Raw genomic sequence first — 56,421 nt, forward strand, 5'->3', positions numbered from 1 at the left:
GGTGGCATTATCACCACCTGGGATGGCGGCCGGCCTGAACAGGGCGGCGATATCATCGCCGCCGGCAGCCGCGCGGTCTATGAAGAGGCGCGCGCGCTGCTCGCCTGATGGCTTTGCTCAGGCCACTGCGTCGGACAGCGGTGGCATGGTCTCGCTGCCCGGCATGAAGGCTTGGATCGCGGCGAGTGCCTGTGCGCGGTAGATGTCGCGTTCCTGCAAAATCTCGTGGCGGGCACCGGTGACCGGGATCAGCTGTGCCGCGCGAAAATTGCGCGACAGGTTTTCCTGCGCCGGATAGGGCACCACGCCATCGCGCATCGGCGCGATCAGCAGTGTTGGAATGGTGATGCGCGTCAGATGTGCCTGCTGGCTGACGCGGCTTGCCGCCATCAGCGTCTCGTGCAGCCAGCGCGCCGTCGGTGCGCCGATCGTCAGCTGCGGATGCGCGGCAATGAAGGCTGCGTTGCGGGCAAAGCGGGTGGCGTCCCCCGTCAGCGGATTGTCGGCGAAGGGACGCTGGCTGCGATCCTGGCCCATGGACTTTCGCCCGAAACCGAGCGCCGAGAAACCGGCCGCCAGGCGGCGGATCCACGGCTCCGGCAATTGCTGGTTGGCAAGCGCCACGTAAGGCGCCAGCAGCGCCATGCGCTCGATGCGGTTGGCAAGCCGCGGCGCCGCCGACAGCGCAATCAGCGCGCCGGTGGAATGGGCGAGCAGAAAGAAGGGCAGGCGGGCATCCGGCAGCACCACCTTTTGCAGAAACAGGTCGAGATCGCGCTCGTAATCGGCAAAGCGACGCACATGGCCCTTTCGATGATCTTTCAGCAGCCGCCCCGATCCGCCCTGGCCGCGCAGGTCGAAGGTCGCGACCCACAACCCCATGGCATTGAGATCGCGGATGGTCTCGGCATATTTCTCGATGAATTCGTTGCGACCCTGCAGCAGCACCACGGTGCCGCGCGCCGGCGACACGGCGGAACGGAACAGACTATAGCGCAGCCGCACGCCGTCATGGGCCGTCAGGAAGCCTGCCGTAAAATCCTCCGGCAGCGGATTGTCCGGCGTGGGGAAGAGAATGTCGTCCATCGGCTCGCCACCTGCTATGCCTGTCCACGGATAGGATCTGCATCCGCTCTCGTCAAAGAAAAAAGCCGGAACCGGAGATTGTTTTCCGGCACCGGCAGCAGGGCTGATGCGAAGGGACGGACGTCAGCCGCCCGCATGCATCAGAGCGGGCCGGCAATGTCCGCTTTGACCGGAAGCGCCTGAACGGCAGTGGAACCACCCCCTCAGGCAGGGTTCAGCCATGGGATGTCCGGCGTGTTGAGCGATCGTCATTTTTCGTCGTCACGGCTCTTGAAGCCGATTTTTGCCGCTCCCATCTCAAGGTCACGGACGCCGCAAGGGTCCGGACCAGGGCCGGCGCCGCCAGACGGGGCGCCGTTCCGAGATTGCAAAAACCGCAAACGTCGCTTCACAGGAGGACACCATGCGTCACATCGATTTTTCGCCGCTCTATCGCTCGACCGTCGGCTTCGACCGTCTCTTTTCCATGCTGGACGGTGTCGGCCAGCCCGAGCAGGCCCAGACCTACCCGCCCTACAATATCGAGCGCACCGGCGAAAACACCTACCGCATCACCATGGCGGTCGCCGGCTTCGATGAAAAGGAACTGAGCATCGAGGCACATGCCCATGTGCTGACCGTCAAGGGCGAGAAGTCCGAGGAAGAAGCATCGGACAAGAGCGAGTATCTTTATCGCGGCATTGCCAAGCGCGCCTTCGAGCGCCGCTTCCAGCTGGCCGATCACATGGAAGTGCGTGCCGCCTCGCTGAAGAACGGTCTGCTGCACATCGATCTCCTGCGCAATATTCCGGAAACGCTGAAGCCGCGCCGCATCGCGATCGCTGCCGATGTTCTCAGCACGCCGAAGACGATCGAGGCCCAGCCGGATCCGCAGAAGGTCAACTGACCGGATCTCGGCGCGGCGTCATTGCCTGCCCGACATTGTCTGCTGACGCAAAAGCCCCCTCCCGAGCGTCTCGGGAGGGGGCTTTCGTTTGGCCGTCGACGGGTCCGTCAGGCTGCGGCCGTCACGGCGGCAGCCTGGCGCGCCGCGCGCTTCGCGGCATATTTCTGGGCAAGCACCGCGCAGGTCATCAGCTGGATCTGGTGGAACAGCATCAGCGGCAGAACGATGGCGCCGATGCTCTGGCCGGCAAAGATGGCGCCTGCCATGGGCACGCCGGACGCCAGGCTCTTCTTCGAACCGCAGAAGGTGATGGTGATCTCGTCTTCCTTGTTGAAGCCGAGCAGGCGGCTGCCGAACATGGTGATGCACAGTACCAGCGCCAGCAGCAGTGCATCCATGACGATGACGACGCCGATATCGGTGATCGAGAAGGTGTGCCACAGGCCCTCGTTCACCGATTCGGAGAAGGCGAGATAAACGACCATCAGGATCGAACCCCGATCGACCGGCATCAGCAGCTTCTTGCGGGCGCGCACCCAGCCGCCGATCCAGGGTTCCAGCAACTGGCCAAGGATGAAGGGGGCAAGCAGCTGCAGCAGGATCGTCTCCAAGGCATCAAGCGAGAAGCCGGAGGTACCACTCGTCGTCATCAAAAGGCCGACGAGGAGCGGCGTCAGGAACATGCCGAACAGGTTGGAAGCCGAGGCCGAGCAGATGGCCGCCGGCACATTGCCGCCGGCAATCGAGGTGAACGCGATCGAGGACTGCACGGTCGACGGCAGTACGCAGAGATAAAGGAGGCCGACATACAGTTCCGGCTTCAGGATCGTCGACGGGATGAAGCCCGCCCCGAGGCCGAGAAGGGGGAAGATCGCATAGGTGACGGCAAGGATCGTCAGGTGCAGGCGCCAGTGCAGGATGCCGGCAATGACCACATCCCGCGACAGTCTTGCGCCATGCAGAAAGAAGAGAAGCGCGATGGCGCAGTCTGTCGCATAGCCGAAATACGTGGCAAACGCGCCCTTGGCGGGCAGGAAGGATGCGATGATGACCGTCGTCACCAGCATCAGGGTGAAGGTATCGGGCAAAAACCGGCGCATGGTCGTTCCTGTCAGCTGATCTGGCCTTTACGCATGCGCTATCATGAAACAGAATGCAAAGACTAACAGTTATTGTGGTTCATGATAAAATGCTGAATCTCGTCCATCTGGCCAGTTTCGTCCGCCTGCATGAAACCGGCAGCTTCACGCTGGCGGCCGAGCAGCTGGGCGTCGGCCAGTCCACAGTCACGCACCATATCCAGCGGCTGGAGCAGAGCCTTGGGCGGCAGCTGATCGATCGCACCACGCATCGCGTCAAGCTGACGACGGAAGGGGAGGCGCTTCTCAGCTACGCGCGCGGCATGCTGGACCTGAACGGCAAGGTGATGTCGATGTTCGGGGAGAGCCGGCTGCGGGGACGCCTGCGGCTCGGAGTCTCCGAAGACGTGGTGGCCAACCGGCTGACCGGCATTCTGGAGGATTTCATCCGCCTCTATCCTCTGGTCGATCTGGAGTTGACGGTGGCGCTCAGCGCCTCCCTCTACCAGATGCAGGATGTGGGCGATCTGGATCTGGTGCTGGCCAAGCGCCACATCGGCGAAACCCACGGACGTCTGCTCTATCGCGAGCCGCTCGTCTGGCTGGCGCGCGACCCGGATCTCCTGCAGGTCGAGCCGGGCCATCCCGTGCCGCTGATTGCCTTTCCGACGCCCAGCATCACACGCCGCGTGGCGCAGGAGGTGCTCGACAGGGCAGGTCTGCCCTGGCGCATTGTCTGCACCTGCGGCAGTCTCGCCGGCCTCACAGCCGCTGCGCGGGCCGGCATGGGCGTTCTCGTGCAGCCCCGCAGCATGGCGCCGGATGGTCTGAGGGAGGTGGCAGGCGATCGCCTGCCGGTTCTGGAGGATGTGGAATTCGTGCTGGTTGCGCGCCGCGGCGCAGATACGGCGCTGACGGAGGCCTTGTCGAGCCTGATCGTCCAGCGCATCCGGCCGCATGGTGCGCCCTGAGCGGCACGCCATGCGCCTCTTGATATCGTTCGGTTGAGACAGGCGCCGGACCTGCCAGCCGGCGCCCCTTGTGGCGGATCCGTCAGCCGGCGGCGATCACGTCGAGAAACGCATCCACATCCTGGGGCTCGGTCGCAAAGCTTGTCACGAGACGGATCAGCAGGTCGTGCTCGGCAACCGGTTCCGGCATGTCGTGCGGCTCCAGCCAGTCATAGAACTTGGCGCCCCCGGCCTCGGCCGCCTGGGCGGTGGATTTCGGAATGACGGCAAAGACTTCGTTGGAGGCTGTCGGCCAGGCCAGCCTTGCGCTGTTGGAGGCCTCGAGCCCGGCGCGCAGACGATCCGCCATGGCATTGGCGTGACGGGCGAGGTCTAGCCAGAGATTGTCCTGCAGGTAGGCCTCGAACTGCGCGGCGATGAAGCGCGACTTGGAGAACAGCTGGGCCGAGCGCTTGCGGATGAAGGGCAGTTCCCGTGCCATCTCCGGATCGAAGAAGACGATCGCTTCCGCGCACCAGCAGCCATTCTTGGTGCCGCCGAAGGAAAGCACGTCGACGCCGCGCTTCCAGGTCATCTCGGCGGGGGTCGCGCCCAGCTGCACGAGCGCATTGGCAAAGCGGGCGCCATCCATGTGCAGCGGCAGGCCATGCTCTTTCGCGATCCCGGCAATCTCCTCGATCTCGGTGAGGCTGTAGATGCTGCCGACTTCAGTGGCCTGCGTCATGGTGATGGCGGTGGCGCGGCCGTGGTGGACGGCATCCTGCGGATAGCGCGCGATGCGGCTGCGCAGCTGTTTCGGGTCCATCTTGCCAAGCGCCCCGGGCACGGGCGACATGCGCATGCCGCTGAAGAAGTCCGGCGCGCCGCATTCGTCCTCGATCACATGCGCTTCGGAATGGGCGAAGGTGACGCCACCCGGCTTGGCGAGGCTCGCCAGCGCCAGCGAATTGGCGGCCGTGCCGGTCGCCACGAAGAAGACGGCGACCTCGCGCTCGAAAATCTCGTTGAAGCGCTGTTCGATGGCGCGGTCCAGTTCGCTCGTGCCATAGGCTGCGGCAAAGCGCGTCGATTCTTTCAGCAGGCGTTCGTTGATGGCGGGGTGAGCGCCAGCCCAGTTGTCCGAGGCAAAGAACATGAGGCATTTCTCGCAAGAGGGGTCAGGATGCGCGGAAAGATGCGGCCGTTCGTCCTGCGGATCAATAGCATTATGGGGTTGGCGCCGGCGGACCCGATTTTGGGGCATGAAGTGGAAAGAAGAGCTCCGCTTTCGATAATTTTCTTGCGTGAATGTGGGGCGGAACGGCAACTTTCCGGCTGTGAGGGGTGCTCTTTTTCCCTGCCGCGCCCTTGCGCGGGACCCTGATTTCTGTCATAGAAAATGAAAACTAGGACAGTCATTCTGTCCTAATTCGCCGCGAAAGGCCGTAACGAAGCGTTAACCTCCCGTCCGGGAGGTCTTGTCGTCTGCGGTTCACCTGCGCTGTGTAAGTCTGTGTGGCGCCTTGTGCGCCTTATGAGATCAACCCTTGCCCGCTCCGGCGGCCGATAAGGAGGACGAATGATGACCGAGGCTGAAAGACCCCATGGCGCCGAAGGCGAGACCGTGAAAGCCGTCATTCCGGCTCGTCCGTCCTTCCCCGGTCTGCCCATGGCGCAGGGTCTCTACGATCCGCGCAACGAGCACGACGCCTGCGGCGTCGGCTTCATTGCCCACATGAAGGGCCAGAAGTCGCACCAGATCGTCAAGGACGGCCTGTTCATTCTGGAAAACCTCACCCATCGCGGCGCTGTCGGCGCCGATCCGCTGATGGGCGATGGCGCGGGCATTCTCGTGCAGATCCCCGACCGTTTCTTCCGCGAGGAAATGGCCAAGCAGGGTGTGACGCTGCCGAAGGCTGGCGAATATGCCGTCGGCCATATCTTCATGCCGCGCGACCCGGAACAGATCGCCCATTTCAAGAAGGTGATGATCGACGTCATCGCCGAGGAGGGGCAGCAGTTCCTCGGCTTCCGCGATGTGCCGGTCGATAATTCTTCGCTCTCCAAGGCACCGGATATCGCTGCGACCGAACCCTATCACTGTCAGGTCTTCATCGGCGCCGGCCGCGATGCGGCGACGAACCATGACTTCGAGCGCAAGCTGTTCCTGCTGCGCAAGGTGATCTCCAACCGCATCTACGACCAGTTCGGCGGTCAGGAGACCGGCTTCTATCCGGTGTCGCTGTCGTCCTCGACGATTGTCTACAAGGGCATGTTCCTGGCCTATCAGGTGGGTGCCTATTACAAGGACCTGTCCGATCCGCGCTTCGAATCCGCGGTTGCCCTCGTGCACCAGCGTTTCTCGACCAACACCTTCCCGTCGTGGAAGCTGGCGCATCCGTACCGAATGGTTGCCCATAACGGCGAAATCAACACGCTGCGCGGCAACGTCAACTGGATGGCGGCGCGTCAGGCGTCCGTGTCTTCGCCCTTCTTCGGCGACGATATCTCCAAGCTCTGGCCGATCTCCTACGAAGGCCAGTCGGACACCGCCTGCTTCGACAACGCGCTCGAATTCCTCGTACGCGGCGGCTATTCCATGGCCCATGCGGTGATGATGCTGATCCCGGAAGCCTGGGCGGGCAACCAGTCCATGAGCCCTGAGCGCAAGGCCTTTTACGAATACCATGCCGCGCTGATGGAGCCGTGGGATGGTCCGGCGGCCGTTGCGTTTACCGATGGCAAGCAGATCGGCGCGACGCTCGACCGCAACGGCCTGCGTCCGGCCCGCTATGTCGTCACCTCCGACGACCGCGTGATCATGGCCTCCGAAGCCGGCGTGCTGCCGGTTCCGGAAGAAACCATCGTCAAGAAGTGGCGCCTGCAGCCCGGCAAGATGCTGCTGATCGACATGGAGAAGGGCCGCATCGTTTCCGACGAGGAAGTGAAGAGCGAGCTTGCCACCAAGCATCCCTACCGCAACTGGCTGGACCGCACCCAGATCATTCTGGAAGACCTGAAGCCCGTGGAGCCCCGCGCGCTACGCCGCGACGTGTCGCTGCTCGACCGCCAGCAGGCTTTCGGCTACACCTCGGAAGACACCAAGATCCTGATGTCGCCGATGGCGACCACCGGCCAGGAAGCCGTCGGCTCCATGGGCACCGACACGCCGATCTCGGCCATGTCGTCGAAGTCGAAGCTGCTTTACACCTATTTCAAGCAGAACTTCGCGCAGGTGACGAACCCGCCGATCGACCCGATCCGCGAAGAGCTGGTGATGAGCCTCGTCTCCTTCATCGGCCCGCGCCCGAACATTCTCGACCATGAGGGCATGGCCAAGGCCAAGCGCATGGAAGTGCGCCAGCCGATCCTGACCAATGGCGATCTCGAAAAGATCCGTTCCATCGGCCACATGGAAGATCACTTCGACACCAAGACGCTCGACTTCACCTATGATGTGGAGCGGGGCGCCGAAGGCATGCCGGAAATGCTCGACCGTCTCTGCGAGCGTGCGGAAGCGGCGGTCAAGGGCGGTTATAACATCATCGTTCTCTCCGACCGCCAGATCGGCCCGGACCGCATCGCCATCCCGGCGCTGTTGGCGACGGCTGCCGTGCACCATCACCTGATCCGCAAGGGGCTGCGCACCTCCGTCGGTCTCGTCGTGGAATCGGGCGAGCCGCGCGAGATCCATCATTTCTGCTGCCTCGCCGGCTTCGGCGCCGAGGCGATCAACCCCTATCTCGCCTTCGATACGCTGACGGACATGCATGCCCGCGGCGAATTCCCCAAGGAAGTCGATGCGAGCGAAGTGGTCTATCGCTACATCAAGGCCGTGGGTAAGGGCATTCTGAAGGTCATGTCCAAGATGGGCATCTCGACCTACCAGTCCTATTGCGGCGCGCAGATCTTCGATGCCATCGGCCTCGCTTCGGAACTGGTCAACAAGTACTTCTTCGGCACCGCCACCACCATCGAAGGCGTTGGTCTGGCGGAAATTGCCGAGGAAACCGTGGCACGCCACAAGGCTGCTTTCGGCAAGGACCCGGTTCTGGCCTCCACGCTCGATATCGGTGGCGAATATGCCTACCGCATGCGCGGCGAAAGCCATGCCTGGACGCCGGATGCGGTGGCCTCGCTGCAGCATGCAGTGCGCGGCAACAGCCAGGACCGCTATCGCGAATTCGCAGCCATGGTGAACGAGACCTCGCTGCGCATGAACACCATTCGCGGCCTGTTCAAGATCAAGTCGGCAGAGGCGATCGGCCGCAAGCCGGTCTCGATCGATGCGGTCGAGCCGGCGGTGGATATCGTCAAGCGCTTCTCGACCGGTGCCATGTCCTTCGGCTCGATCAGCCGCGAGGCGCACACCACGCTCGCCATTGCCATGAACCGCATCGGCGGCAAGTCGAACACCGGCGAGGGCGGCGAAGAGAGCGATCGTTACATGCCGCTTGCGGACGGGTCGCAGAACCCCGAGCGTTCGGCCATCAAGCAGATCGCCTCCGGCCGCTTCGGTGTGACGACGGAATATCTCGTCAATGCCGACATGCTGCAGATCAAGGTGGCGCAGGGTGCAAAGCCCGGCGAAGGCGGCCAGCTGCCCGGCCACAAGGTGGATGCGACGGTGGCCAAGACCCGCCATTCCACGCCGGGCGTCGGCCTCATCTCGCCGCCGCCGCACCACGACATCTATTCGATCGAAGATCTGGCGCAGCTGATCTACGACCTGAAGAACGTCAACCCGGCGGCCGATATCTCGGTCAAGCTGGTGTCGGAAGTGGGCGTCGGCACGGTTGCCGCCGGTGTCGCCAAGGCGCGCGCCGATCATATCACGGTCGCCGGCTTCGATGGCGGCACGGGCGCTTCGCCGCTCACCTCGCTGAAGCATGCCGGTAGCCCCTGGGAAATCGGCCTTGCCGAAACCCAGCAGACGCTGGTGCTGAACGGTCTTCGCTCGCGCATCGCGCTGCAGGTCGATGGCGGCCTGAAGACGGGTCGTGACGTGATTGTGGGTGCGCTGCTGGGCGCCGACGAGTTCGGTTTCGCGACCGCGCCGCTGATCGCCGCCGGCTGCATCATGATGCGCAAGTGCCATCTGAACACCTGCCCCGTCGGCGTTGCCACGCAGGATCCGGTTCTGCGCAAGCGCTTCAAGGGTACGCCCGAACACGTCATCAACTACTTCTTCTTCGTGGCCGAAGAAGTGCGCGAAATCCTCGCCTCGCTGGGCTTCACCCGGCTGGACGAAATCATCGGCGCTTCCGAACTTCTGGAGAAGGATGAGATGCTGGCGCACTGGAAGGCCAAGGGGCTCGATTTCAGCCGCATCTTCCACAAGGTGGAGGCTCCGAAGGAGGCGACCTACTGGACCGAGCGCCAGAAGCATCCGATCGACGACATTCTCGATCGCAAGCTGATCGAAAAGTCGCTGCCGGCGCTGGAAAGCAAGGAATCGGTGGTCTTCGAGGTGCCGATCAAGAACGTCGACCGCTCGGCTGGCGCGATGCTCTCGGGCGCGCTTGCCAAGCGCTGGGGTCACAAGGGTCTCAAGGACGACACCATTCATGTCACCCTGCGTGGCACGGCCGGCCAGTCCTTCGGCGCCTTCCTTGCCCGCGGCATCACGTTCGATCTGGTGGGTGACGGCAACGACTATGTCGGCAAGGGGCTCTCGGGTGGCCGCATCATCGTGCGCCCGCCGGAAAACTCGAAGCTTGCCGCTGAACAGTCGATCATCGTCGGCAACACGGTGCTTTACGGCGCGATCACCGGCGAATGCTATTTCCGGGGTGTGGCGGGCGAGCGCTTTGCGGTGCGCAACTCCGGTGCGATTGCTGTCGTCGAAGGCGTGGGCGATCACGGCTGCGAATACATGACGGGCGGCATCGTGGTGGTTCTCGGCGAAACGGGCCGCAATTTCGCAGCCGGCATGTCCGGCGGCGTGGCTTACGTTCTCGATGAGAGCGGCGATTTCGCCAAGCGCTGCAACATGGCCATGGTCGAGCTGGAGCCGGTGCCGGAAGAAGACGACATGCTGGAGAAGCTCCACCATCACGGTGGCGACCTCATGCACAAGGGACGTGTGGATGTTTCCGAGGACATGACGCGCCACGATGAGGAGCGACTCTACCAGATGATCTCCAACCATCTCCACTACACGGGCTCCACCCGCGCCAAGGAGATCCTGGATCGCTGGACCGAGTATCGTCCGAAGTTCCGCAAGGTCATGCCGGTCGAATACCGCCGTGCTCTGGAGGAAATGGAACGCATGCGCATGGGCGTTGCGGCGGAGTAAGTCGCCGCAACCGATCATTCACTGATCAAGCCGTTCGCGAATGCCACGCTGGCCTTTGCGAACGGAAAGATCGAAGGGAATTTCATCGTATCGGCGAGGGCGCAAATGGCGACGGTCGATACAGGGAGCCTGAAGGTTCCCAGTCTGAAGTGAGGGATGAAACATGGGCAAGGTTACGGGTTTCATGGAAATCGACCGGCAGGTGGCAAAATACCAGCCTGCGTCGGACCGTATTCGCCACTTCCGCGAGTTCACCATTCCGATGTCGGATGCCGAGGTGACGAAACAGGCAGCCCGCTGCATGGACTGTGGCATTCCCTATTGCCATGGCCCGACCGGCTGTCCGGTTCACAACCAGATCCCGGACTGGAACGATCTCGTCTATAATAACAAGTGGGAAGAGGCGATCCGCAACCTCCATTCCACCAACAACTTCCCGGAATTCACCGGGCGCGTCTGCCCGGCGCCGTGCGAGGAAGCCTGCACGCTGAACCTGGAAGATGCCCCCGTCGCCATCAAGACGGTGGAGCAGGCGATTGCCGACAAGGCCTATGAGCTGGGCTTCATCTCGCCGCAGCCGCCGACCATCCACACCGGCAAGAAGGTCGCCATCATCGGCTCCGGTCCTGCCGGTCTCGCGGCTGCCCAGCAGCTTGGCCGTGCCGGTCACGAGGTGCATGTCTACGAGCGGGAGAGCAAGCCCGGCGGTCTGCTGCGCTATGGCATTCCGGACTTCAAGATGGAGAAGAACTTCATCGACCGCCGCGTCGAGCAGATCAAGGGCGAGGGCGTCACCTTCCATTGCGGCGTCAATATCGGCGTCGATCTGCCGATGGAAAAGCTGCTGGCCGAGCATGATGCGGTCATCTATTGCGGCGGCTCCGAAACGCCGCGCCCGGCCGGTATTCCGGGCGTGGAACTGCACGGCGTCTATGATGCCATGCCCTATCTCGTGCAGCAGAACCGTCGCGTCGGTCGCGAAAACATCGACAGCGTCGGCTGGCCGTCGGAGCCGATCCTCGCCGGTGCCAAGCATGTCGTCGTCGTCGGTGGCGGCGATACGGCTTCGGACTGCGTCGGCACGGCCTTCCGCCAGGGTGCCGTGAAGGTGACCCAGCTCGACATCCGTCCGATGCCGCCGGAAAAGGAAGACAAGCTGGCTGTCTGGCCGTTCTGGGCCACCAAGATGCGCACCTCGTCTTCGCAGGCCGAAGGTGCCGTGCGCGAGTTCCAGGTGGCAACGCTGGAATTCGTCGGTGATGAGGACGGCCAGCTGACGGGCGTTCGCTGCTGCCAGGTGGATGAGCGCCGCAAGCCGATCGCGGGCACGGACTTCATCATCAAGGCCGATCTCGCCTTCATCGCCATCGGCTTCTCGGGTCCGGCGAAGGATAGCGTTCTGAAGGATCTGGGCGACAAGCTGGCGCTCAATGTCGACCGCCGCGGCTCGACCAATGTTGTCGCCAATGACCGCGACTACAAGACCTCGGTCGACAAGCTCTGGACGGCTGGTGACGTACGCCGCGGCCAGTCGCTGGTGGTCTGGGCGATCCGTGAGGGCCGTCAGGTGGCACGCGCCGTGGATGAGGCCCTGATGGGCAGCACCGTGCTGCCCGCCTGATAGCGACAGATCAGGATCGGCTCGGGAAACCGGGCCGATCTGTTTTTCACAATCCCTTTGCCGCCGCCTTATCGCCAGCGCATTTACCGGAAGACCGGCCCATGACCCTGAAACTCTATCTTGCCGGGCCGGAGGTGTTCCTGCCCAATGCCCGTGACATGCTCGACCGCAAGGCGGCGATGGCGCGTTCCTATGGCTTCGAGCCGATCTGCCCCGGCGACATCTCCATCGAACCCGCCCCGACCCGCCACGAATTCGGCCTCAAGATCAGCGCGGTGGACGAGGGCATGATGAACCGCGCCGACGGCGTGATCGCCAACCTGACCCCGTTCCGCGGCATCGCGGCCGATGTCGGAACGGCCTTCGAACTGGGTTACATGTGCGCCCAGGGCAAGCTGGTGGCGGCCTATACCAATGTGGCGGCCAATCACTTTGCCCGCACCAGCGCCTATTACGGCGGTGAGGTGCGGGAAGGGGCGGATGGCCGCAAGCGCGGGCCGGACGGCATTTCGCTTGAGGATTTCGACATGATCGAGAACCTCATGCTGCATGGTGGCATCGAACGGCGCGGCGGCCATATCGCCATCCATGCCGCGGCGGCTGATGCCGTCTACACCGATCTCACGGCCTTTGAAGAATGCCTTTCGGTGCTTGCAAAACGACGCGACGAGCAGGCGGCGTAAGGCCGTCCGTTGTTCACAGGCTCGACGTTGACGGACTGCGTCTTGCTCAGCGGGTCGAGCCGGTAATCTCCGTGCGGTAATAATCGACGCGGCCGGCCGGCGCCTCCGGCAGTTCGCCGCGCTTGACCAGAAGCTCGCGCGGTGTCTCCCCCGCTGCCGGTTTTGGCGCGTCAGATGTCTTCTGGCCCAAAAGTTCGCCGCCACCGTCCAGTTCCGGATCGGTCAGGCTGATCGGCTGTGTCTTGACGCTGGGTTCCGCTGCCGGCGGCAGGCTGGAAAGCTGCGGCAGATTGGCGGCATCGCCCCGGATGATGTCGGTAATGCTGAGATCGCCGAGATGGCGTCGCGCCAGCTTTTCCACGTAGAAGGCGAGCTTGCGCTTGCCCGCATCGGTAAAGCCGATGCCGTCGGCGCTGCGCAGGCGCACCGGCTGGCCGTTGATGTCGGAGCCTGTCACGATGAAGGCACCGCTTTCGCTGACGAAGCCATCCCAGATATCGACGAATTCGCCGCCCAGCTTCTCCACCTGATGGCGGTAGATGCCGTTCAGTGTCACGGCGTCGGTGGTGAGGGACGGCGACTCGAAGGCCGGCAGTCCCACCCAGAGAAGCGGCAGACCGGCATCGGTCACCAGCTTCGCCAGCCGTGCGATGCGAGCCTCGTAGGCGGCCAGCCACTTTTCGCTGCGGAAGCGCTCGCGCGTGGCGTCAACCTGCATGGCCTGCCGGTCATTGGCGCCGATCATCACCACCACCAGCTTCGGCTTTTCCTGCGCCAGCAATTGCTGCAACTGCTGTGGCCAGTTGAGGTGATCTTCGCGCACGAGGCCAGACGAGCCGGAGCCCTGTTCGACAATTGCGACGGAAGGATCCTGCGCAAAGGCTTCGGTGAGGCCCTTGCCGAGGCTCATGGCCGTGAAATCGCCGATCACCAGGATCTTGCGGGCATCCTCCATCTTCTCCACCGGCGCCGGTTCGTCCGGACGCGCGGTTTGCGACGTTGCCGGACGGCTCTCGCCGGGCGCGGCCGTCCGGGGCGGTGTGCGCCGTCGCGGCCTTTCGGGAGAAGGGGTAGCCCGCTCCTGAACCTGGCGACGATCACCGAACAGCATGTCCATCAGGGTGCGGCGCTCCTGCGCGTCTGCGGGCGCAATGTCGAGCGGAACGAGCAGCAGGACGCACAAGGCTACGAACGCCGCCCGTTTTCCCTTGCCATTGCCTTCCGTCATCGTATCCGTCCTTCGCGTCAGGGGCAGAACACTCACCTGATCGGTTTTTGACCCTGATGGAGCCTTTCCAACGCCAAAGGCGCCGGCCATCTGAAGGATGGAGCATCGGCGCCTTCTCAACCGCGGGCAGACCCTGACCGCCGTTCCAGCCCCTGAACGACGATCAGTTGCGCAGCCGCTTCAGCAGCGTCTGCGACGGCTCGCCATCCGCCTCCATGCCGAGACGCGACTGGATGGCACTGATGGCCGCCCGCGAGCCCGAGCCGAAATTGCCGTCGATCTCGCCATCATAATAGCCAAGAGCCTTCAGCCGACGCTGCAGCTCGAATTTTTCCTTCACGTCCAGCGTGCCGTGCGGGCGCGGCCAGGGCTGAACCATGCCGCCATAACCGGCAATTTCGTCCGCCAGAAGGCCGACGGCCAGCGCATAGCTGTCGGCGGCATTGTAGCGCTTCACCACGAAGAAATTCCGCAGCATGAGGAATGCGGGGCCTTCGGCGCCAGCGAGAAGTTTCAGTTCCGCCCGATCGCTGCCACGGGGGAAGGGTTTTCCATTGGCGCGGATAACACCGAGGGCGGCCCATTGGGCAAGCGTCTTCGTCTGGCCGGCATAACGGGTCACCGTCGGCGGAAGAAGCGCCTCGTAGCCCCAGGTCCGGCCATTCTCCCAGCCGTTCTGCGCCAGCAGGTTGGCGGCAGTGGCGAGCGCGTCCGGAACGGAACTCCAGATGTCGCGGCGGCCATCGCCGTCGGCATCGACGGCATAGAGGAGATAGCTCGTCGGGATGAACTGGGTATGGCCCATGGCCCCGGCCCAGGAGCCGGTCAGGTGTCTTGGCGAGATTTCGCCGCTCTGCAGGATCTTGAGCGCTGCGATCAACTGCGTGCGGGCGAATTTTGCCCGCTTCGGATCCGCCCAGGCCAGCGTTGCCAGCGCCTGCGGAATGTTGTGCAGCCGCTCCGGCTGGGACAGCACTGCGCCGTAATTGGATTCCATGGACCAGATGGCGAGCAGAACGTGCTTGTCCACCCCGTAGCGGCGCTCGAGCGCATCGAGAAGCCTGCCGTGCTTGGCCAGCATCTCGCGCCCGTTGCGCACGGTAAACGGATTGACGCGTGAATCCAGGTACTGCCAGATCTCGGTCTTGAATTCCGGCTGATAGTTCGCCTTGCGCAGCACGTCCTCGTCGGGACCCGTGACGCCGGCAAATGCCTTGTTGTATGTGGAACGCGTGATACCGTTTTCTGCTGCAGTGCGGTAGAAATTGGCCACCCACGCCTTGAAACCCGGCTCGGCCTGGGCATCTATGGCAGTGGTGATCAGCATCATGGCCGCGATCACGGAGAGGGCAAGTCCGGCGAAACGATGTGGGGTAAAAAATCTCATCGGCTGTCGTGTTCCTTGTGCTTTCCGGTCTCAAATTCGCCAGGATCGGGAACCACGCCCTGGCTGTCACGGCAGGATACGGCAGACAGTGTCAACAAATTCTTTACCATCACTACACTGATCTGTCATTGTTTGTGATTATGTGGTGATTATCGGATAAGTGCGATTCCGCACCGCAATGATTGTAAGTGCTTTAGGAGGCATGAGTGGGACAACAGAAAATCCGTAAGGCCGTATTTCCCGTCGCAGGACTGGGAACCCGCTTCCTTCCAGCCACGAAGGCTGTTCCGAAGGAAATGCTGACGGTCGTTGACAAGCCGGTCATCCAGTACGTTGTCGATGAAGCCGCGGAAGCAGGGATCGAGCATTTCGTGTTCGTCACCGGCCGTGGCAAAGGTGTTATCGAAGATTATTTCGACATTCAGTTCGAACTCGAACAGATGCTGCGCGAGCGCAACAAGAATGCCGAGCTGACCTTGCTTGCGGATCTTCTTCCCAAGGCCGGCACGGCAAGCTTCACCCGCCAGCAGGTTCCGCTGGGTCTTGGTCATGCCGTCTGGTGCGCCCGTGATATCGTGGGCGACGAACCCTTCGCGGTTCTGCTGCCCGACATGATCATGTCGTCGGACAAGAGCTGCCTCAAGGGCATGGTCGAGCTTTACGACAAGACCGGCGGCAATGTTCTCGCTGTTGAGGAATGCGCACCGGAACTGGCCCACAAGTACGGCATCGTCGGCGTGGGCGACAAGGTCGGCGAGGAAGGCTTCAAGATCACCGAGATGGTGGAAAAGCCGGCCAAGGGCACCGCTCCCTCCAACTTCTTCATCAACGGCCGCTACATCCTGCAGCCGGAGATCTTCAAGATCCTGGAAACCCAGGAGCGCGGCGCCGGTAATGAAATCCAGCTGACCGACGGCATGCTGACGCTGGCCAAGTCGCAGGAATTTGCCGCTTACCACTTCAAGGGCGAGACCTATGACTGCGGCGCCAAGGACGGCTTCATCCTGGCGAACCTCGCCTTCGCGCTGAAGCGTGGCGACATCCGCCCGCTGATCGAAGGCCCGCTGAAGGCGCTGACCGCCGGTCTCTGATCCGCTCCGCACGAGCAATCCAGGAACCCCGTGGCGGACGCCGCGGGGTTTTTTGTTGCCATTTTATCTCTTCGCGAGAGAGGGGACGCCCTATCGCCGCAGGCTGACGCCGATGCCGGCGCGCACCAAGTTGCTGTCCGGGCCACTCGCATTGCCGGTATGCTCGTAGCCGAGATTGGCGGTGAGATCGAAATAGCGGTTGAGGTTCCAGATCAGGTCGAAGCCGGTCTGCCAGTCGGTCTCGTCGGGGCTTGCGGAAAAGTTGCGCTGCGTGACGGAGCCGGTGAGGCGGGCGGTCAGGCGGGTGAGCACCTGTTGCGAGAGGCCGGCCGTCCACTGGTATTCCCGCCAGCCGCTGACGCCGGCGGCTGTCGAATCCTGCAGGGTGGTGCGCAGGCCGACATCGACATCGGTGCCCCGGTGCGGCGACCAGAACAGCGTGCCGTCCAGGGTGACGGCGCCGAGCGAGGCGAGACGGGCATCCTCGTAATCGACGGTGGCGTAGCCGATCCCGAACTCGCCGCGCAGCTTCTCGCCGAAATCGAACTGCAGGCCGCCGCGGCCACCATAGCTGTGCGATGAGCGGGCATAGCCGGAGCTATCGCGCGCATCGTCGTAGATTGCCCGGCCGAGGCTTGCCTCGATGAAGGGAATGAGGGCGGGGGAGAGTTCGTAACCCAGCCGCAGTCGGCCCTCGACGGCCCAGCGGTCCCGGTCGCCAAGCGAAAGACGGCTGCCATCGGCAAAGCGCGCCGAACCATAGGTGGAGCGCACGGCCGCGAGACTGGCCGTACCGCGCAGAATTCCGAAATCGCGCGAGAGGGAGGCGCCGGTGCTATAGCGGTTGACGCCGGCCTGGGTGGTGGCGCCGCTCACCGCGTTCGGATCGCTGGTCGATTCCCGCTGGAAGGCATAGCCGCCGGTGAGATGCGCCACGGTTTGATCGGCCAGATCGAGTCTCAGGTCGGCGTCGATGCGTCCTTCCGGCTTCGTGCTGGCATTACCGCTCAGATTGCGCTCATGGGTGCCTTCCGCCGTCACCGTCAGGGCATGGCGCGACCAGTCGGAGGACAGCGTGCCGTTGACGGCGGTGGCGGCATAGGTGCGGCGTGTCTCGCTGCCGCCAATGCGGGTGCGCTCGCCGTTGATGCTCTCGTTGATTGTTGGTCGCAGCATGAAGCTGCCGAGCCGGATACCGGTACCGTCATCCGCTGTGCGACCTGCATTGTCGCCGTCGATTGTCGGTTCCGGCAGGTTCTGCGCCCCCTCGATCAGCGTGTTCAGGTCATCGGCATCCGTGCCGTCGCTTCTCAGCGGCACGTCCTGCCGCAGCCCCATGCGCAGCACTGTTGCGCCAAGCGGGTTCGGGGGGCTGCCGGCCGCGGAAGCCGCATCCGTTGTCCCCGCATCGCCGCCGTCGGTGACGAGGGATTGCGCGGACGCAAGCGCCGGCGCCAGCAGCGCCGCCGCCGTCACGAGCAGCGCCACCGGCCGAAAATGCCGGGCCGGGTTGCCGTGACGGAGAGGGATGCGGGTCATGAACAGCCTTATGCACTGCGGGTCGTGGCGCGACGCCATGGTGAGCAAATGCTAAAGGAACAGGGTTAATCCTTGGTTGCGGGCCGCTTGTGGTTCCTTGCACCGCCGGGACCGGGTGCCGCATGGACTTCCGCCGTCCGCCGCGCTATGGCAGCGGCATGAACAGCAAAGCCATTCTCCCCGATCAGGCCGATGTGATTGCCTCGGCGCTGCGCACCATATCCATCGAAAAGCAGGGGCTGAGCGCGCTCGAGGCGGCCCTCGGCAACGGGCTCGCGGAACCCCTGCGTGAGACGATCGCGCTGATCGCCGGCATTTCAGGCCGCGTGATCGTCACGGGGGTCGGCAAGAGCGGCCACATCGGCGCGAAGATTGCGGCAACCTTCGCTTCCACCGGCACGCCGGCCTTTTTCGTCCATGCAGCCGAGGCCAATCACGGCGATCTCGGTATGATTGCCGGCAATGATCTGGTGCTGGCCATTTCCAAGGGGGGCGAAAGCGCCGAACTCAAAAGCATCATCGCCTATACGCGCCGTTTCTCCATTCCGCTGGTGTCGATCACCTGCGCGCCGCAGGCCTCGCTGGCCCGCCAGAGCGACGTGGTGCTGCTGGTGCCGGCCGAGCAGGAGGCCTGCCCGCACGGGCTGGCACCGACCACCTCCACGCTGATGCAACTGGCGCTGGGGGATGCGCTTGCGGTGGCGCTTCTGGAAGCGCGCGGCTTTACCGCAACCGATTTCCACGTCTTCCATCCCGGCGGAAAGCTGGGAGCGAGCCTCACCCATGTGGGCGACATCATGCATACCGGCGAGCGCCTGCCGCTGGTGGCACGTGGAACGCCGATGCCCGACGCGGTGCGCACACTGTCCCACAAGCATTTCGGCTGCGTCATCGTCCTCAATGAGGATGGCACGCTGGCGGGTATCGTCACGGAAGGCGACATGGCGCGCAACCTGCACCGCAATCTCGGCGAACTCTGCGTCGATGACGTGATGACGGTAACGCCGAAGACGATTGTCGCTTCGACGCTTGCGACGGCAGCGCTTGGATTGATCAACAAGCACAATATCGGCGCGCTGATTGTCATAGACGAGGCGCGCAAGCCGATTGGCCTCGTGCATTTTCACGATCTTCTGCGCATCGGCGTCGCCTGACGACGGCGTTTGGCCGCCCGTCGCTCAGCCGACGACCGGTTCCACGATCAGTTCCGTGCCGGTCCAGGCGGCGACGCGCACCCGCATGCCGGCCGGCAGGTCCGGCCCGGAGACCGACCACCAGCTGTCATCCAGCTTGATGCGACCGCGGCCCTCGCGGATCGGCTCGGCGAGCGTTGCGGTGCGGCCAACGAGGCTGTCGCCGCGCCGGTTCAGCATCGGCTCGTCGCTTTCGCCATGCGCATGGGCGAACAGGCGGCGACCGATGAGCGTGATGGCGACCGCAAGGGCGGCAAAGATCACCAGCTGCAGCTGCCAGCTCCACAGGCTCTGCTCCCAGAAAAACAGGGAGAGCGCGCCCACCAGCATGGCGGCAAGCCCGATCCAGATCAGGAAGACGCCGGGCGCGGCAAGTTCCGCCGCGAGCAGAACCAGCCCGATGATGATCCAGCTCCAGGGGCCGAGGGCCACGACCATCTGCGGGATCATGCCTTAACCCTCGCTGCCCGGCCGGTTGAACGGATTGACGGCCGGCGTGCTGCGCGGGGCGGCCACGGTGCGCGGTGGCACCGGCTGGACGTTCTGCGCGGTCTCGCCAAACACCTCGCGGGCAATCGCGCCGATGCCGCCGAGCGAGCCGATCAGCGAGGAAGCCTCCATCGGCATCAGCACGATCTTGGCATTCGAGGCGGTGCCGATCGCGGCAAGCGCCTCGGTATATTTCTGCGCGACGAAGTAGTTGATGGCGTTGATCTCGCCGCCGGCAATCGCCTGCGACACCACGAGCGTTGCCTTGGCTTCTGCCTCGGCCAGACGTTCGCGGGCTTCGGCCTCGCGGAAGGCGGCCTCGCGCTCGCCCTCGGCTTTCAGCACGGCCGCCTGCTTGGCGCCCTCGGCGCGCAGGATCTGCGCATTGCGCGAGCCCTCCGCTTCCAGCACCTGGGCGCGCTTCTCGCGCTCCGCCTTCATCTGGCGCGCCATGGCTTCCACCAGATCGCGCGGCGGCTGGATGTCCTTGATCTCGACGCGCGTCACCTTGATGCCCCAGGGACCGACCGCCTCGTCCACCACGCGCAGCAGGCGCTCGTTGATGAGGTCGCGGTTGGAGAGGAGTTCGTCGAGATCCATCGAGCCCATCACCGAGCGGATATTGGTCATGGTGAGGTTCTGGATGGCGTTTTCCAGATTGGCGATCTGGTAGGCGGCCTGGGCAGGATTGAGCACCTGATAGAAGGCCACCGCATCAGCCGAGACGCTGGCATTGTCCTTGGTGATCACCTCCTGCGTCGGCACGGTCAGCACCTGCTCCATCACGTTCATCTTGGCGCCGAGCTTGTCGATGAAGGGCAGGATCAGGTTGAGGCCCGGATCGAGCGTGCGGGTATAGCGGCCAAAACGCTCCACAGTGTAGCGATAGCCCTGCGGCACCGTCTTGATCCCGGCAAACAGCACGAGAATGACGAAGACCACGAGCGCGATGACGACGATGTCGAAGCCGGACAGCGGCATATATCCCTCCAAGGGTTCCTGCGGTTAACCAGGATGTATGGTTTCCGCTGGCGCGAGACCAGTGCCAGGCCAGGATTCCTCTCTTGATTTGCAAGGGGAGCGGAATTCGGCTAAGGCCCGCGCGTTACTCTCCGGTCGCAGCCTACCCGGTCAAAACAAGGATACCTGCCATGAAAACCCTCGTCGTCTGCTCCGGCGGACTGGATTCCGTGTCGCTTGCCTACAAGGTGGCGGCCGAACATACCCTGATCGGCCTGATCTCCTTCGATTACGGCCAGCGCCACCGCAAGGAGCTGGAATTCGCAGCTCTCGCGGCGAAACGGCTCGGCGTGCCGCATGAGATCATCGACATTTCCAATATCGGCCGGCATCTCTCCGGCTCGGCGCTGACCGATGATGTGGCGGTGCCGGACGGGCACTATGCCGAAGAAACCATGAAGGTCACCGTGGTGCCGAACCGCAATGCCATCATGCTGGCGATTGCCTTCGGCCTTGCCGCCGCACGCCAGGCGGAAGCGGTGGCGATTGCCGTGCATGGCGGCGATCACTTCATCTATCCCGACTGCCGCCCAGGCTTCATCGACAGTTTCCAGGTGATGCAGGACCATGCGCTGGAAGGCTATGCCGATGTGGTGCTGCATTCGCCCTTCGTGATGGGCTCCAAGGCGGACATCGTCACCGAAGGGGCGCGCGTCGGCACGCCCTTTGCCGAAACCTGGTCCTGCTACAAGGGCGGCGAGCGGCATTGCGGCCGCTGCGGCACCTGCGTGGAGCGGCGCGAGGCCTTCCATCTGGCCGGCGTCGAGGACCCGACCGCCTATGACGATCCGGATTTCTGGAAGGCGGCCACCGCCGGCTTCCGTGCGGATGAGGTCTGATTGCCCATGTACCGCATCACCAAGGAATTTCACTTTTCCGCCTCGCACCAGCTGGCGCATCTTCCGGCCGATCACCAGTGCGCTCGCCTGCACGGCCACAATTACATCGTGGTGGTGGAGCTGGCCGGCGAGACGCTGAATGCCGACGGCTTCGTGCGCGACTATCACGAGCTGAAGGTGCTCAAGACCTATATCGACGAGCATTTCGATCACCGGCATCTGAACGAGGTGCTGGGCTCCTCGATGAGCACGGCGGAAAACCTGGCCCGGCATTTCTACGACTGGTGCAAGGCACGCTTTCCGGAAACGGCGGCGGTCAAGGTCAGTGAGACGCCGAAGACCTGGGCGGAGTATCGTCCGTGACGGAAGCCGGGGGATCGCTGATCCGCGTCAGCGAGATTTTCGGGCCGACCATCCAGGGCGAGGGCGTGCTGATCGGCCAGCCGACGGTGTTCGTGCGCACCGGCGGCTGTGATTTTCGCTGTTCGTGGTGCGACAGCCTGCATGCGGTTGAAAGCCGCTTTCGCGCCGACTGGCAGTCGATGAGCGTCGCGGCGATCTGGAGCGAGGTCGAGAGGCTGTCCGGGGGACGTCCGCTGATGGTATCGCTGTCCGGCGGCAATCCGGCGATCCAGCCACTCGGCGGCCTGATCGCCCATGGTCATGCCCGCGGCTATCGCTTCGCGCTGGAAACGCAGGGGTCTATCGCTCGGGACTGGTTTGCCGATCTTGACGTGCTGGTGCTCTCACCAAAGCCGCCTTCCAGCGGCATGGCGTTCGATCCGCAAGCCCTGCTGGCCTCCGTCGAGGCGGCATCCGGCGGCCCGCGCACGGTGCTGAAATTCGTCATCTTCGATGAGGCGGATTTCGCCTTTGCGTGGGAGGTCGCCGCGCTCTGTCGCTCGCTGCCGGTCTATCTGCAGCCCGGCAACCACACGCCCCCGCCGCCGGAAACCGACGATGCGGTGATCGACCTCGATGGCATCATGGGGCGCATGCACTGGCTGCTGGACCGGGTGATGGCCGAGGGCTGGTTTGCCGCGACCGTGCTGCCGCAACTGCATGTGCTGCTGTGGGGCAACCGGCGCGGCGTCTGAACGGGCGTTTGCATTCCATCTCTTGATTGGACCATCAATGCCGTCCGGCGCAGTCTGCCCCAAAGCCGTGCTGGAACCCATGATGTGTGACGTTTACACCTATCTGAGCCGCGATCCGTTCACGTCGATTTCGCTCCTGAAGTATCTGCAGTCCTATCCGCAGGATACCGAGAGCTTTCACGTGCGCGGAGAGGAGGGGGAGGCCGTGCTGGTGCTTTTGCAGGTTGCGGCCAGCCCCTATGACCGCGAGACCTATCCGGGCGCAGCATTCGTCTGTTTCATCGCGAGCGACGGCCCCAATCTGACGCGCCGGCTGCTCGACCATGTGCCATGCGGCGTGAGCGTCGTCTTCAAGCTGGCAGCAGAGGCAGATCGCGCTGTCGTGGCAGAGGGGTTTGATCTCAGACGCACGACAAGCTTCCTGTCCTTCACCGGCAGCTTTGGCGCACCATCTCTCCAGACAGATCCACGGCTGCCGATGACGGACGATCCGCTGCCGCAGGCCTGGTCCCTGCTGGAGGCGCGGGGCTATCAGCGCGACTGGCTTATGCCGCTGCTGGCATCGGGCCATGCCTTCGTGGTGGAAGACAGCCATGGCGATGATGTCGCATCGGTCTGCTTTGCCTTCCAGAACCACGGTCATATCTGGGAAGTCGGCGGGCTTTCGACGCGGCCGGATCGTCGGCGTCAGGGCCATGCCGCACGCGTCGTCCGCTCCGCGATCGCCGAACTTGCAAGGCGCGGTGTCCAGGGCCGTTATGTGGTGGAAGAAACGAACCGGCCCTCTCTGCAGCTTGCCCAGGCGATCGGCCTGCAGCATGTGCTGACGCTCACGCATTTTCTCGCCTCTGCGCCTTGCGCAGGCGAGCCTGCCGTCGGAACGATTTCATGAAGCTGCAACTGATCCGCAATGCAACGCTCCGGCTTGCCTATGCCGGTCGTGTCATCCTGATCGATCCCTATTTTGCGCCGAAACACAGCCTGCCCTCCTATGCGGGCAGATCGAACAATCCACTGGTCGATCTGCCGATGCCGGTCGAAGCGATCCTGCAGGATGTCAATCTGGTCATCGTCTCGCATCTGCATTCCGATCATTTCGATTCGGTTGCCAGAGCACGTCTGCCGAAAGACGTGCCGATCCTGTGTCAGCCGGGGGACGAGGAGACGCTGCGATCGGCGGGCTTCGTGGATGTCACCCCGCTTGCGACGGCACTTCACTGGAACGGCATCACGATCACCCGACGGGATGGCAGCCATGGCCTTGGAGCTGTGCTGGCAGAGATGGGCTCAGTGATGGGCTTCAGCCTGATGGCGGCAGGGGAGCCGCACCTCTACTGGCTGGGAGACACCGTGCTCTATCCTCCGGTACTCGACACGATCCGGCAAACCGCGCCAGAGGTCATCGTCAGCCATGCCTGCGGGGCATACTGGGGCGAGGACCTGATCGTGATAGATGCCGCGCAAGCCATCGCCCTGTGCGAGGCGGCGCCGCTTGCCACCGTGGTCGCCACGCACATGGATTCGCTCGATCATGCGACGGTGAGCCGTGCCGATCTTCGCGCCGCCGCTAAGGCGTACGGCCTTGGAGACCATCGCCTGCGCATTCCCGCGGACGCAGAGGAGATCATGTTTCCGGCACCACGGTGACGGATCCTCTGCCGCCTCGTCAATCGGCGCGGTGGTCAGGATGCCAGTGTTATACCCAGCCCATCAGTTCGCGGCGCACCACATGCTCGATCACCGCCATGCCTTCCTGGCTGTCGTTGAGGCAGGGAATGTGGGCAAACTTTTCGCCGCCATTGTGGAGGAAATCCTCGCCGGCTTCCTCGGCGATTTCCTCCAGCGTTTCCAGGCAGTCGGACACGAAGCCGGGATTGAGGATGGCGATGCGCTTGACGCCCTCCTTGGCCAGCTTTTCCACGGTCTTGTCGGTATAGGGCTGCAGCCATTCCTCCGGCCCGAAGCGGGACTGGAACGTGACCATCAGCTTCTCCTTGGGCCAGCCCAGCCGGTCGCGCAGCAGGCGCGTCGTCTTGTAGCACTGGCAGTGATAGGGATCGCCCTTCTTGAAATAGGACATCGGGATGCCGTGATAGGAGGTGATCACGATCTCCGGCTCCCAGTCGAGCGTCGCCAGATGCTTCTCGATCGAGGTCGCCAGCGCATCGATATAGACCGGGTCGTCGTGATAGCGGGGCACGGTGCGCAGCGCCGGCTGCCAGCGCATCTTCAGAAGCGCCTTGAAGGCCTCGTCATTGACGGTGGCGGTGGTGGCGGCGGCATATTGCGGATAGAGCGGGAAGAGCAGGATCTTCTCGCAGCCCGCCTTCTGCATCTCGTTCATCTTGGCCTGGATCGCCGGCTGGCCGTAGCGCATCGCCCAGTCCACATGCACATGCGGCATGTCCTTGAAGCGTTCGGCGAGCTTTTCCGCCTGGTTGCGGGTGTAGGTGCGCAGAAAACTCTCGTCCAACTCCTTGTTCCAGATCGACTCATAGGCCTTGCCGACCTTCTGCGGCCGCTTGTTCAGGACGATGCCGTAGAGGATCGGATACCAGAACAGGCGCGACCATTCGATCACGCGGCGGTCCGTCAGGAACTCCTCCAGATAGCGGCGCATGGACTTGTAGTCCGTGCCATCCGGCGTGCCGAGATTGACGAGCAGGACGCCCACCTTGCCGAAGCGGACCTCCGGATGATCGGCGGGCAGGTGGACGGCGGAGGCGTTCATCATGGGCAGGAGTCCGATACTGAGGGCGTCGACGCGATTTACGTCCGCAAAAGGCGAGTGGTTCTTTCTAGAAATAAAAAACGGCCCGGGAAAGCCCCGGACCGTCGATCGTCAGAGACAAATTGTCCGACCTGGCCGTCCCTTACTTGGTCGGTGCAACCGCGGTGGCAGCGCCGGCCGTGGCGGGCTTGGCGGCAGGGGCGACATAGCCAGCCGGTGTGGTTTCGGTGATGCGGCCGTCCGTATAGGGCTTGTAGGGCGCGTGGGCGGCAATGTATTCGGCCGTCACGTCGGCGAGATCCGGACCGTAGTCATAGGCGTTCTTGCCGTTCTTGGCGAACACGCTGTAGCCGTCGCCGCCGGCACGCATATAGTTATTGGTGACGACATTGTAGGTCTTTTCCGGGTCGAGCGGCACGAATTTGTCGCCATCCTTCACCTCGACGGTGCCCAGCCGGCTGCCGGCCGGCTTGGAGCGGTCGAAGGTGTACTTGAGGCCGGAGACCTGCGGGAAGCGGCCGGCGCCGTCGTCGATCTGCGACAGACCGTTTTCGAGGGCGACCTTCACGTCGGACCCCTTCAGCTGGAAGGTGGCGAGCGTGTTCTGGAAGGGCAGTACTGTGATGACGGAGCCCATTGTCACCTTGCCGTCGCCGATGGAGGCGCGCAGACCGCCGCCGTTCTGGATGGCGATGAACGGACCCTGGTTCTTCACGCGGTCGACCATGGCATCGGCGACCAGATTGCCCATCGAGCATTCCTTGGCGCGGCAGACCGTGCTGGCGCCGTCGATCGGGCCGGCCGATTCGCCGATCACCTTCTCGCGCAGCGCCTTGATCGGGCCGGCCAGTTCCTTGACGCGGGCCTGGATGGCCTCATCCGGCTTGAAGGAGGAATCGATCAGGATCGGATCGCCCTTGGCGGACTTGACCACGCCGTTATCGTCGAAGGTGATCGTGATGTCGCCGAGATACTTGCTGTAGGAGGCGGCGGTGACGACCGGCACCTTGTAGCCGCCCGGATTGTCGACGAGCGTCGGATAGGGACCGGCAGCCTTCGGGTCGGTGTTGGAGAGAAGCGTGTGCGAATGGCCGCCGACGACCACGTCCACATCCGGGATCTTGGCGATGGCTTCGAGGTCGCGGTTGTAGCCGATATGGGTCAGCGCGATGATCTTGTTGACGCCTTCGGCCTTCAGCTTCTGCGCTTCGGCGGCAATCGCGGCCGCATCGTCGGTGAACTTCACATAGGGGCCCGGCGATGCCAGTTCCGGCGTCTCGGTGGTGACGACGCCGATGATGCCGATCTTCTGGCCGCCGACGGTGACGACGGTCGAGGGCTTGATGTTCTTCAGCGTCGACTTCGGGTCGAGCGTGATGTTGGCGGTCACGACCGGGAACTGGACCTTTTCGAGGAAGGGCGCCAGCGCCTTTTCGCCGTCGTCGAATTCATGGTTGCCGAGCGTCATGGCATCGAACTTGATGGCGTTCATGACTTCGAGTTCGGCGGCACCCTTGTAGGTCGTGTAGAACAGTGAACCCTGGAAATTGTCGCCGGCGTTCAGCGTCAGCACGTTCTTGCCGGCAAGGCCAGCGCGGGTCTGGTCGATGGCGGTCTTCAGGCGGGCGGCACCGCCGAAGCAGGCGTTCTTCGTTTCTTCGTCGGCCGAGCAGGTCGAATCGTATTTGTTGATCGATTCGATGCGCGAGTGGAAATCGTTGATGTGCAGGATGGTGAGTTCAAAATCGGCAAAGGCTGCGCCCGCCGAAAGGGCAAGCGATGTTGCGGCCAGAAGGCCAAGACCGAATTTCTTCATCATGTCCGTTGCTCTCTCCTTAACGTCGACGCCGTTCCTGCGCCTGTCCCGCCTGTTCTTATGAGGTGATTGTGACACCCATTCAACGTCGATGGTTTCATTCCCGCCGCGGGAGTTCAAGCCGAATGTGACAGTGGCGATGTTTTTGATGAGGACAACCAAAAGCAGAAACCCCGCCGGAGCGGGGTTTCGGGCATGCGGGAATTGTGGCTGATCAGCCGCGGCGGGTCAGCGAGAACTGCGAGCCGGTGTCGGAGGTGCAGTTCAGCTGCGTCGGGGTGACCAGAGCGCAATTGACGCGCGACTGGGTACGCCGCACGATGGACGTCATGTTGATTTCCACCAGCGTCGGCGAGGTATTGATGTAGGTGCCCGAGGCGAGAAGGGCATTGTTGTCTGTGGAGCGCGTGTTGAACGTGCCGCCTTGGAACGTGGACACGATGCCGTTCGGATCGACCCAGGCACCCTCGACACCCTGCGGCTGCGCGGGCGGCATCGGGCGCGGCTCCGGGGATGATACACAGGCCGACAGCATCATGGCGGCAGCAACGAGCGCGAGGCTCCCTTTGATCTTCATTCTTTCGTCTCCCGCGATTCGAGCGCAGTATCGTCAGGCCCGACGATGGCGCGAACGCTAATCTAATGCAAGGCGGCCGCTTTGACAGGGGCCGCCCCGCGGACATTCAGGGCCGTATCCCGATCCCGGAGGCAGGACTTACGTCCGCACCAGGATGTTCCGGAACTGCCACGGATCCTTCTCGTCCAGATCCTCGGGGAAGAGGCCCGGGCGGCCATCGAGCGGTGTCCAGTCGGTATAGTGACCCTCAACCGGGCCAAGATAGGGCGACTGCACTTCGAGGCAGCGCTTGTAATCCATCTCGTCGGCTTCCACGATGCCGGCCTGCGGGTTTTCCAGCGCCCAGACCATGCCGGCGAGCACGGCAGAGGTGACCTGCAGACCGGTTGCGTTCTGGTAGGGGGCGATCCGGCGCGTTTCTTCGAGAGAAAGGCGCGAGCCGTACCAGTAGGCATTCTTGTCGTGGCCGTAGAGCAGCACGCCAAGTTCGTCGACGCCATCGACCAGTTCGTTCTCGTCGAGAACATGCAGCACCGGCTGTGCATTGCCGCCATTGCCGAACATTTCGTGCAGCGACAGAACCGCGTCATTGGCCGGGTGATAGGCATAATGGCAGGTCGGGCGGTAGACGGCTTCGCCATCCTTCTCGACGGTGAAGAAGTCGGCGATCGAGATCGACTCGTTATGGGTCACCAGGAAGCCGTATTGCGGGCCGGGCGTCGGGCACCAGGTGCGTACGCGGGTATTGGCGCCGGGCTGCTCCAGATAGATGGCGGCCTTGCAGCCCTTCTTGTGCTTTTTGGCGTTCTTCGGCATCCACTTTTCGTGCGTGCCCCAGCCGAGTTCCGAGGGCTGCAGGCCTTCCGAGATGAAGCCTTCGACCGACCAGGTGTTCCAGAACACGTTGAGCGGCTTCGGGTTCTTGGTGCGCTGGGTGTCGCGCTCGGCAATGTGAATGCCCTTGACGCCGACCTTCTTCATCAGCTTGGCCCAGCCTTCGCGATCATCGAAGGCCGGCTCCTCGATCTCGAGGCCGACATCCTTGGCGACGTTCAGCAGGGCCTGCTTGACGAACCAGGAGACCATGCCCGGATTGGCGCCGCAGCAGGAAACGGCCGTCGTGCCGCCCGGGTTCTTCTTCTTTTCCTGGCGCACGGTTTCGCGCAGCGCATAATTGGTGCGGTCGGCATTCTTCATGCTTTTGTCGAAGTAGAAGCCGAGCCAGGGCTCCACGACGGTGTCGATATAGAGCACGTCCAGCTTGCGGCAGAACTTGATGAGATCGAGCGAGCCGGTATCGACCGAGAGGTTGACGCAGAAGCCCTGGCCTTCGCCTTCGGTCAGCAGCGGCTTCAGCAGCTCCTTATAATTGTCCTTGGTGACATGCGCCTGGATGAACTTTACGCCGTGCTGTTCCAGGATCGCCTTGTCGTCGTCACGCGGGTCGATGACCACCATGCGGCTCTTGTCGAACTTGAAGTGCCTCTCGATCAGCGGCAGCGTGCCGCGGCCGATGGAGCCGAAGCCGATCATGACGATCGGACCGGTGATTTCGGCATAAACCGGATGGGTGGTTTCAGTCATCTGTAGCTCCTTCGGTCCCTCGGATCTTCAAGCAGTGAGGGCCGTGTTGCGGCAAGGTTACGTGCGCGTATGGGGCGTCTAGACCACAAATCGCTCACACAATAAAGAGGGCGAACACAACAGGCCTATGGCAGAACCTGTGAAAGTTGGAGGCTTTCGGCCTCCTCCGTCAGCCGTGTGATCAACGCCTCGCGTTTGCGCGACAGACCCTTGTAGGCGGCCTGTTCCTCGCTCATTGCGCCAAGCTGTTGGGCAAGGGCGCGCATCAGGCCTGCGCCGTCCGCCTCGCGGGCAAGGGCTGCGATCGGATCGAGATAGATGCGGATGGTGAACAGGATGTCGCCGCTCTCCGGCAGCTTGCGCAGCGTCTGGCGCTCGACGCGAAGCACCGCCTCCTCCGGCGGCAGGTCCGGCATCACCCGCTGGCTCTTCGCCTTGGGCAGGAACAATTCGTGCGTCCAGTTCAGCGACCAGTTGAGCCGCTTGACGGCGCGATCGGCCGGCAGGCGGTCGAACATGCGGTTGATGAGGTCCGCATTGCGGCTGCCGCCCTGGAAATCCGGCACCTCCGCATGCACCTCGTCCATCACGCGGCCGAACTTTTCCTCGAGCGACCAAGAGGAGGGAAAGGCGACGAAGGCGGCGGCGATGCGCCAGCCGGCATCTCCCCGGCGCATCAGGACGAGATCGTCCTGCACCAGAAGCCCTGCGGTTTCGAGGGCGGGCCGGGCGGCATCGGCAAGGGTCACCGCCGGCGCGGCCTCGATCTCGATGCGGTCCTCCGTTCTACGGTAAATGTCCGGATGACGATCCGGCAGGTAGGCGGCAAGCAGCGCCAGCACCTCGGCCTGCGCCCCTTCCGTGCCGGCCTCGGCCTTGAAGATCATGTCGCGGTGGCTGGCGAGCAACCGGCGCTTTTCCGCGAGATAGGCGGCAAGATCGCCATCCGGCTCGATCCAGTCGGCCAGATCAAGCTGCGCAAGCCCGATGGTGAAGGGCGTCGCGGAGCCGTCATAGGGGGTATAGGTGGGCATGGCGTTTTCCTGGAGGTGGGGCGCACGCGTACGGTCTCAGCCGGCAGCGGCAAGCTCCGCGGGGATAAGGCCCCGCAGCGAATTGCCGACGAAGAGCTTGGCGCCCTCCAGATCCTTCGGCAGCAGCACTTCCGAGCGGGCCCTGCGCTCGCGGATCAGTTCGGCGCGCAGCACGCCCGGCAGCAGGCCGCTGTTGAGCGGCGGCGTCACCAGCTGCCCGTCCGCCGCTTCGACGAAGAGATTGGTGATGGTGCCCTCGCAGACCTCGCCGCGCTCGTTGAGCAGCAGAACCTCGTCGGCCTCCTCGGACGAAAACTCGGCGCGTGCGATCTCGTAGGGTTCGCGCCGCGTCGTCTTGTGGCGGTAGAGCGCATCGTCGGACACCATCCGGTGACTGGCGATCCGCAGGCGCCAGACCTTGCCCTCGGGTTCCGGCACGAAGGGCGTGGCCGTCACCTCGATCTTGCCGCGATAAGTCATCGTGAGGCGCACGCGCATCGGGTCGGAACCCGACACATGCTCCTTCAGCTGCTCCAGCACCTGCTGCGGCCCGCGAAAGCCCAGTGCATCGGCCGAGCGCGTCAGGCGCCGCACATGCTGGTCGAGCCTCAGAAAGCCCTGTTCCGGTTCCCAGCGCAGCGTTTCGATCAGCAGGAAATCCGCTGCCGGTTTACTGCGAAGCGCGCTTTTAGAAGACATTCTTCATATTCCGTCTCGGCCTTCGAATCGAACACGATGCCGCCGCCGACATTGAAGACGGCATTGCCCGTCTTGAAAAGGGTCAGCGTGCGGATGGCCACTGAAAAACGCATGGGTCCGGCCGGATCGCACCAGCCGATCGCCCCGCAATAGACGTCGCGGGGGCCTGTCTCCAGTCTGCCGAGAATCTGCATGGCCCACATTTTGGGCGCGCCCGTGACCGAGCCGCAGGGAAACAGCGCCTCCAGGATCTCCGGCAGACCGATCTCCGCCCGAAGCTTCGCCTGAACGTGGCTGACCATCTGGTGCACGGTCGGATAGGTCTCGATGGCAAACAGCTTGGGCACCGAAAGCGTGCCGACCTCGGTGATGCGCGAGATGTCGTTGCGCAGCAGATCGACGATCATGCGGTTTTCGGCCTGGGTCTTCTCGTCCGAGAGCATGGCGGCAATGATCGCCTCGTCGTCGGCAGAATCGGTGCCGCGCGGCGCCGTCCCCTTCATCGGATGCGTCTCGATCATCCGCGCCGCATCCACCTTGAAGAACAGTTCCGGCGACCGCGACAGGATGATGGGGCCGCCGTGCTCCGCCTCGAGATCGATCAGCGCGCCGTAGCGCACCGGCTGGCGCTCGACGAGCGACCAGAAGGCGCGGCGCGGATCGCCCCGGAAGCGGGCGGCGATCGGCATGGTGAGGTTCGCCTGATAGCAATCGCCCTGTCTGAGATGCCGGTGCAGGATGTCGAAGCGCGTCCGGTAGGCCGGAAAATCCCAGGCGGCCCGCGGCTCGGTGAGGAAGGGGGCGGCTTCGTCCTCCGCCATCGTCCCGTCCGGCGGTGCTGCCAGCGGATGGTCGGGCGTTGCGGGGCGCTCGAACAGACCCATGCAGATCAGCGGCGTCTCGCGATCGGCGACGATCAGATGCCGCAGCTTCTCCTCGAAGATATGCCCTGCCTCATAGGAGATATAGCCGGCCAGCCAGAACCCCGCGCGCCGTGCCGCCTCCAGCCGTGCCAGCGCCGGCAGGATCTCGTCCGCACGGCGTGCGACGACGATCTCCACCGGCTGCGTGAAGAGCAGGCTCTTCTGGGCCCGATCATCGCGGAACAGGGTGTAGGCGGAAGGGGAGGGCGCTTGCAAGGGATCGTTTCACCAATCTCGGCCGGAAGGTGGCGGGCTCATAGCGTGCCCGCGTTCCACCGGCAAGGCGCCCGTCAGCCAGCCACCGCGGCAGCGACCCGGTATGACGATTCGGTATCGAGTTGCCGCACCATATCGGCAATCGCGTCCGGATCGGACAGTCTGCCGAATTCCTGCCCGCCAAAGCCAAACGGGAACGATGCCAGCCGCGGATTGTAGAGCGCGTGGGTCTGGATGTTCGGAAAGGCGGCGGTGATTTCGCCCACCGACATATGCGGCAGGATATCGGCGACCTGCACGCCAAGAACATAGAAATCCTCGTCCGGCCAGCCAGCGCCCGGCATGTCCGGAGCGATGGTATCCCACAGTTCATCGATGAACTGCCGGGTCGCAGTTTTATCCCCCGTGAAGCGCGATCTGAGGCGGTCTCTCTGCGCGCCGGAAAAGCGCAGTTTGCGGGAGATGTATGGCCCGTCGTCCGGGAACGCCATTACGCCATCCTCAATTGATTGAAATCGATTATGATCCTCAGCCCAGAGGCACGCAAGATGCCTGCGACATTTTCAAGATGGGTAGCGGTGCGATCCAGTCCCAATCCATAGCGGCCTGACAGATTGTTGATCTCCCAGACATTGTCCTCCGGCAGAAAGGTTGCCTCGCCTGCGATCCGTCCAAGCTTGTCTTCATTGAGCAAGGATGGGTGGCCGAGCTTGCTCCATCCTGACTGCTGCAGCATAGCCGTGATGTCGTTAATGAGCGGTATTCGCCGGTCACCGTCTGAAAACGCTTCCTCGACGGCGATGCGGAGCGCGCCCTCCCGATCGATGATCCACAGGATGGTAAAGCCGCCGCTTAAAAAGCCTGAAAGCGCGCAACTCTCCTGAACGGCGCGCATGAAACCGACGATACCCGGCGCATCGTCCGTCTCTGCCAGCATGACCAGCGACCTGGGGGCGAACATGTCTTCCCCTTGCCGCAGGCCGTGCGCCTGCGGCGGGACGGCACTGCCGTATCGCTGATCCAGATCCATGGCATCCCCCCGTTTCGGCCAACTCAGCCTGTGCGGGAAGATGCTGTCAAGATGCAATCAGGCCTGTTCCAGCTCGTCGATCAGCCCCTCGATCATCGAAAGCCCCTTGCTCCAGAAGGCCGGATCGGTGGCGTCGAGGCCGAAGGGGGCGAGCAGCTCCGAATGGTGCTTGGTGCCGCCGGCCTTCAGCAGCTCGAAATACTTCTGCTGGAAGCCGCTTTCGGCGTTCTGGTAGACGGCATAGAGCGAGTTCACCAGGCAGTCGCCGAAGGCGTAGGCGTAGACGTAGAAGGGCGAGTGGATGAAGTGGGGGATGTAGGTCCACCAGGTTTCATAGCCTTCCGAGATGCGGATTGCCGGTCCCAGGCTCTCGCTCTGCACCGAAAGCCAGAGTTCACCGATCTGCTCGGCGGTCAGCTCGCCCTCGCGTCGCGCCGTGTGCACCTTGCGCTCGAAATCATAGAAGGCGATCTGTCGCACGACGGTGTTGATCATATCCTCCACCTTCTGGGCGAGCATGGCCTTGCGTTCACGCCGGTCGGTGGTGCGCTCCAGCAGCGCACGGAAGGTCAGCATCTCGCCGAACACGGAGGCGGTTTCGGCGAGCGTCAGCGGTGTCTGGCACATCAGCGCGCCCTGTTCGCCGGCCAGCACCTGGTGCACGCCATGCCCCAGTTCATGGGCGAGCGTCATGACGTCGCGCGGCTTGCCGAGATAGTTGACGAGCACATACGGGTGGGCGGAGGGCACGGTCGGATGGGCGAAGGCGCCCGGCGCCTTGCCGGGGCGGGCGGGGGCATCGATCCAGCCCTCCTCGAAGAAGCGGCCGGCAATCGCCGCCATCTCCGGCGCGAAGCGGCCATAGGCCGACAGCACCGTGTCCTTGGCCTCATTCCAGGGGATCAGCGCGGTGGGGCTTTCCGGCAGCGGCGCGTTGCGATCCCAGAAATTCATCTGCTCCATGCCGAGCCATTTCGCCTTCATCGCGTAATAGCGATGGGAGAGACGCGGATAGGCCTCGCGCACGGCTGCCGCCAGCGCATCCACGACCTCGCGCTCGACGCGGTTTGCGAGATGGCGGGAATCGGCAATGTCCTCGAAGCCGCGCCAGCGGTCGCCGATTTCCTTGTCCTTGGCGAGCGTGTTGGTGATCAGCGTGAAGACACGCAGGTTTTCACCGAAGGTCTTGGAGAGGGCTTCGGCAGCCTTGCGGCGCTTGCCCTCTTCCGGTTCCTGCAAAAGGTTCAGCGTGCGCTCGAGCGGCAGTGTCTCCCCGTCGATCTCGAAGCGCAGGTCTGCCATCGTCTCGTCGAACAGGCGGTTGAAGGCGCTGGCGCTGGTCATGGATTTTTCCAGGAACAGCTGTTCCAGCCGGTCGTCCAGCTGGAAGGGCTTGTCCTTGCGCAGATCCAGCAGCCAGGGCGCATAATGGGCAGCGGCCTCATCGGCTTTCAGGCAGGCCTCGAGCACCGCATCCTCGATGCGGTTCAGCTCCAGCGGGAAGAACAGGAGATGGGCGGAGAGATCCGTCAGCTTTGCCTGCACGTCGCCGAAGAACTTGCCGTTGGCCGGGCTTGCCGTATCCGAATAATAGGTGAGGCCGGCGAAGGAGCCAATGCGGCCAACGAGATCATCCAGCGCCTCGTATTCGGCAATTGCCGCTCCCAGTCCCTCGGCGCCCGTGCGGGCGGCGGCGTCTGAAAGTCTGCCCTTCCATTTCGCCTCGAAGGCAAGGGCCATCTCCATGGAGCGGGCAAGATCGTTAACAAATTCGGCACTGTCGCGCGCTGGATAGAGATCCTCGAGCTTCCAGCTCGGCAAATCGCCAAGATCGGCATCGGACGGACTTGCGGAGGTGGCTCCATTCGATACAAAGGGAATATGCCTGAAAAGGTTGCTGCGACTGGCGGAAAAGGCGGATGACACGATCTGGCTCCCTTGTAATCTCTGATATATTCGGGTCTCTGGTTGTTTTCATGGCTGGCGGGTAAAATGCAAGCATTTCTCAAAACGGGATGTTTAAGCCTGCCTGAGACAACCTTGCATACTGGGTCCCGCTGTGGGACAAAGACATGATTCTGGAGCGAGCATGACGGCCCATATTCTTGTTGTCGACGATGATCCCGTTCAGCGGCGCCTCCTGAAGAACGCCGTGGAGCGCTACGGGCATGCCGCCCATCTGGCCGAGAACGGCCGGATCGCGCTGGAGTTCCTCAAGCGCAATCCAAGCCAGTTCAACGTCATCGTGCTGGACCTGATGATGCCGGAACTCGATGGCCTCGGTTTCCTTCAGGCGGCGGGCGAGATGGGGATCGACACTCCTGTGATCGTTCAGACCGGCCAGGGCGGCATCGATACCGTCGTTCAGGCCATGCGGGCCGGCGCCTTCGATTTCGTCGTGAAGCCCGTGTCACCGGAGCGGATCGCGGCCTCGATTTCCAATGCGCTCAAGGTCGATCATCGCGAGGCGAAGGTGAGGGCGGTGCGCGGTGATCGCGGCACCAGCGTCAGCTTCGGTGACATCGTCTCGGCAAGCCCCGAAATGCTGCGGGTCATCGATCTCGCCCAGCGCGCTGCGCAATCGAACATTCCCGTGGTGCTGGAAGGCGAATCGGGCGTCGGCAAGGAAATGATCGCGCGTGCCATCCAGGCCGGCGGCGAGCGTGCCTCCAAGCCCTTCATCACCGTCAATTGCGGTGCCATTCCCTCCAACATGGTGGAAAGCGTGCTCTTCGGCCATGAGAAGGGGGCTTTCAGCGGTGCGACGGAACGCCATGTGGGCAAGTTCGTCGAGGCCGATGGCGGCACGCTCTTCCTCGACGAGATCGGCGACCTGCCGCTTGACGTGCAGGTGAAGCTTCTGCGCGCCGTGCAGCAGGGCGAGATCGAGATCGTCGGTGCCGGCAAGACGCAGAAGGTGGATGTGCGCCTCGTCTCCGCCACCAACAAGGACCTGATCGAGGAAGTGCGTGCCGGCCGCTTCCGCGAAGACCTCTACTACCGGCTCAATGTCTTCCCGATCACCATTCCGGCACTGCGCCGGCGCAAGGAGGATATTCCGCATCTCGCCCGCGTGTTCACCGAGCGTTTTTCGGGAGAACAGAAACTGGAGCATGCGCTGCATGTCGGTCCGGGTGCGCTGGCGCTTCTGACCGCCTATGACTGGCCGGGCAATATCCGCCAGCTGGAAAACGCCATTTTCCGCGCCGTGGTGCTGGCCGAAGGGCCGGAACTGACGGAAAAGGATTTTCCGCAGATCGCCGCCCAGATCCCGGACTTCCAGAGCCCGGAACTTCTGGCAACCGCGGCAGAGCCGCTCAATGCCGACGACGCCGACGAATCAGACGCCGGCTTTGCCGAGGCCTATCGCCAATCCCGCGCCGAATCGGCGCTCGCGCATCCGATGTTCGGGGGACCTGAGAACATCATCGTGAGCACCGACGAGACAGGAGAGGTTCGCAAGCTTGCCGATGTGGAGGAGGAACTCATCCGCTTCGCGCTGAAATTCTATCGCGGCCAGATGAGCCAGGTGGCGCGCAAGCTCGGCATTGGCCGTTCGACGCTCTACCGCAAGCTCAAGGATTACGGGATCGATCCTGACGACCCTTTGAAGGAGGCGGCGTAACCCCCACGCCGCCTCACACCCACTGAGCCTGCCTCCGAAAATTCGCATATTCATTCTCGGGCAAGTATGTTCGGTCATCCTTCGTCAACCTTTCGGTAGGGATTTGTTGACTATGAAGGAAGGGCTTGTGAACGTGTGGCAGATTTGCCATCGTGTAACCGCAATTCACGGTCATGTGAGACAACGCCTGATGTTGTCTGTCAGACGGGGAACGACTTGCCGTATCAGTATGCAGTTTCAACGCCTTCGGGTGACAACGGATGGCGGCCTGTCAGGCGCTTGCTTCAAGCCTTCTTGAAGCGCGTCGCGGTTACCTTCCTCTCGCTGGCGCTCAGCGTCACTGCTGTGTCGGTGCAGGTCGGCCAGGCCGCGGCTGCGGGTGAGACCCGGAGCCTGAAACTTTATTTCGTCCACACGGGCGAATATGCGGAAATCACCTTCAAGCGGAATGGCCGTTTCGATCCGAAGGGCCTGCAGCAGTTGAACCAGTTCCTGCGGGACTGGCGGCGCAACGAACCGACCCGCATGGACCCGCGCCTGTTCGATCTGGTCTGGGAAGTCTATCGCCGCGTCGGCGCCACCGATTACATCCATGTCGTCTCTGCCTATCGTTCTCCCACCACCAACGGCATGCTGCGGTCGCGCACCAAGGGCGTGGCGAAGAACAGCCAGCACATGCAGGGCAAGGCGATGGACTTCTTCATTCCGGGCGTGAAGCTTGCCACGCTGCGCCGCACGGCGATGCAGCTGCAGGTGGGCGGCGTCGGCTTCTATCCCACCTCCGGATCGCCCTTCGTGCATCTTGATGTCGGCAGCGTGCGTGCCTGGCCGCGCATGCAGCGCGATGAACTGGTGCAGCTGTTCCCGAACGGCAATACCATGCATATTCCCGCCGATGGCAAGCCGCTGCCGGGCTACGAGCAGGCTGTTGCCGATTACAAGCGTCGTGTCGGCGCCGATTCGATCCAGATCGCCGGTACGGCCGGCAGTGTCGGCTCCTCCAGCCAGCGCAAGCGCGGCGATACGCTGATGGCCATGCTGTTTGGCGGCGGCGACGAAGATGAGGATGCCGAAACCATTTCCGCTCCGGCACCGCGTGCAGCCGCTGGCGCCCGTGCGCCCGTTCAGGCCGCGGTCGAGGCGGATGAGGAAGGCGCGCCCGCGCAGCCCTCCACCCCCGCAAGGCCGATGCAGGCCGCGCCCGTTCAGGCCGCACCGCCTCAGGCTCCCGTGGCCGTTGCCGCGCTTTCTCCTGACATGACCGCCCCGGTTCCGTTGGCGCGCCCGGCCTTCCGCGAGGCGCCGCAGGGCGGCGGTCTTGCCACGGCGCTTCTGCCCTCGTCGCGCAATGCGGCGCAGGAGGCGCTGCAGGCGGCCCTTCCGGCAACGCCCGCAACGCCGATGGCGCGGCCGGATGAAGCCCGCCCGGTCGATCTGGCCGGCATGGTCGTGCCGGTGCCCACGCTTCTTGGTCCGCGCCGCCAGCAGGGCGAAGCCGAGCCTGCCAGAATCGTGACCGCCTCCGTCAACAGCACCGAAACCGGTGCCGCCATGCTGGCCGCCGTGCCGCTGCCGGCGCATCGTCCGGATGCGACTTCGTCGTCTGTCGAAGTCGCGACGGGACCGCAAGCGGTTCCGCCGCTCTCCCGCCAGCCGGTGCTGACGCCGGGCATGCTGGCCGAGGTGGCCCGCAGCGCCAACTATTATCGAACCGCCGCGCATCAGCCCGCATCCGTTCAGTCCACGGCTGATCCCAATGTCGAAGTCGCCTCGGCCGCGCAGCCCTCTGCCAATGACGAGGTGGGCCGCATGATCTTCAACGATGGCTTTGATCCCCCCAAACCGTCGCCAGCCACCACTCCTGGCAAGGTGGTCAAGGGTGGCGCGGTGACGAAGCTGGGCGGAACCCCCGCCAATCCCGGCACCAAGGTTCTGACCGGTAATATGCTGGCCGCCTGGGCCACTGCCACCAAGCGGACCGACGCGGTTGCCTCGATGAAGGCGCCGCGCCTGATCACCCGGGCGATCAGCAGCGAATATTCGGCTGCCTATGGCGAGGGCTTCAAGCCCGTGTCGACTACGGCGAACATCGATCCCAACCGCTTCAGCGGTGGAAACACAGCCAAGCCCTGACCTGTTGCGGGCTGGCTGACGGCCGTCTCCAAAAACAAAATCCCGTCCGCACCGATCAGGCGTGGACGGGATTTTTGTATTCCGGTTCGGCTGTCGGCGGTCGCCTGATGTCAGGCGGCGTCTTCGTCCGGGGCAATCACCATGCCGAGCGCCTGCAGGTAGGTATCGAGAATCAGGTCCTCTTCCATGCGCTCCTGCTCGTCCTTCTTGCGCAGCGCAATCACCTTCTTGAGGATCTTCGTGTCGAAGCCCATCGACTTTGCCTCGCCATAGACATCCTTGATATCGTCGGCGATGGTCTTCTTTTCCTCTTCCAGTCGTTCGATGCGCTCGACAAAGGCGCGGAGTTGGTCGCGGGCGACGCCATGGGCATCAGACATCGGGGCCTCCTGTCTTTCGGACAATTTGAGTGGGTGCAGTCACCTGCCGCGAACGGAAGGCAAGGTCAAGGCGTTTCGCGGCAAGCCGCCTTCATTTGTGCGGGTTGTTCGCGGCGAAGGCGGCTTTCTGGCTGTCGCTCGCCTCGTTCTGGTAAAGCCGCTTCCAGTCCTCGTAAGGCATGCCATAGACCATCTCGCGGGAGGCATCCTTGCTGACGGGCAGGCCGCGCTCTTCGGCGGCCTCGCGATACCAGTTGGAGAGGCAGTTGCGGCAGAAGCCGGCGATATTCATCAGGTCGATGTTCTGCACGTCGGTGCGCGTGCGCAGATGCGCGACGAGACGGCGGAAGGCAGCCGCTTCCAGTTCCAGGCGCTGCTGTTCGGTCAGGTCGCTCATCGGTATCCTCCGTGTCGGTGGCGTCGCTCAGGCATAGGGCCCGGTGCGTGAGGCGAAAATACGGTATTCGTGCAGGGCCGGATCGGCATTCAGGGTGGAAAAGATCGGTGCCAGCCGCTCGGCCCAGGCCGCGATGCCGGCCTCATCGCCGATCAGGTCCTGACGCACCTCCAGAAGCGCATGGGGAATGCCCTTCACCATGCAGTGGCGATACATGGTATCGCCCTTCAGCGCGCCGTCATAGGGCTCGTTGTCGCCGACAAGGATATCGCCGGGCGCGCGAAGGCCGGACAGCAGCGGCAGAACGGCGCGGTCATCGGTATCCCACAGCACGGCGGCATGCCAGGGGCGGGGCACGCCTTTCCAGGCCGGCGTATAGGAATGCAGGGACAGCACCAGCGGAGCCTTGCCGCTTGCTTCCGCAACCGCGGCAATTTCCGTTTCCACTGCCCGGTGATAGGGCCGATGATAGGTGTCGAGGCGGTGCTGCCACTCCGCCTCGGAAATCGGGTGGTTGCCGGGAATGATCGCGCCGTCGGAGATGCGCATGATCAGCGTCGGATCGTCCTCGCCGCGATTGGGATCGATCAGCAGGCGCGAAAAGCAGGAGAGCACGGCCGGCACGCCGAGCCGCGCGGCAAGCCGCCGGGTCAGCCCTTCCACGCCGATGTCATAGGCGATGTGCCGCGCAAAGGCCGTGTCATCGAGGCCGAGGGTGCCATAGGGCGCGGGCAGGCGGTTCATCGCGTGGTCCGCGAGAAGCACCATGCCCCTGTCATGATGACCGGCTATGATTTCATGAGAGGAGAATGCCTGCATTGCCATCCGCTTGCCGAAATTTGCATGTGTCTGGCATTGCTGTTCGCACGCTGCGGGGTGGCGGCGCAAGCTGCAACCCTGTGAAGTCAACCGGTAACCAAGCGATTATAATCGATTAGATTTCATTGACTTTCGAAAGGCGGCGGGCGAAGACAGTGCATATCAAATCTCATGGAGTCCCAACGGAAGCCGTGTCGAAAAGCCTATTGTCGAAAATCTCTCTGAGATTGCTGCCGTCGCTTGCCCTTGCCGTGGTCAGTGCTCCCGTCATCCTGTTTGCCAATGTCGCGCATGCGGATTTCCGCGTCTGCAACGGCACGCCGAATCTGGTCGGGGTGGCGATCGGCTACCGCGCGGGTGATGGCTGGATCTCGGAGGGCTGGTGGCAGGTTCCCGCCTCCAGCTGCGCCACGCTGATCGAGGGCGAGCTGCAGTCTCGCTATTATTATCTCTATGCCGAGGATGCCGCGCGCGGCGGCCGCTGGACGGGCGACGTGAACATGTGCGTCGCGGAGAACGAGTTCAAGATCGTGGGTGTCGGCGACTGCTTTGCGCGGGGGTACCAGCGCATGGGATTCAAGGAATATGACACCGGTCGCCAGGGAAGCTGGATGGTCCAGCTCTCTGATGCGCCGGGCACGCAAGAAGGCCAGAACTGATGAAGCGCAACCGCAAAGTGAAGATCCTCGCAACCCTCGGACCTGCGTCCTCCGAAGAGGCGATGATCGAAAAGCTGCATTTGGCCGGCGCCGATCTCTTCCGCATCAACATGAGCCATGCCAGCCATGACCTGATGCGCACGCTGATTGCCCGTATCCGCTCCGTCGAGGCCCGCAACGGCCGCCCGATCGGTATTCTCGCCGACCTGCAGGGTCCCAAGCTGCGCGTCGGCAAGTTTGCCAATACGAAGGTGACGCTGGAGCCCGGCCAGACCTTCACCCTCGACAACAACGAGACGCTGGGCGATGAAACCCGCGTCTTCCTGCCGCATCCGGAAATTCTGGAAGCGGTGAAGCCCGGCCATCGCCTGCTGATCGATGACGGCAAGCTGCAGCTGCGCGCCGAACAGTGCGATGGCAAGAGCATCGTCTGCACCGTTGTCGCCGGCACCTCGATTTCCGACCGCAAGGGCGTCAGCCTGCCCGACACCCTGCTTGGCGTCGGCGTTCTGACCGACAAGGACCGCGCCGATCTCGACGCCGTGCTTGCCACGGAAGAGGTGGACTGGGTGGCGCTCTCCTTCGTGCAGCGCCCGGAAGATCTGGCCGAAGTGCGCAAGATCTCGCGCGGCCGTGTCGGCCTGATGTCGAAGATCGAAAAGCCGCAGGCGATCGATCGCATCGAGGAAATCATCGAGTTGTCGGATGCGCTGATGGTGGCGCGCGGCGATCTTGGCGTGGAAATGCCGCTGGAAGCGGTGCCCGGGCTGCAGAAGCAGCTGACGCGTGCGTGTCGCCGCGCCGGCAAGCCGGTCGTCGTTGCCACCCAGATGCTGGAATCGATGATCACTGCCCCGGTTCCGACCCGTGCCGAAGTGTCGGACGTCGCGACCGCCGTGTTCGAAGGCGCCGATGCGATCATGCTCTCGGCCGAATCGGCCTCGGGCCAGTATCCGGTGGAAGCCATCTCGACCATGGCCTCGATCGCCAGCACCGTCGAGCGCGACCCCTATTATTCCAACATCATCTATGCGCAGCGCCCGCAGCCGGAAGCGACCGGCGCCGACGCCATTTCGCTCGCCGCCCGCCAGATCGCCGAGACACTGAACCTCGCGGCCATCGTTACCTACACCTCGTCGGGCACGACCGGCCTGCGCGCTTCGCGCGAGCGTCCGCAGGTGCCGATCATCGCGCTCTCGCCGATCGTCCAGACCGCCCGCCGTCTGTCCGTCTGCTGGGGCATGCATTGCGTCGTGGCTCAGGAGCCGACGGATCTCGACGACATGGTCAACAAGGCCTGCCGGATCGTGGCGTCGGAAGGCTTTGGCAAGCCGGGCGACCGCATCATCATCTCCGCCGGCGTTCCGCTCGGCACGCCGGGCGCCACCAACATGCTGCGCATCGCCTATATCGGCCCGGACGGCCAGTCGGGCGTCTGATCAGGTCCTGCCGGCACACGGATGAAAAGGGGGCTTCGGCTCCCTTTTTTATGGGAAGCGGTAAGGTGCTCAGGGTGCGGTGTTTTCCGCAGCGATGCGCTGTTCCACCTGCCGTGCCATCTCCTGCAGATCGCGATCCTGGCCGGCCAGCGTCTCGATGGCGGCAATCGCCAGATCGGTCGCCACATAATCCGGCTTGTGGCCGAGGCCCTTTATCCAGACGAGCTGCGCGCGGGCGATATCCTGCTTCAGCCCGGTGGAGTGGATGTCGGCGAGCACGATCGGATCGCTATCGCCGGTAATGATCACGGCGGGCGTCTCGATCTCGCGGTAACGGGGGGCAATGCGGGTGACATAGGCGAGCAGGTTCGCGACGTCGCGGGCATTGTGGCGGAAGGTTCTCGGCCGCAGCACCAGGGCTGGCGCACCATCCTCCAGATAGCGCGCGCGGCGGCAATTCGGGGCAAACACGCCGAGGGTGGCCTTGTCCATGATTGCGAGGCCCGCCGGCATCACCAGCGTGTGGCTGAACAGCCAGCCGATCACCGGCATTGCCGTCAGCCGATAATGCCAGTCGATGCCGCCCGGCCAGGGATGGGTGGCGGGCGCGAGAAACAGCGTGCCGATGGTCCTGTCCGGATGAAACAGCGAAAAGCTCGCGGCAATCGCTCCACCGAAGGAATGGCCGACGATGATGGCCCGCTCGATTCCCTTGGCTGCCATCAACCGGGCAATGGCCGCGGCCTGCCCGTCGGGACAGTCGTTTTCCGAGCCGCCACGCTCGGAATAACCGTGGCCGGGGCGATCCACGAACAGCAGGTCTGCGCGGCCCTTGAGCGGCGCGAGGAAGGCGCCCGCCTGATCCCGCAGATTGCCGCTTGCGCCGTGGATGAAGACGATGGGTGGCAGATCCGGCGTCGGACCTGCCGGCACATGCAGCGCATTCAGCCGATAGCCGCCGACATCGGTCATCTCGCCGATGTTGGGAAAACGGCGTTCGATCCGCAGCGTCTGCCAGGCGGTAAAGCCGAAGGCGAGAGCGACAACGAGGGCGACGAGAGAGAGCAGGAGAAGCATCAGGACGGGCATTGCGGGCGTCAGGTGCGGTTGCCGGCCAGTTTTTCGGACAGCTTTTCCACGGCCTGCTGTGCCTCGCGCTCGGCGGGATAGATGTCGAGATACCGTTCCCAGGCCTTCAGCGCCAGTTCGTCCTGGCCGGACTCGGTCAGGATGGTGGCCATGCCGGCAATGGCCGGGAAGTAGCGCGGATTGCGCTTCAGCACCTCGTTGATGTCAGCCATGGATTTGCGTGTGTCGCCCATGGCGTAATGAAGGGTGGCGCGTCGGTTCCACGCCTCCGCATAGTCCGGTTTCAGTACCGTCACCTGATCGAGGAAATCGAGGGCGGCGGCATTCTTCTTCTGATCGATGGAGGTGTCGGCCCACTGCATCAGGAAGGCGACGGTCGCGCTGCCGGAATCCTTCCAGCTGGCCATGATCTGGCTGGCGATGCTGCGGGCTTTCTCCGGATCACGCTCGCGCTTCAGCGCGTCGAACAGCTTGCTTTCCAATGTCTCCGGCGTTGGAGCGGATGCAACCGTGGCATCCGTTACGGGCTCCTCTGCCGGGGCAGAGGATGCAGCCAGCGCGGCCAGAATCAGAACGGGAACAAAATAGAAAAAGCGCATGCGGTGATGTTAAACCGCATGCGCCCTATGGGAAACCCAGATTCGAAAGGTTTCGACAAAGTGATCCGGTGAGCCTTGGCCCAACCGCAGATCAGCCCTGGCGAGCCTTGAAGCGCGGGTTCTGCTTGTTGATGATGTAAACGCGACCCTTGCGGCGAACCAGACGGTTATCGCGATGACGGGCCTTAAGCGCTTTGAGCGAGTTCTTGATCTTCATTGTTCTGATCCGCGTATTCGACGGGCGCCTGGCCCACTCATGTCTCTGACAATCAAAAGAGCGCCGGAGGCGCCCTTCTTTAGGATGGGAGGCTGATACAGGTTCGTCACACCTCTGTCAACCGCAGGGGCCGGCGGGGCAGGGGATTTCACCGCAAAAGCCGGGTCACATGGCCCATCTTGCGGCCGGGCCGGGCCTCGCTCTTGCCGTAGAGATGGACCAGCACATCCGGGGTGGCGAGCCAGTGCGGCACCGCGGCCATGTCGTCGCCGATCAGATTCGTCATCACGCAGTCCGAATGGCGTGCGGGGTTGCCAAGCGCCAGGCCGGTCACGGCGCGGATATGCTGCTCGAACTGCGAGACCACGCAGGCGGCTTCCGTCCAGTGCCCGGAATTGTGCACGCGCGGCGCGATCTCGTTGGCAATCAGCGTGCCATCGGCCATGACGAAGAATTCCATGCCGATCACGCCGACATAATCGAGCGCCGTCAACAGGCGCTCGGCGGCACGCATGGCGGCCTCGGCGGTGTCGGGGCCGATTCGGGCCGGCAGGGTGGAGGTGTGGAGAATGCCGTTGCGATGCACGTTCTCCGCCACGTCGAAGGCTTTTACCGTGCCGTCGGTTGCGCGCGCGGCAATTACGGAAACCTCGCGCTCGAAGGCGACGAAGCTTTCGAGGATCAGCGGCACGCTTCCCATCGCGGCATAGGCGCCGGCCGCATCGTCCTGCGCCGAGCGGAACACGCGCTGGCCCTTGCCGTCATAGCCGAACCGGCGGGTTTTCAGCACGCCGCGCCCGCCGAAATCGGCAAGCGCCCGCTCCAGATCCTCCTGGGAATCGATCGCATGGAACCGTGCCGTCTCGATGCCGCAGCCGTTCAGGAAGCGCTTTTCCGTCAGCCGGTCCTGGGCGACGTCGAGCGCCTTCGGTGGCGGATAGACCGGCCGGCTTTGCGCCAGATGTTCGGCGGCCGCCACCGGCACGTTTTCGAATTCGTAGGTGATCACGTCGCAGGCGGCGGCGAGTTCATCAAGCGCCGCGCGGTCGTCATAGGCGGCCACGATCTGTCGGTTCGCCACCTGGGCGGCCGGGCAGTCGGGCTGCGGCTCGAGGATGATGGTGCGGAAATTCAGCCGGGCTGCGGCCATTGCCAGCATGCGGCCGAGCTGGCCGCCGCCGATAATGCCAAGGGTGGACAGCGTCATGGCGCCTCGTCGATGGGATAATCTGCAACGGATGCCGTCTGGCGGGTCCGGTATTCGTCAAGCCGGTCTGCCAGATCGTCGTCGGAAAGGGCAAGCACCGCGGCCGCCAGCAGGGCCGCATTGACGGCGCCGGCGCGGCCGATCGCAAGCGTTCCGACAGGAATTCCGGCCGGCATCTGGACGATGGAATAGAGGCTGTCCATTCCGGACATGGTCTTCGACTGGACGGGTACGCCGAACACCGGCAGCGGGGTCAGTGCAGCCACCATGCCGGGCAGGTGTGCCGCGCCGCCGGCGCCGGCAATGATCACCTGAAAGCCTTCCTCGCGGGCGCCCTTGGCAAAGGCTACCATCCGATCGGGGGTGCGATGCGCGGAGACGATCCTGGCCTCATATCCCACATCCAGCGCATCCAGCGTGTCTGCGGCATTCTTCATGGTCTCCCAGTCGGACTGGCTTCCCATGATGATGGCAACCGGCGGTCTCTCCTGCGGCAATCTTGCGTCCTCCGTCCTCACGCGATGATGTCGGGAATGATCTGGTCTTCGAGCTGGCTCATCTTGTCCTTGATGGCAAGCTTCTTCTTCTTCATGCGCTGGATGCGCAGGGCTTCGCATCCGGTCTCGATCATGGCGTTGATGGCCGCATCGTAGTCTTCGTGCTCCTGACGGAGCCGCGCCAGTGCCAGCCTGATGTCCGCCTGTTCCTGATCGGCCATATGTTTCGTCCCCACTTTAAATTCCGGTCTTTGTCGCGCCGGGGAATTCCCGCAAGCTCCTACCATCAAACCTTGCGAACGACTAGAGCGGTGAACGGCAAATCTCGGGTGTCAATCGAGCCAGAAAGAAGCCGATTAATCAACGCCTAATCGTATCGCTGCACGGTGTTGCACGCTGTGCTGTGACGGGGCAGGGACGGGATGCCTTCATTTGCGCTTAACGAGTTCCAAGGAATGGCCCCCGAGATGTCACGATTTCGCCTTCGACAAAGGGTGCGCTTCATGTCACAATTCCTTCGCAAACCTGAAGCCACGGGCTCATGGGGAGCTGGTGGCAGGAAAAAGGGAAGGACGTGCCACATGACCATTCAGGCTCATATCGCATCGCTCGAAAAGAAACATGGTGCTCTTGAGGAGGAGCTCCAGGCCGTACTTGCGTCCCCATCCTCCGATGACCGCATGATCGCGGACATCAAGCGTCGCAAGCTCAAGCTCAAGGATCAGATGGAGCGGCTGAAGGAGGCGACGCGCCACTAGCATTCGAACGCGTTATGAGTGTCTGACATCGATATGTGATGTCTGTCTCGCCGCCGTGGCGCTCCAGGTGGGCTGCCGCAGGCGGCGGACGTTAAACATCAGGCGAAACGACGCGGCGATTGCTGTCAATCAATCCTCACGGATTTCCTTGCGACATCCACGTGCGCCTGATCCGCGCAATGCAGCGAGGCGTTTCCGGTCGGTCCCCGGATAGTGTCTGGGGCGGCGTTACTTCCAGAATTGATCCAGCCAAAGGTTGAGCTTGTTGAAACCCTTGCTGTTTAGCGAATAGATACGTCGCGTGCCCTCTGCCGTTACATTGACGAGGTTGCTGTCAAGCAGCGCTTTCAGGTGTTGCGAAACGGCAGGGCGGCTGATGGGCAAGCCTTCTGCCAGTTCGTTGACGGTGCGCGGGGCGCGCCGAAGCTCTTCCAGCAAATGACGCCGGTTCGGATCGGCAATGGCTGCAAAAGGGTCAAAGCTTGTCATGTCCACAACCTACGCGAAGTAAGGTGGACGAGCAAGACTATTTTTGTGCGCCGCAATATCTGTGACGCCTCTTTCGCTTTACTTGCAGCGCCGTGCGATCTTGTCTGTTCGCGCCAGACGAGGTCTTGACGATAGTTTTGTGACATCTGCGAAGGCCGGTCGGCCGGCGTAATCGGCTCCGTCAGAACGGCAGTGCGTCCCAAAGGAGCTTCAGCGCTGCGAGCAGGCCGAGGCCATAGGCGAGGGGATAGAACACATCCGGTTTCAGCCGTCGGACGATCACCGCGCCGGCCATTGTGGCAATCAGCGCGACCGGCAGAAGCGTGACCGACAGCTGCAGGTTCTGCCGGTCAAGCGCGCCGAGTGCCACATAGGGAATGACCTTGATGGCATTGACAAGCGCGAAGAAACGCACGCTCGCGCCGGTATATGCCTTGGGGTCGAGCTTCAGCGGCAGCGCATAGATCTGGAAGGGCGGGCCGCCGGCATGGGCGACGAAGCTGCCATAGCCGCACAGCGTGCCCCAGAACAGGGCGGGGCCGGTGCGGTGGCCACTGGCCGGCACGGGTGTTCCGGCGCCCGGGCCGTAGGTCTGGTAGAAATAGCGGGCGGAAAACAGGATCATCGAGACCGCGATCACGAAGCGCAGCGCATCCGGCGGCACGAAGGCGGAGGTTGCCCAGCCGAGCGCGACCCCCACCATGCCGCCCGGCAGGAAGGCCAGCAGCAGCTTGCGGTCGTTATGCTTGCGCCAGGCGTACAGTGCCACCATGTCCATCAGGATGAGGATGGGCAGGAATATGGCGGCCGCATCGACGGGGCTGACAACGAGCGCCATCAGCGGCACGCCGATCAGCGCAAAGGCGCCGCCAAGGCCACCCTTGGAGAGGCCCACGAGGGCGACGGCCGGAACGGCGGCGGCAAAGAAGGTGAGGCTGGGAAGGTCGAAGCCGAACATGCTTGCGGATGACTGTTGATCGGAAGGCCTGACCGGTCTATCGGACTTGTGACGGGAAGACGAGCCTTGCCAGGATCAACTTGCATTTCAACCCCTGCAGGAACCTGATCGAGACTCGGCCGCCGCAAGCATGCCGTCGCACGCGCCCTGCCGGCGCAGACCCGCGTCGGGCGCAAGGAGATTTGGACCCATGACACTGCCGGAAGATCGCTGCCGCCTCGTTCTGATCGTGCCCGATGAGGCTGACGACGCCGCGCTGGCGGAAAAGCTGGAGCATGCGCTGCGCGGCGGCGATGTGGCCTCCGTCATCCTGCCGCAGTATGGCGCCAGCGATTCCGACTTCCAGAAGCGCGCCGAGCGATTGGTGCCGCTCGTCCAGGCAGCCGGGGCCGCGGCGATGATTGCCGGCGACAGCCGTGTCGCGGGCCGCGCCCGGGCTGACGGCCTGCATGTCACCGGCAAGGTGGAGGAACTGGCCGACGCGGTGGAAAAATTCACCCCGAAGCTGATTGTCGGTGCCGGCTCTGCCGCAGACCGCCATACGGCGCTCGAAGTGGGCGAGGTCCGGCCGGATTACATTTTCTTCGGCAAGCTGGATGGCGACATCAAGCCGGAAGCGCATCCGAAGAACCTCGATCTCGGCGAATGGTGGGCTGCGATGGTGGAAATTCCCTGCGTGGTCATGGGCGGCACTGCGGTCGAATCCGCGTTGGCTGTTGCTGAAACGGGCGCTGAATTCGTTGCCCTTCGCCGCGCCATTTTCGAGCATCCGGCCGGTACCGCCGCGGCGGTTTCCGAAATCAATGCGATTCTGGACGAAAAAGCGCCACGGTTTGGCGCTTGAAGGGCGGCATGCGTCGTATATCCGGTCTGCCCAGCCTCTCTCTCGTCCTTCTGTCTGCCTCGCTGGCGGCGGTGCCATGCGCGCGCCTTGCGGCGGCGCAGGGCACGGAACGGGCCGTGACGCGGCCGGTCGCGCCCGCGACCGGCGGTTTCGAGAAGGCACCGGAAAATCCGGAGGGCGCAACGGATGGCGCCGACCAGAAGTCTGGCCGGCCGGGCGATGATCCCTTTCCCTCCTCGGGCATCACGCTTTACGAGCGCATGGGAACCACGCTGCCGCCGGCCCCGGCGGAAAAGCCCTATCACGGGCCGGTCGACGAGGCCTATGGCGCCTTCCAGCGCGGGCTGTACGTGACGGCACTCGACAAGGCGCTGCCGCGCGCCCAGTCCGGTGATGCCGCGGCCCAGACGCTGGTTGCGGAAATGATGAGCCGCGGGCTCGGCATCCTGCATGATCGCAAGGCGGCCGCCTTCTGGTATGGTCAGGCCGCCGAGCGCGGTGATCCCTCCGCGATGTTCCAGTATGCTCTTCTGCTGATGGAAGGTCGCTATGTGACGCGCGACAAGACCAAGGCCGACGATTACATGCGCCGCGCCGCCGAGGCCGGCAACCCGTCTGCCCAGTTCAACTGGGCGCAGATCCTGATTGCCGACAATCCCGGCGACAAAGGCCTGAAGCTGGCGCTGCCCTTCTACGAGAAATCCGCCGAACAGGGCGTGGCCGACTCGCAATATGCGGTGGCGCAGCTCTACATCGCCATCAAGGATCTGGATCCGGCCAAAAAGGGCAAGGCGCGTGAATGGCTGCAGCGGGCGGCGCGCGCCGGCTACGATACCGCCCAGCTTGACATGGGCATCTGGCTGGTCAACGGCGTCGGTGGTCCGCGCGACTACGATCAGGGCTTCCAGTGGATGAAGGTTGCCGCCATGCGCGGCAACGTGGTGGCGCAGAACAAGCTTGCCCATCTCTACGTCAATGCGCTTGGCACGCGGCCCGATCCCGTGGAGGCGGCCAAGTGGTACGTGCTGTCACGCCGCGCCGGTCTGCCGGATCCCTCTCTCGAGGATTTCTACCTCGGCATCGAGGATGATCAGCAGAAGAAGGCGATCGAAGCGGCCAACCGCTTTCGTCCCGGCTGATGGGTCAGGAATAGTCGCGCGTTCACCCTCAACGCCACCTTTCGCGCTGCTTCGGACCCGCGTGACTTGAATTCCTCGGGGTTTTGTGGTTCTGAACCCCCCTATTCAGAAAAGTTCAGATCGTCGTTCGTTCCTGTCGGACAGGGACAGCCGCCCCATACCCCAAGGATTCCCTCGATGGCTCGTTCAGCCCTTCTCAATGTCATGGTTCAGGCCGCTATGAAGGCCGGCAAGTCGCTCTCGCGTGATTTCGGCGAAGTGCAGAACCTCCAGGTGTCGGTGAAGGGGCCAAGCGACTTCGTTTCCCAGGCCGATCTGAAGGCCGAGAAGATCGTGCATGACGAACTGATGAAGGCCCGTCCCACCTATGGTTTCCTGGGTGAGGAAGGCGATGAGGAAAAGGGCACCGACGGCGCACATCGCTGGATCGTCGATCCGCTCGACGGCACCACCAATTTCCTGCACGGCATTCCACAGTTCGCCGTCTCGATCGGCCTGGAGCGCAATGGCGAGATCGTTGCCGGCGTCATCTTCAATCCGGCAACGGACGAACTCTTCACCGCCGAAAAGGGCGGCGGCGCCTTCCTCAACGATCGCCGCATCCGGGTGGCAGCCCGTCGTGTGCTCTCCGATTGCGTGATCGGCTGTGGCGTGCCGCATCTCGGTCGCGGCAATCACGGCAAGTTCCTTGTCGAACTGCGGCATGTGATGGGCGAAGTGGCCGGCGTGCGTCGCTTCGGTGCAGCGGCGCTGGATCTTGCCTATGTTGCGGCCGGGCGCCTGGACGGCTTCTGGGAAACCGGTCTCTCCCCCTGGGACATGGCTGCCGGCCTGATCCTCATTCGCGAAGCCGGCGGCTTCGTCAGCGATTTCAAGGGTAGCAACGACATGCTGGCCGATGGCAGCGTGGCCGCCGGCAACGAACTGATCCACAAGCAGCTTGTCGAAGTGGCCAACCGGCCAATTCCCACCCGCTGAATGACGGTCTGAAGCGGCCTCTCTGTTCCGGTGGCCGTCTGGCCGCCGGTGTCCTTCTGCGCCTGCAGGCAACCGCCACGGGTCTCGTCCATTCGTGAAGGGATGATGAAAGGCTTGGAAATCTCGATGGTTTCCGAGCCTGCGTCACTTCAATTCGTCTCATTTTTGCACTAGCCTCCGGCGCAATGTGATGCGGAGGCTTGCGTAACCCATGGCGAATGACACCCTCGGGGATGTGAACGGTTCTGAATTGGCACCCCGGCCACAAGGGTACAAGCTGTCCAATCCGGTGCCCTTCCTGTGGACCATGGTGCTCTTCCTGATCATCATCGGCTTCATCGTGGCGATCCTCTATCGTCAGGCCCACACCGCCTTCGTCACCAATCCCGGCCTCAATGGTCTCATTCTCGGCGTTCTCGCGATCGGTGTGCTCCTGATCTTCTCCCAGGTCATCAGCCTCATTCCGGAAGTGCGCTGGTTCAATTCCTTCCGCGCCGCCGGCAGCGCAGACCGGGTGGGGCGCCAGCCGCGCCTGCTCGCGCCGATGGCATCGCTGCTCGGTCGCAGCCAGAGGCTGGCGCTGTCGGCCACCGTGCTGCGCTCGATCCTTGATTCGATCGGCACGCGGCTCGACGAATCGCGCGACATTTCCCGCTATCTGATCGGCCTTCTCGTGTTCCTCGGCCTGCTCGGCACTTTCTGGGGCCTGATCGGCACCATCGGCTCGATCAGCGAGGTGATCCAGGGACTCGATCCGAATTCCGGCAACAACAGCGATATCCTGGCTGCGCTGAAAAGCGGCCTCACCGCACCGCTCTCCGGCATGGGAACGGCGTTTTCCTCGTCTCTGCTCGGCCTTTCCAGCTCGCTGATCCTCGGTTTTCTCGATCTGCAGGCAGGGCGCGCGCAGAACCGCTTCTATACGGAGCTGGAAAACTGGCTGTCTTCCGTGACGGATGTGAGCACCGAACTCCCGGTCTCCGGCCCGGTAGCGGGTGACAATGCCTCCGACGAACTGCGCCGTGTTGCCGACCAGTTGCGCAAGCTGATCGCCGCCCAGACCAAGGGCGAGGCGGCCCAGCATGAGAAGTCGCTGGCCGCCATGAACAACCTCGCCGAAGGCATTCAGGGCCTCGTCAAGAACATGCGCAACGAGCAGCAGATGCTGCGCGACTGGATCGAGGCGCAGCAGGAGGAAGCCAAGGCCATGCGCCGAACGCTGGACCGTCTCTCCGACAAGATCGGGGGGAAGTGATCCATGGCGCTTGGCCGCAACCGCCGGCGCGAGCGTGGCGTCGATTACTGGCCGGGTTTCGTCGATGCCCTGTCGACGCTTCTGCTTGCCATCATGTTCCTGCTCACGGTGTTCGTGCTGGCGCAGTTCATTCTGGGGCGCGAGATTTCCGGCCGTGACGAGGTGCTGACCCGTCTCAACAGCCAGATCGCCGAGCTGACCCAGCTTCTGGCGCTGGAAAAGAGCGGCAAGCAGGATTCCGACGATGCCCTTGCCAATCTGCAGGCCTCGCTCGCGCAGTCGGAAAGCGAACGCTCCCGGCTACAGGCGCTTCTGGAGCGCGGCGCCGGCACCAGCGACGCGGCAAACCAGCGCATCGGCACGCTCTCCGAACAGCTCGATCAGGAAAAGCAGGTGAGTGCGCGGGCCATGAGCCAGGTGGAACTGCTGAACCAGCAGATCGCCGCCCTGCGCGCCCAGATCGCCGCTGTCGAAGCCGCCCTTCAGGCCTCCGAAGCCAAGGATGACGCCTCGCAGGCCAAGATCGCCGATCTCGGACGCCGCCTCAATGTGGCGCTGGCCCAGCGCGTGCAGGAACTCAACCGTTACCGCTCCGATTTCTTTGGGCGGCTGCGCGAAATCCTGTCCGACCGCCAGAACATCCGCATTGTCGGCGACCGCTTCGTCTTCCAGTCCGAAGTGCTGTTTCCGGTGGGCGGCGCCGACCTGGATGAGGCCGGTCGTGCGGAGATGGACAAGCTTGCAAGCGCCGTGATCGAACTGGCCCAGGAAATCCCGGCGGAGATCAACTGGGTGCTGCGTGTCGATGGGCATACCGACAATTCGCCGCTCTCCGGCGCCGGGCGCTACCGCGACAACTGGGAGCTTTCGTCCGCGCGTGCGACCTCGGTGGTCAAATATCTGATTTCCAAGGGTGTTCCCGCCAACCGCCTGGTGGCGGCCGGATTTGGTGAATACCAGCCGATCGCCGAAGGGGATACGCCGGATGCCCGCTCGCAGAACCGCCGTATCGAGCTGAAATTGACCGAGCGGTAAGGCCAGGGGCGGCGGGCTGTTGCCGCCGCCTCGCCGACCGTCAATCCATCTGCACGTTGGCGGCGCGCACCACCGGTCCCCATTTCGCGACCTCCGCCTTCACATGCGCGCCAAGAGCTTCCGGGGTCGAGGCAACGATGGTGGCGCTGAAATCCTTCATGCGGCCGACGACGCCCGGATTGGCGAGTGCCGCCTTGGCGGCGGCGTTCAGCCGGTCGATCACCGGCTTCGGCGTGCCGGCAGGCGCAAACAGCGCGTTCCAGGTATAGGTCTCGTAGCCGGGAATGCCGGCTTCCGCCATGGTCGGCACGTCCGGGAAGGACGGCGCGCGTTCCGCCGTGGTGACAGCCAGCGCCCGCAGCGTTCCCGCCTTGATGTGCCCGGAGGAGGAGGGGAGGTTGTCGAACATGATCGACACCTGATTGCCGATGAGATCGTTGAGCGCCGGGCCGGAGCCCTTGTAGGGCACATGCTGCATCTTTACCCCTGCCATGCTGTTGAACAATTCGCCGGACAGATGCAGCGGCGTGCCGTTGCCGGAGGAGGCGTAGCTGTACTTGTCCGGATTGGCCTTCAGCAGCGCCAGCAGTTCGGCAACGGTCTTGGCTGGCAGCTGCGGATTGACCACCAGCACATTCGGCACGACGACCAGCAGCGAGATCGGCGCGAAATCCTTTTCCGCATCATAGGGCTTGGTCTTCAGCATCAGCGGGTTCAGCGCATGGGTGGCGACCGTTCCCATCAGGATGGTGTAGCCGTCCGGTTCCGCGCGGGCCACGTTGCCGGCGCCGAGACTGCCGCCGGCGCCGGCCACGTTCTGGACGACGACCGGCTGGCCGAGATCGGCGGACATGCGTTCAGCAATCACCCGTGCGACCACATCGGTAGAGCCGCCGGCGGCGAAGGGTACGACGAGTGTCACGGTGCGATCCGGAAACGCGGCATGGGCCGCGCCGGCAAGAGCGGTTGCGGCAAGCACACCGGCCGCGAGAATGGATTTGAACAGGGACATGCAGCATTCCTCCCGGGATGATGACGGCCGGCAGGGCGTTCTCCTCGACACCCGGCGTCGGATGCTCGCGAATCTGGGGGATGCAGGGGCAATCGCCCACTGGAAATGCGACAGTGAAACGGAAGATTTGACGGCGGCTCCGCGCCATGTTTCGTTTTCCACCCATCTGCCACAGCCGATGGGTGAAAATCGACACATCGGATCGGATGGCGCGTTACTGCGCCGCGAGAAACCCTTGCGCGCCGGCATCGAACTGCAGCCGGGCCAGGCTGGCATAGAGGCCGTTGCGGGCCACCAGTTCGGCATGCGTGCCTTCCTCGACGATCTGTCCGTCTTCCATCACCAGGATGCGGTCGGCCTTCAGCACGGTGGCAAGGCGATGGGCAATCACGATCGTGGTGCGGTTTTTCATCAGCCCGTCCAGCGCCGTCTGCACCAGCGTTTCGCTTTCCGCATCGAGTGCGGAGGTCGCCTCGTCGAGCAACAGGACCGGCGCGTTTTTCAGGATGGCGCGGGCAATCGCGATGCGCTGGCGCTGGCCGCCTGAGAGGGTGACGCCGCGCTCGCCGGCGAGCGTGTCGTAGCCCTTGTCGAGGCGGGAGATGAATTCATCGGCCTGGGCGGCGACCGCCGCCTGCCGCACCGCCTCACGGCTGGCATTCGGCAGGCCGAAGGCGATATTATCGTGGATCGAGGCGGCAAAGATCGTCACATCCTGCGGCACGATGGCCATGCGGGCGCGAAGGTCCGCCAGCCGTGCCTGCCGGATGTCCACCCCGTCGAGCCGCACGGCACCGCGCGTCGGGTCATAGAAGCGCATCAGAAGCGAGAGCACGGTGCTCTTGCCGGCACCGGAAGGACCGACGATCGCCACCGTTTCGCCGGCCTTCACCGAAAACGACAGGTCGTGCACGGTAATGGCGCTGACGCGGGAGGGGTAGGAGAAGGAGACAGTGTCGAACGACACCTCTCCGCGCGCCGGGGCAGGCAGGGCGACCGGCTGTTCCGGGTCGCGGATCGCCGGCACTTCGCGCAACAGTTCCGTCAGCCGTTCAGCCGCGCCGCCGGCCTGCGACAGGTCGCCCCAGACTTCCGAGAGCTGGCCGAGCGAGCTTGCGGCCAGCACCGAATAGAGCACGAACTGGCTGAGCGTGCCGGCCGTCATCGTGCCGGCCAGCACGCTTTGCGCGCCATACCAGAGCACGCCGACAATGCTGCCGAACACCAGGAGGATGGCAAAGCCCGTGAGAAAGGCGCGCGAGCGGATGGCGGCGCGGGCGGCATGATAGGCCTCCTCCACAGCGTCGCCATAACGTGCAGTGGCGCTTTCCTCGGCGCCGAAGGCCTGCACGGTGCGGGTCGCGGCAATGGTTTCCGAGGCAAAGGCGGAGGTGGCGGCCAGTGTATCCTGCGCCATGCGCGAGCGCCCGCGCACCGAGCGGCCGAAGCCGACCAGCGGGAAGACGATCAGCGGGATAGCGCCCAGCACGAGCGCCGAAAGCTTCGGGCTGGTGAGAATCATCATCCCCATCGCGCCGAGACAGAGGATCAGGTTGCGCAGCGCCTGCGACGCCGAGGCGCCGAAGGCGGACTTGATCTGCGTCGTGTCCGCCGTCAATCGCGAGACGATCTCGCCGGACTGATTGACGTCGAAGAAGGAGGGAGAGAGCGCCGTAACGCGGGAAAACACCTCGCGGCGCAGATCGGCCACCACGCGTTCGCCGATGGTGATGACATAGTAGTAGCGCAGTGCGCTGGCCACGCTGCTCGCCGTGTCCAGCGCACTGCGCTACTAC

The 56,421-nt window shown here is 63.6% G+C and carries 51 protein-coding genes and 4 pseudogenes; 24 read left to right on the top strand and 31 right to left on the bottom strand.

Annotated elements, in window-relative coordinates; genetic code table 11:
- Positions 1-108 (top strand): annotated as a pseudogene (locus FNA46_RS23795) (histidinol-phosphatase); the annotation flags it as partial.
- A gap of 9 nt (positions 109-117) precedes the next feature.
- Here the strand turns inward: FNA46_RS23795 and FNA46_RS23800 are convergent.
- Complete coding sequence (locus FNA46_RS23800) at positions 118-1,086, bottom strand: alpha/beta fold hydrolase (RefSeq protein WP_143127704.1); 969 nt, start codon at positions 1,084-1,086, stop codon at positions 118-120.
- Between the two features lie 403 nt (positions 1,087-1,489).
- On the opposite strand from FNA46_RS23800, the gene FNA46_RS23805 reads away from it, so the two are divergent.
- Positions 1,490-1,972, top strand: coding sequence for an Hsp20 family protein (locus FNA46_RS23805; protein WP_143127705.1), 483 nt, complete (start codon positions 1,490-1,492; stop codon positions 1,970-1,972).
- A 107-nt stretch (positions 1,973-2,079) separates the two neighbouring features.
- On the opposite strand, the gene FNA46_RS23810 is transcribed toward FNA46_RS23805, so the two are convergent.
- Positions 2,080-3,072 carry a bile acid:sodium symporter family protein gene (locus FNA46_RS23810; protein ID WP_143127706.1) on the bottom strand — a complete coding sequence of 331 codons (993 nt, stop codon included), beginning with the start codon at positions 3,070-3,072 and terminating at the stop codon, positions 2,080-2,082.
- Between the two features lie 89 nt (positions 3,073-3,161).
- On the opposite strand from FNA46_RS23810, the gene FNA46_RS23815 reads away from it, so the two are divergent.
- A complete protein-coding gene (locus tag FNA46_RS23815; protein WP_143127707.1) occupies positions 3,162-4,022 on the top strand; it encodes a LysR family transcriptional regulator in 861 nt (286 codons plus the stop codon).
- Between the two features lie 82 nt (positions 4,023-4,104).
- On the opposite strand, the gene FNA46_RS23820 is transcribed toward FNA46_RS23815, so the two are convergent.
- A complete protein-coding gene (locus FNA46_RS23820; protein WP_143127708.1) occupies positions 4,105-5,157 on the bottom strand; it encodes a threonine aldolase family protein in 1,053 nt (350 codons plus the stop codon).
- Between the two features lie 426 nt (positions 5,158-5,583).
- On the opposite strand from FNA46_RS23820, the gene gltB reads away from it, so the two are divergent.
- The 3 genes from gltB to FNA46_RS23835 all read left to right on the top strand — a co-directional run bounded on the left by gltB (position 5,584) and on the right by FNA46_RS23835 (position 12,603).
- A complete protein-coding gene (gene gltB, locus FNA46_RS23825; RefSeq protein ID WP_425468806.1) occupies positions 5,584-10,299 on the top strand; it encodes a glutamate synthase large subunit in 4,716 nt (1,571 codons plus the stop codon).
- A 163-nt stretch (positions 10,300-10,462) separates the two neighbouring features.
- Entirely contained in the window at positions 10,463-11,920 is a 1,458-nt protein-coding gene (locus FNA46_RS23830) for a glutamate synthase subunit beta (protein WP_143127709.1), read from the top strand.
- Between the two features lie 101 nt (positions 11,921-12,021).
- Positions 12,022-12,603: a nucleoside 2-deoxyribosyltransferase gene (locus tag FNA46_RS23835; RefSeq protein ID WP_143127710.1), complete on the top strand. Its 582-nt coding sequence runs from the start codon at positions 12,022-12,024 to the stop codon at positions 12,601-12,603.
- Between the two features lie 46 nt (positions 12,604-12,649).
- On the opposite strand, the gene FNA46_RS23840 is transcribed toward FNA46_RS23835, so the two are convergent.
- Positions 12,650-13,831 carry an SGNH/GDSL hydrolase family protein gene (locus FNA46_RS23840; protein ID WP_143127711.1) on the bottom strand — a complete coding sequence of 394 codons (1,182 nt, stop codon included), beginning with the start codon at positions 13,829-13,831 and terminating at the stop codon, positions 12,650-12,652.
- Positions 13,832-13,994: 163 nt separating this feature from the next.
- Positions 13,995-15,161 carry a lytic murein transglycosylase gene (locus FNA46_RS23845; RefSeq protein ID WP_246103334.1) on the bottom strand — a complete coding sequence of 389 codons (1,167 nt, stop codon included), beginning with the start codon at positions 15,159-15,161 and terminating at the stop codon, positions 13,995-13,997.
- 263 nt (positions 15,162-15,424) lie between these two features.
- On the opposite strand from FNA46_RS23845, the gene galU reads away from it, so the two are divergent.
- Entirely contained in the window at positions 15,425-16,309 is an 885-nt protein-coding gene (gene galU / locus FNA46_RS23850; protein WP_143127713.1) for a UTP--glucose-1-phosphate uridylyltransferase GalU, read from the top strand.
- A gap of 90 nt (positions 16,310-16,399) precedes the next feature.
- Here galU and FNA46_RS23855 read toward each other — a convergent pair whose 3' ends face one another.
- The gene (locus tag FNA46_RS23855) at positions 16,400-17,848 is read right to left on the bottom strand and encodes an outer membrane beta-barrel protein (protein WP_185969979.1); all 1,449 of its coding nucleotides are present in this window, start codon (positions 17,846-17,848) and stop codon (positions 16,400-16,402) included.
- Positions 17,849-18,006: 158 nt separating this feature from the next.
- On the opposite strand from FNA46_RS23855, the gene FNA46_RS23860 reads away from it, so the two are divergent.
- Positions 18,007-19,002 carry a KpsF/GutQ family sugar-phosphate isomerase gene (locus FNA46_RS23860; RefSeq protein ID WP_143127748.1) on the top strand — a complete coding sequence of 332 codons (996 nt, stop codon included), beginning with the start codon at positions 18,007-18,009 and terminating at the stop codon, positions 19,000-19,002.
- Between the two features lie 24 nt (positions 19,003-19,026).
- Here FNA46_RS23860 and FNA46_RS23865 read toward each other — a convergent pair whose 3' ends face one another.
- Both FNA46_RS23865 and FNA46_RS23870 read right to left on the bottom strand, forming a co-directional pair.
- On the bottom strand, positions 19,027-19,491 hold the full coding sequence (locus FNA46_RS23865) for an NfeD family protein (protein ID WP_143127715.1): 465 nt from the start codon (positions 19,489-19,491) through the stop codon (positions 19,027-19,029).
- Between the two features lie 3 nt (positions 19,492-19,494).
- On the bottom strand, positions 19,495-20,511 hold the full coding sequence (locus FNA46_RS23870) for an SPFH domain-containing protein (protein ID WP_143127716.1): 1,017 nt from the start codon (positions 20,509-20,511) through the stop codon (positions 19,495-19,497).
- A 170-nt stretch (positions 20,512-20,681) separates the two neighbouring features.
- Between FNA46_RS23870 and queC the strand changes: the two genes are divergently transcribed.
- The 5 genes from queC (at position 20,682) to FNA46_RS23895 (ending at position 24,133) form a co-directional block, all read left to right on the top strand.
- On the top strand, positions 20,682-21,389 hold the full coding sequence (gene queC, locus FNA46_RS23875) for a 7-cyano-7-deazaguanine synthase QueC (protein ID WP_143127717.1): 708 nt from the start codon (positions 20,682-20,684) through the stop codon (positions 21,387-21,389).
- A gap of 6 nt (positions 21,390-21,395) precedes the next feature.
- Positions 21,396-21,752 (top strand): 6-carboxytetrahydropterin synthase QueD, encoded by a 357-nt coding sequence (gene queD, locus FNA46_RS23880; protein WP_143127718.1) that lies wholly within the window; start codon positions 21,396-21,398, stop codon positions 21,750-21,752.
- Complete coding sequence (queE, locus tag FNA46_RS23885) at positions 21,731-22,486, top strand: 7-carboxy-7-deazaguanine synthase QueE (RefSeq protein WP_143127719.1); 756 nt, start codon at positions 21,731-21,733, stop codon at positions 22,484-22,486. The genes queD and queE overlap by 22 nt, the downstream gene beginning before the upstream one ends.
- 79 nt (positions 22,487-22,565) lie before the next feature.
- Positions 22,566-23,378: a GNAT family N-acetyltransferase gene (locus FNA46_RS23890; protein WP_185969980.1), complete on the top strand. Its 813-nt coding sequence runs from the start codon at positions 22,566-22,568 to the stop codon at positions 23,376-23,378.
- Positions 23,375-24,133 carry an MBL fold metallo-hydrolase gene (locus tag FNA46_RS23895; protein ID WP_143127721.1) on the top strand — a complete coding sequence of 253 codons (759 nt, stop codon included), beginning with the start codon at positions 23,375-23,377 and terminating at the stop codon, positions 24,131-24,133. The genes FNA46_RS23890 and FNA46_RS23895 overlap by 4 nt, the downstream gene beginning before the upstream one ends.
- 49 nt (positions 24,134-24,182) lie before the next feature.
- On the opposite strand, the gene hemH is transcribed toward FNA46_RS23895, so the two are convergent.
- The 10 genes from hemH to FNA46_RS23945 form a co-directional block, all read right to left on the bottom strand.
- Positions 24,183-25,217, bottom strand: a complete 1,035-nt coding sequence (gene hemH / locus FNA46_RS23900; RefSeq protein WP_143127749.1) for a ferrochelatase — start codon at positions 25,215-25,217, stop codon at positions 24,183-24,185.
- Between the two features lie 142 nt (positions 25,218-25,359).
- Positions 25,360-27,036, bottom strand: coding sequence for a bifunctional metallophosphatase/5'-nucleotidase (locus FNA46_RS23905; RefSeq protein WP_143127722.1), 1,677 nt, complete (start codon positions 27,034-27,036; stop codon positions 25,360-25,362).
- Positions 27,037-27,247: 211 nt separating this feature from the next.
- A complete protein-coding gene (gene omp10, locus FNA46_RS23910; protein ID WP_143127723.1) occupies positions 27,248-27,610 on the bottom strand; it encodes an outer membrane lipoprotein Omp10 in 363 nt (120 codons plus the stop codon).
- Positions 27,611-27,748: 138 nt separating this feature from the next.
- Positions 27,749-29,194, bottom strand: a complete 1,446-nt coding sequence (locus FNA46_RS23915; RefSeq protein ID WP_143127724.1) for a homospermidine synthase — start codon at positions 29,192-29,194, stop codon at positions 27,749-27,751.
- 125 nt (positions 29,195-29,319) lie between these two features.
- Positions 29,320-30,228 carry a heme-dependent oxidative N-demethylase family protein gene (locus tag FNA46_RS23920; RefSeq protein ID WP_143127725.1) on the bottom strand — a complete coding sequence of 303 codons (909 nt, stop codon included), beginning with the start codon at positions 30,226-30,228 and terminating at the stop codon, positions 29,320-29,322.
- A 36-nt stretch (positions 30,229-30,264) separates the two neighbouring features.
- Positions 30,265-30,927, bottom strand: coding sequence for an aminotransferase class IV family protein (locus FNA46_RS23925; protein ID WP_143127726.1), 663 nt, complete (start codon positions 30,925-30,927; stop codon positions 30,265-30,267).
- Complete coding sequence (locus FNA46_RS23930) at positions 30,876-32,066, bottom strand: aminodeoxychorismate synthase component I (RefSeq protein WP_143127727.1); 1,191 nt, start codon at positions 32,064-32,066, stop codon at positions 30,876-30,878. Before FNA46_RS23930 ends, FNA46_RS23925 begins: the two co-directional genes overlap by 52 nt.
- 74 nt (positions 32,067-32,140) lie before the next feature.
- Positions 32,141-32,557, bottom strand: a complete 417-nt coding sequence (locus FNA46_RS23935; protein ID WP_143127728.1) for a hypothetical protein — start codon at positions 32,555-32,557, stop codon at positions 32,141-32,143.
- On the bottom strand, positions 32,557-33,096 hold the full coding sequence (locus tag FNA46_RS23940; RefSeq protein WP_143127729.1) for a hypothetical protein: 540 nt from the start codon (positions 33,094-33,096) through the stop codon (positions 32,557-32,559). The genes FNA46_RS23935 and FNA46_RS23940 overlap by 1 nt, the downstream gene beginning before the upstream one ends.
- A gap of 57 nt (positions 33,097-33,153) precedes the next feature.
- Positions 33,154-34,977 (bottom strand): M3 family oligoendopeptidase, encoded by a 1,824-nt coding sequence (locus tag FNA46_RS23945; RefSeq protein ID WP_143127750.1) that lies wholly within the window; start codon positions 34,975-34,977, stop codon positions 33,154-33,156.
- Positions 34,978-35,185: 208 nt separating this feature from the next.
- On the opposite strand from FNA46_RS23945, the pseudogene FNA46_RS23950 reads away from it, so the two are divergent.
- The 3 genes and pseudogenes from FNA46_RS23950 to FNA46_RS23955 form a co-directional block, all read left to right on the top strand.
- Positions 35,186-36,371: pseudogene (locus FNA46_RS23950) on the top strand (sigma-54-dependent transcriptional regulator); the annotation flags it as partial.
- A 173-nt stretch (positions 36,372-36,544) separates the two neighbouring features.
- Positions 36,545-36,721: pseudogene (locus FNA46_RS26690) on the top strand (helix-turn-helix domain-containing protein); the annotation flags it as partial.
- 294 nt (positions 36,722-37,015) lie between these two features.
- A complete protein-coding gene (locus FNA46_RS23955; protein WP_425468805.1) occupies positions 37,016-38,854 on the top strand; it encodes a peptidoglycan L,D-endopeptidase MepK in 1,839 nt (612 codons plus the stop codon).
- Positions 38,855-38,964: 110 nt separating this feature from the next.
- Here FNA46_RS23955 and FNA46_RS23960 read toward each other — a convergent pair whose 3' ends face one another.
- From FNA46_RS23960 to FNA46_RS23970, 3 genes are all read right to left on the bottom strand, one after another.
- Complete coding sequence (locus FNA46_RS23960; RefSeq protein ID WP_143127732.1) at positions 38,965-39,234, bottom strand: DUF2312 domain-containing protein; 270 nt, start codon at positions 39,232-39,234, stop codon at positions 38,965-38,967.
- A gap of 91 nt (positions 39,235-39,325) precedes the next feature.
- On the bottom strand, positions 39,326-39,631 hold the full coding sequence (locus FNA46_RS23965) for a DUF1244 domain-containing protein (RefSeq protein WP_143127733.1): 306 nt from the start codon (positions 39,629-39,631) through the stop codon (positions 39,326-39,328).
- 27 nt (positions 39,632-39,658) lie between these two features.
- A complete protein-coding gene (locus tag FNA46_RS23970) occupies positions 39,659-40,450 on the bottom strand; it encodes an N-formylglutamate amidohydrolase (protein ID WP_143127752.1) in 792 nt (263 codons plus the stop codon).
- Positions 40,451-40,677: 227 nt separating this feature from the next.
- On the opposite strand from FNA46_RS23970, the gene FNA46_RS23975 reads away from it, so the two are divergent.
- Together FNA46_RS23975 and pyk are read left to right on the top strand one after the other, a co-directional pair.
- Positions 40,678-41,109 carry a DUF1036 domain-containing protein gene (locus tag FNA46_RS23975; protein WP_244617935.1) on the top strand — a complete coding sequence of 144 codons (432 nt, stop codon included), beginning with the start codon at positions 40,678-40,680 and terminating at the stop codon, positions 41,107-41,109.
- Positions 41,109-42,548 (top strand): pyruvate kinase, encoded by a 1,440-nt coding sequence (pyk, locus tag FNA46_RS23980; protein ID WP_143127734.1) that lies wholly within the window; start codon positions 41,109-41,111, stop codon positions 42,546-42,548. Before FNA46_RS23975 ends, pyk begins: the two co-directional genes overlap by 1 nt.
- A 69-nt stretch (positions 42,549-42,617) precedes the next feature.
- On the opposite strand, the gene FNA46_RS23985 is transcribed toward pyk, so the two are convergent.
- The 6 genes from FNA46_RS23985 to FNA46_RS26485 all read right to left on the bottom strand — a co-directional run bounded on the left by FNA46_RS23985 (position 42,618) and on the right by FNA46_RS26485 (position 46,378).
- Positions 42,618-43,637: an alpha/beta fold hydrolase gene (locus FNA46_RS23985; RefSeq protein WP_246103333.1), complete on the bottom strand. Its 1,020-nt coding sequence runs from the start codon at positions 43,635-43,637 to the stop codon at positions 42,618-42,620.
- Between the two features lie 8 nt (positions 43,638-43,645).
- Positions 43,646-44,236: a tetratricopeptide repeat protein gene (locus FNA46_RS23990; protein ID WP_143127735.1), complete on the bottom strand. Its 591-nt coding sequence runs from the start codon at positions 44,234-44,236 to the stop codon at positions 43,646-43,648.
- Between the two features lie 91 nt (positions 44,237-44,327).
- Positions 44,328-44,453, bottom strand: coding sequence for a type B 50S ribosomal protein L36 (ykgO, locus tag FNA46_RS23995; protein WP_003497670.1), 126 nt, complete (start codon positions 44,451-44,453; stop codon positions 44,328-44,330).
- Positions 44,454-44,601: 148 nt separating this feature from the next.
- On the bottom strand, positions 44,602-45,660 hold the full coding sequence (locus tag FNA46_RS24000; protein ID WP_143127736.1) for a 5-(carboxyamino)imidazole ribonucleotide synthase: 1,059 nt from the start codon (positions 45,658-45,660) through the stop codon (positions 44,602-44,604).
- Complete coding sequence (gene purE, locus FNA46_RS24005) at positions 45,657-46,124, bottom strand: 5-(carboxyamino)imidazole ribonucleotide mutase (protein WP_143127756.1); 468 nt, start codon at positions 46,122-46,124, stop codon at positions 45,657-45,659. Before purE ends, FNA46_RS24000 begins: the two co-directional genes overlap by 4 nt.
- Before the next feature lie 50 nt (positions 46,125-46,174).
- A complete protein-coding gene (locus FNA46_RS26485) occupies positions 46,175-46,378 on the bottom strand; it encodes a YdcH family protein (protein ID WP_143127737.1) in 204 nt (67 codons plus the stop codon).
- 360 nt (positions 46,379-46,738) lie between these two features.
- Between FNA46_RS26485 and FNA46_RS24015 the strand changes: the two genes are divergently transcribed.
- On the top strand, positions 46,739-46,915 hold the full coding sequence (locus FNA46_RS24015) for a YdcH family protein (protein WP_143127738.1): 177 nt from the start codon (positions 46,739-46,741) through the stop codon (positions 46,913-46,915).
- A gap of 228 nt (positions 46,916-47,143) precedes the next feature.
- On the opposite strand, the gene FNA46_RS24020 is transcribed toward FNA46_RS24015, so the two are convergent.
- Both FNA46_RS24020 and FNA46_RS24025 read right to left on the bottom strand, forming a co-directional pair.
- Positions 47,144-47,404, bottom strand: coding sequence for an ArsR/SmtB family transcription factor (locus FNA46_RS24020; protein ID WP_143127739.1), 261 nt, complete (start codon positions 47,402-47,404; stop codon positions 47,144-47,146).
- Positions 47,405-47,585: 181 nt separating this feature from the next.
- Positions 47,586-48,362: a sulfite exporter TauE/SafE family protein gene (locus FNA46_RS24025; RefSeq protein WP_143127740.1), complete on the bottom strand. Its 777-nt coding sequence runs from the start codon at positions 48,360-48,362 to the stop codon at positions 47,586-47,588.
- A gap of 190 nt (positions 48,363-48,552) precedes the next feature.
- Here FNA46_RS24025 and FNA46_RS24030 point away from each other — a divergent pair, with 190 nt between their 5' ends.
- From FNA46_RS24030 to FNA46_RS24050, 5 genes are all read left to right on the top strand, one after another.
- Entirely contained in the window at positions 48,553-49,206 is a 654-nt protein-coding gene (locus FNA46_RS24030) for a thiamine phosphate synthase (RefSeq protein ID WP_143127741.1), read from the top strand.
- Between the two features lie 8 nt (positions 49,207-49,214).
- The gene (locus FNA46_RS24035; protein WP_143127742.1) at positions 49,215-50,345 is read left to right on the top strand and encodes a tetratricopeptide repeat protein; all 1,131 of its coding nucleotides are present in this window, start codon (positions 49,215-49,217) and stop codon (positions 50,343-50,345) included.
- Between the two features lie 177 nt (positions 50,346-50,522).
- On the top strand, positions 50,523-51,323 hold the full coding sequence (locus FNA46_RS24040) for an inositol monophosphatase family protein (RefSeq protein ID WP_143127743.1): 801 nt from the start codon (positions 50,523-50,525) through the stop codon (positions 51,321-51,323).
- 211 nt (positions 51,324-51,534) lie between these two features.
- Positions 51,535-52,578 carry a flagellar motor protein MotA gene (locus FNA46_RS24045; RefSeq protein ID WP_143127744.1) on the top strand — a complete coding sequence of 348 codons (1,044 nt, stop codon included), beginning with the start codon at positions 51,535-51,537 and terminating at the stop codon, positions 52,576-52,578.
- Between the two features lie 3 nt (positions 52,579-52,581).
- On the top strand, positions 52,582-53,613 hold the full coding sequence (locus tag FNA46_RS24050; RefSeq protein ID WP_143127746.1) for a peptidoglycan -binding protein: 1,032 nt from the start codon (positions 52,582-52,584) through the stop codon (positions 53,611-53,613).
- Between the two features lie 40 nt (positions 53,614-53,653).
- Here the strand turns inward: FNA46_RS24050 and FNA46_RS24055 are convergent, their stop codons facing one another.
- A complete protein-coding gene (locus FNA46_RS24055) occupies positions 53,654-54,625 on the bottom strand; it encodes a Bug family tripartite tricarboxylate transporter substrate binding protein (RefSeq protein WP_143127747.1) in 972 nt (323 codons plus the stop codon).
- Between the two features lie 214 nt (positions 54,626-54,839).
- Positions 54,840-56,390, bottom strand: a pseudogene (locus FNA46_RS24060) (ABC transporter transmembrane domain-containing protein); the annotation flags it as partial.
- Between the last annotated feature and the right edge of the window lie 31 nt (positions 56,391-56,421).

Origin of the sequence: Affinirhizobium straminoryzae, from assembly GCF_007004135.1 — a bacterium.
Classification (GTDB): domain Bacteria; phylum Pseudomonadota; class Alphaproteobacteria; order Rhizobiales; family Rhizobiaceae; genus Neorhizobium; species Neorhizobium straminoryzae.

Coding starts and splice junctions, on each gene's coding strand:
- FNA46_RS23915 (WP_143127724.1), bottom strand. CDS start 29,194: ATGACTGAAACCACCCATCCGGTTTATGCCGAAATCACCGGTCCGATC.
- FNA46_RS23990 (WP_143127735.1), bottom strand. CDS start 44,236: ATGCGCTTTTTCTATTTTGTTCCCGTTCTGATTCTGGCCGCGCTGGCT.
- FNA46_RS23920 (WP_143127725.1), bottom strand. CDS start 30,228: ATGCCCACCTATACCCCCTATGACGGCTCCGCGACGCCCTTCACCATC.
- hemH (WP_143127749.1), bottom strand. CDS start 25,217: ATGAACGCCTCCGCCGTCCACCTGCCCGCCGATCATCCGGAGGTCCGC.
- FNA46_RS23800 (WP_143127704.1), bottom strand. CDS start 1,086: ATGGACGACATTCTCTTCCCCACGCCGGACAATCCGCTGCCGGAGGAT.
- FNA46_RS23855 (WP_185969979.1), bottom strand. CDS start 17,848: ATGACCCGCATCCCTCTCCGTCACGGCAACCCGGCCCGGCATTTTCGG.
- FNA46_RS23890 (WP_185969980.1), top strand. CDS start 22,566: ATGATGTGTGACGTTTACACCTATCTGAGCCGCGATCCGTTCACGTCG.
- FNA46_RS23940 (WP_143127729.1), bottom strand. CDS start 33,096: ATGGATCTGGATCAGCGATACGGCAGTGCCGTCCCGCCGCAGGCGCAC.
- FNA46_RS24015 (WP_143127738.1), top strand. CDS start 46,739: ATGACCATTCAGGCTCATATCGCATCGCTCGAAAAGAAACATGGTGCT.
- FNA46_RS23835 (WP_143127710.1), top strand. CDS start 12,022: ATGACCCTGAAACTCTATCTTGCCGGGCCGGAGGTGTTCCTGCCCAAT.
- FNA46_RS23845 (WP_246103334.1), bottom strand. CDS start 15,161: ATGATGCTGATCACCACTGCCATAGATGCCCAGGCCGAGCCGGGTTTC.
- FNA46_RS23960 (WP_143127732.1), bottom strand. CDS start 39,234: ATGTCTGATGCCCATGGCGTCGCCCGCGACCAACTCCGCGCCTTTGTC.
- FNA46_RS24050 (WP_143127746.1), top strand. CDS start 52,582: ATGGCGCTTGGCCGCAACCGCCGGCGCGAGCGTGGCGTCGATTACTGG.
- FNA46_RS24040 (WP_143127743.1), top strand. CDS start 50,523: ATGGCTCGTTCAGCCCTTCTCAATGTCATGGTTCAGGCCGCTATGAAG.
- FNA46_RS24035 (WP_143127742.1), top strand. CDS start 49,215: ATGCGTCGTATATCCGGTCTGCCCAGCCTCTCTCTCGTCCTTCTGTCT.
- FNA46_RS23935 (WP_143127728.1), bottom strand. CDS start 32,557: ATGGCGTTCCCGGACGACGGGCCATACATCTCCCGCAAACTGCGCTTT.
- omp10 (WP_143127723.1), bottom strand. CDS start 27,610: ATGAAGATCAAAGGGAGCCTCGCGCTCGTTGCTGCCGCCATGATGCTG.
- FNA46_RS24000 (WP_143127736.1), bottom strand. CDS start 45,660: ATGACGCTGTCCACCCTTGGCATTATCGGCGGCGGCCAGCTCGGCCGC.
- FNA46_RS23985 (WP_246103333.1), bottom strand. CDS start 43,637: ATGCCCGTCCTGATGCTTCTCCTGCTCTCTCTCGTCGCCCTCGTTGTC.
- FNA46_RS23840 (WP_143127711.1), bottom strand. CDS start 13,831: ATGACGGAAGGCAATGGCAAGGGAAAACGGGCGGCGTTCGTAGCCTTG.
- FNA46_RS24030 (WP_143127741.1), top strand. CDS start 48,553: ATGACACTGCCGGAAGATCGCTGCCGCCTCGTTCTGATCGTGCCCGAT.
- queD (WP_143127718.1), top strand. CDS start 21,396: ATGTACCGCATCACCAAGGAATTTCACTTTTCCGCCTCGCACCAGCTG.
- FNA46_RS23810 (WP_143127706.1), bottom strand. CDS start 3,072: ATGCGCCGGTTTTTGCCCGATACCTTCACCCTGATGCTGGTGACGACG.
- FNA46_RS23965 (WP_143127733.1), bottom strand. CDS start 39,631: ATGAGCGACCTGACCGAACAGCAGCGCCTGGAACTGGAAGCGGCTGCC.
- FNA46_RS23970 (WP_143127752.1), bottom strand. CDS start 40,450: ATGCAGGCATTCTCCTCTCATGAAATCATAGCCGGTCATCATGACAGG.
- FNA46_RS23925 (WP_143127726.1), bottom strand. CDS start 30,927: ATGTCTTCTAAAAGCGCGCTTCGCAGTAAACCGGCAGCGGATTTCCTG.
- FNA46_RS24025 (WP_143127740.1), bottom strand. CDS start 48,362: ATGTTCGGCTTCGACCTTCCCAGCCTCACCTTCTTTGCCGCCGCCGTT.
- FNA46_RS23870 (WP_143127716.1), bottom strand. CDS start 20,511: ATGCCGCTGTCCGGCTTCGACATCGTCGTCATCGCGCTCGTGGTCTTC.
- FNA46_RS24055 (WP_143127747.1), bottom strand. CDS start 54,625: ATGTCCCTGTTCAAATCCATTCTCGCGGCCGGTGTGCTTGCCGCAACC.
- queC (WP_143127717.1), top strand. CDS start 20,682: ATGAAAACCCTCGTCGTCTGCTCCGGCGGACTGGATTCCGTGTCGCTT.
- FNA46_RS23895 (WP_143127721.1), top strand. CDS start 23,375: ATGAAGCTGCAACTGATCCGCAATGCAACGCTCCGGCTTGCCTATGCC.
- FNA46_RS26485 (WP_143127737.1), bottom strand. CDS start 46,378: ATGGCCGATCAGGAACAGGCGGACATCAGGCTGGCACTGGCGCGGCTC.
- FNA46_RS23815 (WP_143127707.1), top strand. CDS start 3,162: ATGCTGAATCTCGTCCATCTGGCCAGTTTCGTCCGCCTGCATGAAACC.
- FNA46_RS23865 (WP_143127715.1), bottom strand. CDS start 19,491: ATGATCCCGCAGATGGTCGTGGCCCTCGGCCCCTGGAGCTGGATCATC.
- FNA46_RS23905 (WP_143127722.1), bottom strand. CDS start 27,036: ATGATGAAGAAATTCGGTCTTGGCCTTCTGGCCGCAACATCGCTTGCC.
- FNA46_RS24020 (WP_143127739.1), bottom strand. CDS start 47,404: ATGACAAGCTTTGACCCTTTTGCAGCCATTGCCGATCCGAACCGGCGT.
- purE (WP_143127756.1), bottom strand. CDS start 46,124: ATGGGAAGCCAGTCCGACTGGGAGACCATGAAGAATGCCGCAGACACG.
- ykgO (WP_003497670.1), bottom strand. CDS start 44,453: ATGAAGATCAAGAACTCGCTCAAAGCGCTTAAGGCCCGTCATCGCGAT.
- FNA46_RS24045 (WP_143127744.1), top strand. CDS start 51,535: ATGGCGAATGACACCCTCGGGGATGTGAACGGTTCTGAATTGGCACCC.
- FNA46_RS23820 (WP_143127708.1), bottom strand. CDS start 5,157: ATGTTCTTTGCCTCGGACAACTGGGCTGGCGCTCACCCCGCCATCAAC.
- FNA46_RS23860 (WP_143127748.1), top strand. CDS start 18,007: ATGAACAGCAAAGCCATTCTCCCCGATCAGGCCGATGTGATTGCCTCG.
- pyk (WP_143127734.1), top strand. CDS start 41,109: ATGAAGCGCAACCGCAAAGTGAAGATCCTCGCAACCCTCGGACCTGCG.
- gltB (WP_425468806.1), top strand. CDS start 5,584: ATGACCGAGGCTGAAAGACCCCATGGCGCCGAAGGCGAGACCGTGAAA.
- FNA46_RS23805 (WP_143127705.1), top strand. CDS start 1,490: ATGCGTCACATCGATTTTTCGCCGCTCTATCGCTCGACCGTCGGCTTC.
- FNA46_RS23830 (WP_143127709.1), top strand. CDS start 10,463: ATGGGCAAGGTTACGGGTTTCATGGAAATCGACCGGCAGGTGGCAAAA.